This window comes from Pseudomonas sp. LPH60, from assembly GCF_030718165.1.
Lineage (GTDB): Bacteria > Pseudomonadota > Gammaproteobacteria > Pseudomonadales > Pseudomonadaceae > Aquipseudomonas > Aquipseudomonas danubii.
This window is the reverse complement of record NZ_JAVAJH010000011.1, coordinates 166078-210312: the sequence shown is the minus strand read 5'-3', so window position 1 is coordinate 210312 and position 44235 is coordinate 166078. Positions and strand designations below refer to the sequence as shown.

General features: G+C 65.5%; 34 protein-coding genes (1 of these 34 only partly in view). 15 read left to right on the top strand and 19 right to left on the bottom strand.

Annotated elements, in window-relative coordinates:
• From Q8O96_RS30070 to Q8O96_RS30040, 7 genes are all read right to left on the bottom strand, one after another.
• The coding region (locus tag Q8O96_RS30070) for a putative Ig domain-containing protein (RefSeq protein ID WP_305950006.1) at positions 1-1320 on the bottom strand (1320 nt) is incomplete at its 3' end.
• A gap of 118 nt (positions 1321-1438) precedes the next feature.
• On the bottom strand, positions 1439-1975 hold the full coding sequence (locus tag Q8O96_RS30065; protein ID WP_305950005.1) for a GNAT family N-acetyltransferase: 537 nt from the start codon (positions 1973-1975) through the stop codon (positions 1439-1441).
• Positions 1972-2523 (bottom strand): phage tail protein, encoded by a 552-nt coding sequence (locus tag Q8O96_RS30060; protein ID WP_115580324.1) that lies wholly within the window; start codon positions 2521-2523, stop codon positions 1972-1974. Before Q8O96_RS30060 ends, Q8O96_RS30065 begins: the two co-directional genes overlap by 4 nt.
• Before the next feature lie 29 nt (positions 2524-2552).
• Entirely contained in the window at positions 2553-3128 is a 576-nt protein-coding gene (locus Q8O96_RS30055) for a phage tail protein (RefSeq protein ID WP_305950004.1), read from the bottom strand.
• 35 nt (positions 3129-3163) lie between these two features.
• Positions 3164-3709, bottom strand: coding sequence for a phage tail protein (locus Q8O96_RS30050; RefSeq protein ID WP_102863085.1), 546 nt, complete (start codon positions 3707-3709; stop codon positions 3164-3166).
• A gap of 598 nt (positions 3710-4307) precedes the next feature.
• The gene (locus Q8O96_RS30045) at positions 4308-5441 is read right to left on the bottom strand and encodes a branched-chain amino acid ABC transporter substrate-binding protein (RefSeq protein ID WP_102863086.1); all 1134 of its coding nucleotides are present in this window, start codon (positions 5439-5441) and stop codon (positions 4308-4310) included.
• Between the two features lie 135 nt (positions 5442-5576).
• Positions 5577-6836, bottom strand: coding sequence for a methionine gamma-lyase (locus Q8O96_RS30040; RefSeq protein ID WP_115582412.1), 1260 nt, complete (start codon positions 6834-6836; stop codon positions 5577-5579).
• Between the two features lie 124 nt (positions 6837-6960).
• Here Q8O96_RS30040 and Q8O96_RS30035 point away from each other — a divergent pair, with 124 nt between their 5' ends.
• Positions 6961-7431 (top strand): Lrp/AsnC family transcriptional regulator, encoded by a 471-nt coding sequence (locus Q8O96_RS30035; RefSeq protein ID WP_102863087.1) that lies wholly within the window; start codon positions 6961-6963, stop codon positions 7429-7431.
• Positions 7432-7573: 142 nt separating this feature from the next.
• Here Q8O96_RS30035 and Q8O96_RS30030 read toward each other — a convergent pair whose 3' ends face one another.
• The 3 genes from Q8O96_RS30030 to Q8O96_RS30020 form a co-directional block, all read right to left on the bottom strand.
• Positions 7574-8083: a flavin reductase family protein gene (locus tag Q8O96_RS30030; RefSeq protein WP_305950003.1), complete on the bottom strand. Its 510-nt coding sequence runs from the start codon at positions 8081-8083 to the stop codon at positions 7574-7576.
• 113 nt (positions 8084-8196) lie between these two features.
• Positions 8197-9231, bottom strand: coding sequence for a methionine synthase (locus tag Q8O96_RS30025; protein WP_180988562.1), 1035 nt, complete (start codon positions 9229-9231; stop codon positions 8197-8199).
• A 27-nt stretch (positions 9232-9258) separates the two neighbouring features.
• Positions 9259-10242: a DUF1852 domain-containing protein gene (locus Q8O96_RS30020; protein WP_102863090.1), complete on the bottom strand. Its 984-nt coding sequence runs from the start codon at positions 10240-10242 to the stop codon at positions 9259-9261.
• Positions 10243-10531: 289 nt separating this feature from the next.
• On the opposite strand from Q8O96_RS30020, the gene Q8O96_RS30015 reads away from it, so the two are divergent.
• From Q8O96_RS30015 to Q8O96_RS29995, 5 genes are all read left to right on the top strand, one after another.
• A complete protein-coding gene (locus tag Q8O96_RS30015; RefSeq protein WP_305950002.1) occupies positions 10532-10699 on the top strand; it encodes a hypothetical protein in 168 nt (55 codons plus the stop codon).
• An 11-nt stretch (positions 10700-10710) separates the two neighbouring features.
• Positions 10711-11766 carry a sugar phosphate isomerase/epimerase gene (locus Q8O96_RS30010; protein ID WP_305950001.1) on the top strand — a complete coding sequence of 352 codons (1056 nt, stop codon included), beginning with the start codon at positions 10711-10713 and terminating at the stop codon, positions 11764-11766.
• 22 nt (positions 11767-11788) lie between these two features.
• A complete protein-coding gene (locus tag Q8O96_RS30005) occupies positions 11789-12676 on the top strand; it encodes an alpha/beta fold hydrolase (RefSeq protein ID WP_102863092.1) in 888 nt (295 codons plus the stop codon).
• A gap of 142 nt (positions 12677-12818) precedes the next feature.
• Positions 12819-13415, top strand: coding sequence for a TetR/AcrR family transcriptional regulator (locus Q8O96_RS30000; RefSeq protein ID WP_207816567.1), 597 nt, complete (start codon positions 12819-12821; stop codon positions 13413-13415).
• Positions 13416-13575: 160 nt separating this feature from the next.
• Positions 13576-14754 (top strand): sugar transporter, encoded by a 1179-nt coding sequence (locus Q8O96_RS29995; RefSeq protein ID WP_102863094.1) that lies wholly within the window; start codon positions 13576-13578, stop codon positions 14752-14754.
• A gap of 306 nt (positions 14755-15060) precedes the next feature.
• On the opposite strand, the gene Q8O96_RS29990 is transcribed toward Q8O96_RS29995, so the two are convergent.
• The 7 genes from Q8O96_RS29990 to Q8O96_RS29960 form a co-directional block, all read right to left on the bottom strand.
• Positions 15061-16275 (bottom strand): MFS transporter, encoded by a 1215-nt coding sequence (locus Q8O96_RS29990; protein WP_305950000.1) that lies wholly within the window; start codon positions 16273-16275, stop codon positions 15061-15063.
• 3 nt (positions 16276-16278) lie between these two features.
• Positions 16279-17109: an ABC transporter ATP-binding protein gene (locus tag Q8O96_RS29985; RefSeq protein WP_305949999.1), complete on the bottom strand. Its 831-nt coding sequence runs from the start codon at positions 17107-17109 to the stop codon at positions 16279-16281.
• On the bottom strand, positions 17106-18173 hold the full coding sequence (locus Q8O96_RS29980) for an iron ABC transporter permease (RefSeq protein ID WP_207166078.1): 1068 nt from the start codon (positions 18171-18173) through the stop codon (positions 17106-17108). Before Q8O96_RS29980 ends, Q8O96_RS29985 begins: the two co-directional genes overlap by 4 nt.
• On the bottom strand, positions 18170-19303 hold the full coding sequence (locus Q8O96_RS29975; protein WP_115580319.1) for an ABC transporter substrate-binding protein: 1134 nt from the start codon (positions 19301-19303) through the stop codon (positions 18170-18172). The genes Q8O96_RS29980 and Q8O96_RS29975 overlap by 4 nt, the downstream gene beginning before the upstream one ends.
• Positions 19290-20162 (bottom strand): PepSY domain-containing protein, encoded by an 873-nt coding sequence (locus tag Q8O96_RS29970; RefSeq protein WP_243433955.1) that lies wholly within the window; start codon positions 20160-20162, stop codon positions 19290-19292. The genes Q8O96_RS29975 and Q8O96_RS29970 overlap by 14 nt, the downstream gene beginning before the upstream one ends.
• Positions 20163-20178: 16 nt before the next feature.
• The gene (locus Q8O96_RS29965) at positions 20179-22410 is read right to left on the bottom strand and encodes a TonB-dependent siderophore receptor (RefSeq protein ID WP_305949998.1); all 2232 of its coding nucleotides are present in this window, start codon (positions 22408-22410) and stop codon (positions 20179-20181) included.
• Positions 22411-22615: 205 nt separating this feature from the next.
• Complete coding sequence (locus Q8O96_RS29960) at positions 22616-23518, bottom strand: AraC family transcriptional regulator (RefSeq protein WP_102863102.1); 903 nt, start codon at positions 23516-23518, stop codon at positions 22616-22618.
• A gap of 375 nt (positions 23519-23893) precedes the next feature.
• Between Q8O96_RS29960 and Q8O96_RS29955 the strand changes: the two genes are divergently transcribed.
• The 9 genes from Q8O96_RS29955 to Q8O96_RS29915 are packed head-to-tail and all read left to right on the top strand — an operon-like array spanning position 23894 to position 41600.
• Complete coding sequence (locus Q8O96_RS29955; protein WP_102863103.1) at positions 23894-25561, top strand: (2,3-dihydroxybenzoyl)adenylate synthase; 1668 nt, start codon at positions 23894-23896, stop codon at positions 25559-25561.
• Entirely contained in the window at positions 25548-27299 is a 1752-nt protein-coding gene (locus Q8O96_RS29950; RefSeq protein ID WP_305949997.1) for an ABC transporter ATP-binding protein, read from the top strand. The genes Q8O96_RS29955 and Q8O96_RS29950 overlap by 14 nt, the downstream gene beginning before the upstream one ends.
• Positions 27296-29059, top strand: a complete 1764-nt coding sequence (locus Q8O96_RS29945) for an ABC transporter ATP-binding protein (RefSeq protein WP_102863104.1) — start codon at positions 27296-27298, stop codon at positions 29057-29059. Before Q8O96_RS29950 ends, Q8O96_RS29945 begins: the two co-directional genes overlap by 4 nt.
• On the top strand, positions 29052-32522 hold the full coding sequence (locus Q8O96_RS29940) for an amino acid adenylation domain-containing protein (protein WP_305949996.1): 3471 nt from the start codon (positions 29052-29054) through the stop codon (positions 32520-32522). Before Q8O96_RS29945 ends, Q8O96_RS29940 begins: the two co-directional genes overlap by 8 nt.
• Positions 32519-37939 (top strand): non-ribosomal peptide synthetase, encoded by a 5421-nt coding sequence (locus Q8O96_RS29935; protein WP_305949995.1) that lies wholly within the window; start codon positions 32519-32521, stop codon positions 37937-37939. The genes Q8O96_RS29940 and Q8O96_RS29935 overlap by 4 nt, the downstream gene beginning before the upstream one ends.
• Positions 37936-39051, top strand: coding sequence for a saccharopine dehydrogenase NADP-binding domain-containing protein (locus Q8O96_RS29930; protein WP_305949994.1), 1116 nt, complete (start codon positions 37936-37938; stop codon positions 39049-39051). The genes Q8O96_RS29935 and Q8O96_RS29930 overlap by 4 nt, the downstream gene beginning before the upstream one ends.
• Complete coding sequence (locus Q8O96_RS29925) at positions 39048-39827, top strand: thioesterase II family protein (RefSeq protein ID WP_102863107.1); 780 nt, start codon at positions 39048-39050, stop codon at positions 39825-39827. Before Q8O96_RS29930 ends, Q8O96_RS29925 begins: the two co-directional genes overlap by 4 nt.
• Before the next feature lie 23 nt (positions 39828-39850).
• On the top strand, positions 39851-40174 hold the full coding sequence (locus tag Q8O96_RS29920; RefSeq protein ID WP_102863566.1) for an isochorismate lyase: 324 nt from the start codon (positions 39851-39853) through the stop codon (positions 40172-40174).
• Complete coding sequence (locus tag Q8O96_RS29915; protein WP_102863108.1) at positions 40167-41600, top strand: isochorismate synthase; 1434 nt, start codon at positions 40167-40169, stop codon at positions 41598-41600. The genes Q8O96_RS29920 and Q8O96_RS29915 overlap by 8 nt, the downstream gene beginning before the upstream one ends.
• A 206-nt stretch (positions 41601-41806) precedes the next feature.
• Here the strand turns inward: Q8O96_RS29915 and Q8O96_RS29910 are convergent, their stop codons facing one another.
• Together Q8O96_RS29910 and Q8O96_RS29905 are read right to left on the bottom strand one after the other, a co-directional pair.
• On the bottom strand, positions 41807-42748 hold the full coding sequence (locus tag Q8O96_RS29910) for an alpha/beta hydrolase (protein ID WP_207816587.1): 942 nt from the start codon (positions 42746-42748) through the stop codon (positions 41807-41809).
• Between the two features lie 168 nt (positions 42749-42916).
• Positions 42917-44235, bottom strand: partial view of a TonB-dependent siderophore receptor gene (locus Q8O96_RS29905; RefSeq protein WP_207816589.1) — the 3' portion only. The gene runs 1087 nt beyond the window's last position; the window shows 1319 of its 2406 coding nt (coding positions 1088-2406); its start codon lies off the right edge, out of view; its stop codon occupies positions 42917-42919.

The window sequence follows — 44235 nt, the reverse complement described above, 5'->3', positions numbered from 1 at the left end:
AGCACTGGCCACGGCGACGCTGGTGGCAGCGCCGCCGGTGATATTCAAAGTGATCGGGTTGGTGCTGCTGTTGGCCGCCACCGTGGCGCTGACGGCGCCGGCCACCGGCGCCAGGCCGTTGATCACCAGGCTATAGGCGCGGGAACCGGTGGCGCTGTTGGCGTCAGTGGCGGTGACAGTCAAGTTGCTGGTGCCACTGCTGCTCGGCGTGCCGCTGATCACGCCTGTGCTGGTGTTCAGGCTCAGGCCGGCCGGCAAGCTGCCGGCGCTGATCGCGTAGGTGTACGGCGCGGTGCCGCCGGTGGCGCTCAGGGTCTGGCTGTAGGCTGCGCCCTGAGTGCCGTCGGGCAGTGTCGTCGGCGTTATCGCCAGGGTCGGCGCGGTGACGGTGATGGTCACGGTGGCCGGGCTGGAAGTGCCGCTGGCGTTGGTGGCGGTGTAGGTAAAACTGTCGGAACCGGAGAAACCGGCGGTCGGGGTGTAGGTGATGCTGGTGCCACTGGCGGTGGCGGTGCCATGGCTGGCGGCAGTGTCCACGGCCACGCTGCTGGCGGCGCCGCCGCTCAGGCTCAGGGTGATTGGGTTGGCGCTGCTGTTGGCGGCCACCGTGGCGCTGACCGGGCCGACGGTGGGGGGCGGCACGTTGTAGGTATAGCCGTTGGTCAGAGTCGCGGTGCCCCCTGGGGTGGTGACTACCACGTTAACCACACCCGCGGCGTGGGCCGGGGTGGTGGCGGTGATGGTGGTGGCATTGTTGACGATGTAACCGGTGGCGGCTGTCCCGCCAAAGCTCACCGCCGTGGCACCGGTTAGGTTGGTACCGGTGAGGGTGACGGAGGTGGCGCCTGCGGTGCTGCCGGTGTTCGGGTTGACGGCGGTCAGGGTCGGGGTCGCGGAGCTGGTGACCACCAGGGTATAGGTGGCGACGCCGCCCTGATTCAGGCCGTCATTGAGGGTGATGCTGAATGTGTAGGTGCCGGCGGTGGTGGGAGTGCCGTGCAGTAGGGTGTTCGAGCTGCCCGGTGACGGATCGAGGATCAGGCCCGGCGGCAGGCAGGGCGTCACGCCGTCGTAGTCCGGGTCATTGGCGTCGCACTCCACCCATTGGTCCAGTGGTTGTGCGCCGCCGACGGAATTGATGACGATGCTCATGGGCTGGCCCACTGCCACGCTGGGCAAGGTACTGCCCGTAGCCGGGTTGGTGATCACGGGAGCGGCGGCCATTGCCTGGCTGCTCACGGTCAACATGACCAGGAGCAGGAACAGCGAAATCAGCGGGCGTGTCAGCCGGATACCTAGCGTGGTCAGTGGTGTTCTCATGAGGGCTTCCTGCCTTGCGACCGGTTTGAGGGTCGTGTCCAGCGTAAGTGTTGATAAAGGTCCAGCGGTTACAGCACGGCTACAGCCGGCCCCTTGGGGGGCAGGTATTACTTGATGCTCAGGGACTGTCGATCTCTTCCCGGGCGGTCATCCGCGCGGGACGCTGCATTTGGGTGTACAGGCCACTGTCGGCACCGGCCCGGAAGCCCAGCCGCTCATACAGCCGGCGAGCACGGCTGCCCTGTTCGACGCTCAGGCTGCAGGTCTGACGCTGGGCGTCGGCCTTGGCCAGTACCGTGCGCAGCAAGTCGGTGCCGATGCCCCGGCCATGCCAGTCCGGTAGCAGGGCAATATCGACAATGCGCACATCGTCGGCCGCGTACTGCACGCACAGGCGCCCGATCGGGCTGCCGGCCTGCTCGACGATCAGAAAGTCCGCAGCGGGAAAGTGCTTTTCATAGTGCTGGCGTTGCAGCTCGGCCTGGGAGTGCAGGAAAGCCCGGCGCTGGGCGTCGTTCCAGCCAGGCACTGCACTGACTTCGGCCCAGCGGCGTGAGGCGTACAGCGCCTGGAGAAATCCCAGGTCGTGGCTGTTCTGCTTGCGCAGTACAGCCACGTTGCCTGCCGGCAAATGGAGAGCGGTGATGTGAGTCATGAGCTTCTGATCGGGTACTCGCCTTCCAGGCAGATGCAGTAGGACAGCGTCTGGAAGGGTTGCATGGTGTTGCGCAAGGCCGTCGACGTTGTGCCACTACCGGCGTTGCCCACCGTGATGGCCGCCAGTGTCTGGTTTGTCGCCGTCGGTGCGGTGTTGTTGTACAGGCGGACGTTGCGGGGTTGTGCCAGGTAGGCGGTGTTGTTGGGAGTATCCAGAGCGGCCGCCGATTCGCTGCCGTCCTTGGCCAACACCTGATGGGTATGCGGGGCGAAGTTGCTGGCCACCATGGTTATCCGGTCGGCTCCCAGGGCCGTGCCAACTGGCCTGTCGGTCAGCCCGGGGCCGGGCCCGGCCCCCATGGCCACGCGCCCGTTGAGATTGGGCAGCTTGAAGTTCTGTCCGGGGGTGCCGCCATACAGGTTGCCAATCACCGAATAGAGGGCCGGATTCTGCTGGACGGTGATGAGCGAGCCATCGCAGTACGCCCAGTTTTGCGGGACGAAGTTGTAGGGGAACAGTCTGATTTCACCGGTAAAAGCGTCCATGATCGGTCATTCCAGATTGAGTGAGGGGTTCACTGCTGTCGGGTCGGATAGAGGCCGACCAGGCAAATGATGTAGTTGATCGCCAACGAACCCATCAGGTTGCTGTGGGGGGTCGCGGCGCCACCGCTCGGGGTCAGTGCCGAGTCGAGAAACTGCGGGTTCATCGGGACGGCGGTGGATGTTCCGGTTCCTGCGCTGTACAGCCCGGTGATGATCCCCGCGCCCGGGAATTTGCCAAAGGTCATGCTATTGGGCGTTGCGGCTGGGGATGGGACTGCCGAGGTGGCATCTTGGGCGCTCACCATAAAGCCATGGGTGTGGGGGGCAGTGTTTTCCGGCCTCATGGTCACGGTTTCCACGCCAAACTTCTGCGTTAGCGTCCTTGGGGTCAGTCCGGTGCCGGTGCCTTGGCCCACGGGGAGCCGGCCACGGTAGTCCGGGAGACCGAAGTTGGTGATGCCGTTGCCACCGTACAGGGTGCCCAGTAACGAGTAGAGGACCTGGAAGTTGCTGATGGGCAGCAGCGATCCGTCACAGAACGCCCAATTCTCTGGCGCATAGTTGCCGGCGAACATGCGGATTTCTCCGACGAAAGCTTCAGACATGTCAGTTTCCTTGCTTGAGGGTCTGTAGACAGCCGTTACTGGCGAGGTGGGTAGATGCCCGTCGTAGCAATGCAGAAATAGCCCACGATGGAGGGCTGCACATTCGGCATGGGCATGCCTGGCGTTGGGGTGACGGTCGCGCTGTTGAGGGCGATCAGAGTGCCGGTTGCCGAGGTATAGGTCGGTTTTGCCGGGACCCCCTTGGTGTTCGAGCTGACAGCGGGAATGTTGCCGCCCGGGTCATCGTTGCCCGGATCGTTGGAGACATGCGTGGCGTGGCTATGCTGGGCCACCGAGTTCTGCGGCATCGTCACGGTTTCGCTACCGCCTTTGGTGCCCAGCGCGTGCACATCCATGATCGGATCGACAGTGGAGGCTCTGTAGTTCTGCCCCAGAGCGACCCGGCCACGCAGATCCGGCAGGCCGAACGTCGTACTGCCGTCACCGCCATAGGTTTTGCCCAGCAGGGAAGCCAGCGCCACATTGGTGTTGATGGGTAGAACCTGGCCCTCGCAAGGGAGCCAACCCTCAGGTGCCCAGCCCCAAGGGAACAAGCGAATTTCTCCGATAAAAGGATCCACGTTCTTTTCTCCTTGAACAAGTTTTTGACGCCGGGAATCCGTCTCTTACTAATAGACTAGCAAGTGCGTAGGCGCACAATAAACAAAAGTGAATTTAGTGTGCAAATGTTATTTCAAGTTGTTTGGTGGTAATTAACGGAGGGCTCGTCTATTAGCAGGTAGTTGACGCTCCGGCTAAGAGATTTCAAGAAGGAAGTCTTTCACAGTGTTGCTGGTTGTCGCTCGGTTCAGGGCGTTATGTCCAGCGGGGGCGGGGTGAGGGCGGGATGTCCAGGCTGGTTGCAGGCTTTTGAGTTCGGCTTTTCGAAATCGTAAGTTCATTGTCAAGTAACTAAGCGTGCTAACGATCTACGCCGAAAGTATTGGTTGTCTAGTCTGGGTTTTGGCGGATTTACAGCATGCTTGAAGTGTAGCGGTAACAGGTCTTAGTTGCTGTTGTGGGGTGGTTATTCCCAAGTTGATAAGTAGGGTATTCTTTTTGCGGGGGGCGGAGTAGTAAAGTTTTTTGCTCTAAGACCCTGTTTTGTTTGAGGTTGTTGTTTTTTTTGACGCCAGCGGGACGCCGCTCCCCGGGGATGAGCGGCGCGCCGTTACCGGCTTACAGCCCGGCGCTTTCTGCCGCTACGCTCTTGGGCTTGCCGTAATGCCATTCATAGACCACGAACTTGAAGTCCTTGAGGTCGCCTTTCTCGTCGAAGCTCAAGTCCCCGGTGGGGGTCTTGAAGGTGCCTTTGTGGATCGCCTCGGCGACTTTCTCCGGGTCCTCGCTCTTGGCCGCGGCGATGCCCCCGGCAATCACTTCCACGGCCGAGTAGGACGGCAGCACGAACGGACCGCTGGGGTTTTCCTTCTTGGCTTCGAAGGCTTCTACCAGGGCCTTGTTGGCCGGGTCCTGGTCGAAGGACTTGGGCAGGGTCACCAGCATGCCTTCGGAGGCGTCCTTGGCGATCTGCGAGATCGAGTCGTTGCCTACGCCTTCAGGGCCCATGAAGCGCGCGGTCAGGCCCTTTTCCTTGGCCTGGCGCAGTAAAAGGCCCATTTCCGGGTGGTAGCCGCCGAAGTACACGAAATCGACATTGGCCTGCTTGAGCTTGGCCAGGATCGACGAGTAGTCGCGCTCGCCGACGTTGATGCCTTCGAACATCGCGACCTTGATGCCTTCCTTGCCGAGGATGTCCTTGACCGAGCTGGCGATGCCTTCACCGTACTGCTGCTTGTCGTGCAGCACCGCCACATTGGTCGGTTTCAGCTGGGCGATGTAGCGTGCCGCCGCCGGGCCCTGGGCGTTGTCCAGGCCGATGGTGCGGAACACCATCTTGTAGCCCCGGGCCGTCAGCTCCGGGCTGGTGGCTGCAGGGGTGATCATCACGATGCCTTCATCTTCGTAGATGTCGGATGCCGGCTGAGTGGAGCTGGAGCACAGGTGCCCGACCACGAACTTGACGCCGTCATTCACCACTTTGTTGGCCACGGCCACCGCTTGCTTGGGGTCGCAGGCGTCGTCGTATTCCACGGCCACCAGTTGCTTGCCGTCGACGCCACCCTTGGCGTTGATCTGCTCGATGGCCATGCGCGCGCCGCTGAACTGCATGTCACCGTATTGCGCCACCGGGCCAGTCTTGGCCCCGGCGATGCCGATCCGGATGCTGTCGGCTGCCAGGGAATGGCAGGCGAGACCGGCAAGGATCATGGCGCTGAGCAGTTGGGTGGCTTTGTTATTGATACGACTCATGGGTTGTTCCACTCCTGTGGGTAACGATTCAAAGGGTGTTGCGGGTGTTGCTTGGATGCATGATGCGCCGCAGGCAGCGGCGCATCGGCAACTCGGGGTTGTAGACCGGGCAGCCCGGAACGGCGTTGACCCGGCTCAAGGAAGGGCCTTGCCGATCCTGGCCACGGCCTCGACGGCCGGTAGCGGCGCCGCGGGTTCGACACAGGCATCCAGGGCCTGGGCGAGATCGGCCAGCAGGTCGGCGACGTCTTCCAGGCCCACCGACAGGCGCACCAGGCCTTCGGCGATGCCGTGTTCGGCCCGTTCTTCCGGGGTGTAGGTGGAATGGGTCATGCTCGCCGGGTGCTGGGCCAGGGACTCGGCGTCCCCCAGGCTCACTGCACGACTGAACAGTTGCAGGGCGTTCATGAAGCGGCTACCGGTGGCCAGGCCGCCCTTGAGTTCAAAGGCGAGCATGCCGCCGGGCAATTTCATCTGCTGTTGCGCCAGGCTGTATTGCGCGAAGGACGGCAGGCCGGGGTAGGCGACCCACTGCACCCGCGGATGCTCTTGCAGGTACTCGGCGATGATCTGGGCGTTGCTACAGTGGCGCTCCATGCGCAGGGCCAGGGTCTTGAGGCCGCGCATCAGGAGAAAGGCGTCCTGCGGCGAAAGCACGGCACCGGTGAGGTCCTTCAGGCCCTGCAGGCGAATGCGCTCCGCCAGGCTCTGGCGGGTGACCACGATACCGGCGGTGATGTCGCCGTGGCCGTTGAGGTATTTGGTCGCCGAATGCACCACCAGATCGGCCCCCAGCTCCAGTGGACGCTGCAGGTAAGGGGTGCAATAGGTGTTGTCCACGGCAAAGGTGATGCGCGGATGCTGGCGGGCGATTTCGGCCACGGCGGCAATGTCCACCAGTTGCATGTTGGGATTGGCCGGGGACTCGCAATAGATCATGCGTGTGGCCGGGCTGATGGCGGCCCGCAGGTTGCCCAGATCGCTCATGTCCACATGGCGCACCTTGACCCCGAACTCGGCCAGGCCGTGGTGCAGGAGGGCGAAGGTGCAGCCATACAAGGTCCGGCAGACGATGATTTCGTCGGTGGGGCGCAGCAGGGTCCACAGGGTGGCGGCAATGGCGCCCATGCCGGAACCGAAGGCCACTGCAGCTTCGCCATTTTCCAGGGCTGCCATGCGCGCTTCCAGCAACGCCAGGGTCGGGTTGCCGATGCGGGTGTAGAAGTAGCCGGGTTGTTCGCCGGCAAAGCAGCCAGCGCCATATTCGGCGGTGGCGAAGGTAAAGGTGGAGGTCAGGTAGATCGGTGGAATCAGCGCGCCCTGATGCTCCTGAGGGTTATAGCCGTGGTGGATGGCTCGGGTGGAAAAACCAAGGTCACTGTTTTTATTGTTCATGGTGAACACTCTCGGATTTTCCCTAATGCTATGCTCAAATCCGGCGCAATAAATTCTAATCTAGCTCCAAAAAAAGCACTTGATTGGAATAAAACATCATAAAAACAAGATAAAGAGGCAAAACATGCCCCAGAGCCTGGATCGTACGGACAAAGCCCTGCTGATTGCCCTGCAAGACAATGCCCGGCTGACCAATGCCGAGCTGGCGGACAGCGTGGCCCTCACCACCTCGCCGTGCTGGCGCCGGGTCAAGTTGCTGGAAGAGAGTGGGGTGATCACCGGCTACCAGGCGATCCTCTCGCCCAAGGCGCTGGGCTATGGGGTCACTGCCTTTGTCAGCGTGATGATGGAGTCCCACTCCCGGGAGACGGCTCGGGCTTTCGAGCAGCGGCTGCTGGAAATCCCGGAAATCATCGCCTGCCACAACGTCTCCGGGCGCTATGACTTTCTTCTCGAGGTGCTGGCCAAGGACCTGGAGTCCTTCGGCGAATTTGCCCGAGAGGTGCTGCAGACCCTGCCGGCGGTAAAGGAAATCTACTCGAGCTTTTCCTTCAAGTCGGTGAAGCCGTTGCGGCAGATTCCGGTACAAGAGTAATGAGGGAGGTGCGGACGTTTGGCGGCTATCGTGGTTCGGCACTATCGCCAAGAGGCCGCGGCAACGGCGTCTGTCTGCTTCGCCAGCAAGCCAGTGGCCTGCAACAGGCCCTCAGCGAAAGAGCACCGCGCAGCTCAAGGCTTCAAAACGAGCCATGGGCTGCGAGGTTGCAATACTGCCCTTTGAAATACAGCAGTGGCTGCGCAGCCGACGCTTGTTGCAGGTTCAACGCTTTCACTTCACCAATCACGATCAGGTGATCACCTGCGGCGTGTTCGGCGTGAATTTCACAATCCAGCCAATGCAGGCTGCCGGCAATGATCGGATTCCCCAGCGGCGATTCCTGCCATTGGACGCCATGCCACTTGTCCGTGCCTTTACGAGCGAACTGGTTGGAAATCCTGACCTGCTCACCGGACAGGATATTGACCGCGAATCGACCTGCCTGGCGAATCCTGGGATAGCTGGCCGAGCCGGACATGACGCTGAATGACACCAGTGGCGGGCTCATCGACACGCTATAAAACGACTGGCAGGTAAAGCCGATCGGCTCGCCAGCAATCTGCGAGGTAATCACCGTGATACCGGATGCGTAGTGCCCGAGCGCTTCGCGAAAGCTCAATGGCTCGATAGCCGTTCTGGGAAGTGACATGGAGGGTCCTAAATATCGGGTGCTGCTCGAAAGTGTCGAGGAGGGCCTGAAGCAGCCCGGTAACTTTTTAATCCACTGCTTCAATCCTCCCGCACAGCATTGCCGGCTTCAGCTCAGCACGGGTTCGAGAGTTCTCTTCGGATAATGTCTGCACCAGCGCTTAATGCCTTTAGCTTGCCTCTTGCCACTTCGCGAGCTAGTGGCGCCATGCCACAGTTGGTGCATGGATAGAGTTTGTCGGCCTCTACGAACTGCAGTGCCTTGCGTAGGGTATTGGCCACTTCCTCTGGTGTTTCAATGGTGTTGGATGCCACGTCGATGGCTCCGACCATCACTTTTTTGCCTCTGATGAGTTCAATGAGATCCATTGGGACATGAGAGTTGTGACATTCCAGCGAGACTATATCGATACTGGATTTTTGCAGCTTGGGGAAAGCCTCTTCATATTGTCGCCACTCTGATCCCAGAGTCTTTTTCCAATCGGTGTTGGCCTTGATGCCGTAGCCATAGCAAATATGGACCGCCGTTTCACACTTGAGGCCTTCAATGGCCCTTTCCAGAGTGGCCACTCCCCAATCATTCACCTCATCAAAGAAAACGTTAAAGGCGGGCTCATCAAACTGGATGATGTCCACACCGGCAGCCTCTAACTCTCGGGCTTCCTGATTGAGGATCTTGGCGAATTCCCAAGCCAGTTTTTCGCGACTTTTATAATGGCTGTCATAAAGCGTGTCGATCATGGTCATGGGGCCTGGCAGCGCCCATTTTATGGGTTGTTTGGTTTGCTGACGTAAAAACTTGGCATCTTCAACAAATACCGGTTTTTGCCGAGCAACAGCACCCACCACCGTTGGCACGCTCGCATCATAGCGATCACGAATCCTAACGGTTTCACGTTTCGCGAAATCAACGCCGCTGAGGTGTTCAATAAAGGTAGTGACAAAGTGTTGGCGTGTTTGTTCGCCATCACTGACGATATCAATACCGGCCTGTTGCTGTTCCTGCAGTGACAAACGTAAAGCATCGTGTTTGCCCTCGACCAATTCCTCGTCTTGCAACTTCCAGGGCGACCATAGTGTTTCAGGTTGTGCAAGCCAGGAGGGTTTAGGCAAGCTGCCGGCAGTTGAGGTGGGTAACAGTTTTTTCATCATCAATGGCCTTGTGATTTCAATGAGTCAAAGAGCGCAATGGGCGGACCACTGCTCAAGGATGGCCTGGTACGGCTTGATGAAGTTCTCCTCAACAAACTGCCCCTGCTCAATAGCCAGGCGGCTACGTTCCTCTCGGTCATAAACAATACGAGTCAGTGAGTAATCCTGGTGCTTCAGACTGGGTTGATAGGATTTTCCTGCTGCAGAATTGGCATTGTAGATTTCAGGGCGGTAAATCTTCTGGAAGGTGTCCATCGTGCTGATGGTGCTGATCAACTCAAGATTGGTGTAGTCACTGAGCAAGTCACCGACGAAGTAGAAAGCCAAAGGCGCAACGCTGTTCGCAGGCATGAAGTAGCGAACCTTCAATCCCATCTTCTTGAAGTACTCATCGGTTAGAGAGTATTCATCCTGCTGGTATTCAAAGCCCAAGACAGGGTGCTGGTTCTCAGTTCGATGATAGGTTCGGCTGCTGGAAACACTCAGGCAAATAACCGGTGGTTTGTTAAAGTTTTCCTTGTAGGCGCTTGAGTGGATGAAGTGCTTGAACAGCTTCCCATGCAGCTCTCCAAAGTTGTCGGGAGTGCTGAATTCTGGCTGGTCCTTGTTGTGGTTCAATAACAGAACGCTAAAGTCATAATCTCGTACGTAAGAGGAGAAGTTGTTTCCGACAATGCCTTCCAGGCGTTCATTGGTCTTTCGGTCGAAAATGTTCGTTTTCAGTATTTCAATCAAAGGGATGGCGTTGCCACTGTTTGCAGTGTCAATGTCCATTTCAACGGAAACGATTTCAAGTTCGACAGCGTAACGATCGCCTTTGGGGTTGTCCCAATGCGCCAAGGCATTGAAGCGGTTGTCAATCATTTTCAACGTGTTGCGCAAGTTGTCTTGGCGGCTTTTGCCACGGGCCAAGTTGGCGAAGTTGGTAGTGATACGTGTATTTTCGGAGGGGTGATAGTTTTCGTCGAAGCAAATGCTTTTGATGGTAAATGTAAGCTCTTTGTTCATGGCGTCCTGGTTTCCGAGATGGAACCTGAATTTATTTATCGGTTCTCTGTACTTTCCAATGTTATTGCTAGGTTCTTTTGCTTAGTGGTGTTTCTAAGCTATCGATCATTGAGCTGCATTTTATGCTGGACTATTAATTGAGAGGAAATGAATTGATTTCACTGAGTCTTTAGTCACATTCATGATGTGCTGTTCATTCAGTTGTACAAGTCTATTGCCCGCAGGATTCATTGATAGGCGAAACAAACAACTGAAAGTGTGCGAGCTGGCGAGTGTGTGGAGAAGCGCCATGCGTTTCCCGTTCATGTACCCGGCGCGTTCGCGTTTGCAGAACGGCACCATCCCTGGCAAGCCAGTTGCTACCGGTGATCAGCCCGTCCCCAAAGCATTTTTCTGCACACCGATGATTGACGTGGCAACAGCGGCTCCCTATTCTTTGTCGACCAACAAAAAATAGAGAGCAATGCGATGAAAACCCTCAAGGGCCCCAGCCTGCACCTGGCACAGTTCAGTGCCGATACCGCCCCCTTCAACAGCCTGTCGGGCATCGCCCAGTGGGCTGCTGATCTGGGTTTCAAGGCACTGCAGATTCCTGCCTGGGATGCGCGTCTGTTCGACGTCGCCACCGCGGCGGACAGCCAGGATTACTGCGATGACCTCAAGGGTCAGTTGGCACAAAAGGGTCTGGTGATCAGTGAGCTGACCAGTCATATCTTCGGCCAGCTGGTGGCAGTGCATCCGGCCTACGACGCAATGTGCGACAACTTCGCGCCCCAGGCGCTGCGGGGCAATCCCCAAGCCAGAACGGCCTGGGCCATAGAGCAGATGAAGCTGGCGGCCAAGGCCTCGCGCCGCCTGGGGCTCGGTGACATGGGCACCTTTTCCGGGTCCCTGGCCTGGCCCTATCTGTTTCCCTTTCCGCAACGTCCAGAAGGTTTGATCGAGGCCGCTTTCGAGGAACTGGCTCGACGCTGGCGGCCGATCCTCGATCTGTGCGACGAGCAGGGGGTCAACCTGTGCTACGAGATCCACCCCAGCGAGGACCTGCACGATGGCACCAGCTTCGAACGCTTCTATGAATTGGTCGACCGTCACCCGCGCTGCAACATCCTCTTCGACCCCAGCCACTTCGTGCTGCAGCAGTTGGACTACCTGAGTTACCTGGACATCTACCACGAGCGCATCCGCATGTTTCACGTCAAGGATGCCGAGTTCAATCCCAGCGGCCGCCAGGGCATCTACGGCGGCTACAGCTCCTGGGTCGAGCGGGCCGGGCGCTTCCGTTCCCTGGGCGACGGCCAGGTCGACTTCAAGGGGATCTTTGCCAAGCTGGCGCAATACGACTACCCGGGCTGGGCGACCCTGGAGTGGGAGTGCTGCCTCAAGGATCAGGAGGACGGCGCCCGGGAAGGTGCCGAATTCATCAACCGCCACATGATCCAGGTCACCGAGCGGATCTTCGACGACTTCGCCGGGGCCGGGATCGACCGCCAACAGATCAACCGCATGCTCGGCATTGCCTGAACCCTTCATCAAGAGAACCCCCATGACTGCATTCACCGACAACACCCAGGCCGACACTGGCGGCCTGACCCATCGCTATGTGCGCATCGACGGCCAGCGCATCCACTGTGTCAGCGCCGGCACAGGCCGGCCGGTGCTGCTGATTCCCGGCTGGCCGCAGACCTGGTACGCCTGGCGCGAAGTGATCCAGGCCCTGGCCGCCCGAGGCTTCCAGGCCATTGCCGTGGACCCGCCGGGCAGCGGCCAGTCCGACCGCCCGGAGCAGGGCTACGACACCGGCCATGTGGCCGGGGTGCTGCACCAGGTGATGGGGCAGTTGGGCTTCGAGCGCTACAGCGTGGTCGGCCACGACGTCGGCATGTGGATCGCCTACGCCCTGGCCAGCGATCATCCGCAGGCGGTGGAGCGCCTGGCGCTGACCGAAGCGGTGATCCCGGGGCTGGCGGCGGCGCCGCCGATCTTCGTCGCGCCAGAGCAGAACATCTTTCTCTGGCACTTCATGTTCAACCAGCTGCGGGACTTGCCGGAAGCCTTGATCGCCGGACGCGAGCGGGCCTACCTGAATTACATATTCGATCACTGGTCCCATCGCCGCGAGGCGGTGGCCGCCGAGGTCTATATCGAGGCGTACGCCGCGCCGGGCGGCCTGCGTGCGGGCTTTGCCTACTACCGGGCGATTCCCGAGACCGTGCGCCAGAATCAGTTGCGCGCGCAGCGACCGCTGGCAATGCCGGTGCTGGCCATTGGCGCCGAGCACGCCACCAACGATGCACCCTTGCTGACCCTGCAGGGGCACGCCACGGATCTGCGCGGCGCCATCGTGCCCGACTGCGGGCACTTCATCATGGAAGAGGCGCCCGAGGAGTTCCTCGCTCACCTGCTGCCCTTTCTTCAGGAGGGCGCCGACTGAACAAAGGGCAGGCGGTCCCGGGCCATGGAAAATGGCCGGGGCCGGTGCAAATCTAATATCATTTCGTCGCGGCGCCTTGCGCCAACCCACTGACCGGCCCCTGCCGGTCAGTTTCCTTGTCCTGACGAGATACCCGACCCCCATGGCTGGAAGACCCCGCGAATTCGATCGCAACCAGGCGTTGCGCCAAGCGCTTGAGCTGTTCTGGGCCCGTGGATTTGAAACCACTTCCATGGCCGATCTGGTGGCGGCCCTGGGGATCGCCTCGGCGCGGATCTACGCCGCCTTCGGTTCCAAGGAGGCGCTGTTTCGCGAGGCCATCGAACTCTATGAAAGCCACGAGGGCGGTTTTGCCGACCAGGCCCTGGGCGAAGCCAGCGCCTATGTCGCCATCGAGCGCATGCTCAAAGAGGCGGTGGCGCTCTACACCCGGGCCGGTCATCCCCAGGGCTGCATGGTGGTGTCCTCGGCGGTGAACTGCTCCAGTGACAACGACGGCGTGCGTGAGTGGCTGGCCGAGCATCGCCGGGCCCGTACCGCCAGCATCATCCAGCGCCTGGAAGCGGCGGTGCAGTCCGGCGAACTGCCGGCACACACCGATGCAACTTCCCTGGGGGATTATTACTCTACGGTGCTGCACGGGCTGTCGGTACAGGCCCGGGACGGGGTCACCCAGGCGCGCCTGCTCAAAGGGGTGACGCTGGCCATGACGGTCTTCGAGGCGGCGCAGGGCAACTGACCAGGCGCCTGCCAGCCTGTGTCGCGCAAAAAAACAGGCAGCGACACCGTGCGCCAGCTGCGCAAGCGGGCAGCCCCCGGTCATGGTTCCTGGCCCGGGTTGTGCATTTTTATCGGGTCCTGGACCTGTTCGATCATCGATAGAGTATTACGACCCGCCCATGAGCAACTCCGCGGCTACACCTCAAGGTAACTGGCAGCCGGTCATCGCGTTGGCGCTGGCGGCCTTTGTCTTCAACACGACGGAATTCGTGCCGGTGGGGCTGCTCAGCGCCATCGGCGCCAGCTTCGACCTGCCTACCGCGCGGGTCGGGCTGATGCTGACCATCTACGCCTGGATCGTGTCCCTGACCTCGCTGCCGGTGATGCTGCTGACCCGCAACGTCGAGCGGCGCCGGTTGCTCACGGTGCTGTTCGGGCTGTTCATCGTCAGCCATGTGCTGTCCAGCCTGGCCAACAGCTTCGGCCTGTTGATGCTCAGCCGCATCGGCGTGGCCCTGGCCCATGCCCTGTTCTGGTCCATCACGGCGTCACTGGCGGTGCGCCTGGCGCCGCCGGGCAAGCAAGTGCAGGCACTGGGCCTGCTGGCCACCGGCACTTCCCTGGCCATGGTCCTGGGCATTCCTCTGGGGCGTCTGCTGGGCGAAGCCCTGGGCTGGCGTACCACCTTCGGCGTGATCGCGGCGATGGCCGGCTTGCTGGTGCTGTGGTTGATCCGTACCTTGCCGCTGCTGCCCAGCCAGAACTCCGGCTCCCTGCGCAGCCTGCCGCTGCTGTTCAAACGCCCGGCGCTGGTGGCGATCTATGGGCTGACGGCCCTGGTGGTCACCGCGCAATTCACCGCCTACAGCTACATCGAGCCGTTCATCAAGGTAGCGGCGGGCCTGGGGGGCGATGTGGTGACCCTGATCCTGCTGGTGTTTGGCGGTGCCGGGATCATCGGCTCGCTGCTGTTCAGCTGGCTGCACCGCCACAGCCCCCAGGGCTTCCTGCTGACGGCGGTGACCCTGCTGGCGCTGTGCCTGAGCCTGCTGTTGCCCCTCAACGGCCATGTCTGGTCCCTGGTGGCGCTGAGCGTGGTCTGGGGCATGGCGATCATGGGCTTCGGCCTGGCCCTGCAATCCAAGGTGCTGGTGCTGGCGTCGGACGCCACCGACGTGGCGATGGCGATGTTCTCCGGGATCTACAACATCGGCATCGGCGGTGGTGCGTTGCTGGGCAGCTGGGTCGGCGGACAGTTGGGCTTTGCCTATGTCGGGCTGGCGGGCGGCGCCCTGGCGGGCCTGGCCTTGCTGCTCTACAGCCTGGCCCTGCGGCGCATGGCCCGCAGCAACGTGTAGCCGCTGCCGCAGGCTGCGAACGGCTCCGCAGGAGACGCAAAGTCTTGAGACCGCCAGAGGCTCGGCGGGAGATCGCCAGGCAAGGTCCTGCGGACCTTTGCGCAGCCCCGGGTTACAGCGGGGTTGTGTAGCCGCTGCCGCAGGCTGCGAACGGCTCCGCAGGAGACGCGGCGGCCTTGCAGGCGCCGGAGGTTCGGCGGTCGATCGCCAAGCAAGGTCCTGCGGACCTTCGCGCAGCCTCGCCAGAGGCTCGACAGCGGCTACAGTGGGGCGATGTCGAGCATGCGCGCCGTCCGCCCGCCAAGGTCAGCGGCGTCGGGCTTCGGGCCAGCAGGCCACCAGCACCAGCAGCAGCGCCGCCAGCAGGTAGGGCAGGCGCGGCTCCACCGCGTAGATCAGGGTGCCCGCCAAGGGCCCGACCACCACCCCCAGGCCCTGGGCCGCGCCGACGGAGCCGGCAGTGGCGCCTTGCTCGGCAGCGTCCACTGCGTTGCTGGCCAGGGCGGCAAAGGAGGGGAAGATCCAGCCCATGCCGGCGGCCGAGACAAAGAACCCCAGCCACAGCACCCAGGCGTGAGCGGCGAGGATGCTCGCGGCAAAGCCCATTGCGGCCACCAGGGCGCCGACGCGGATCATCCGCAGTGGCGGCCACTCCAGCTTGCGCACCAGCAGTTGCGAGGCAATCAACGCCAGCCCCACCAGGGTCAGGGCGACACCGGCGGTCTGCGCCGCCTCCGCCGGACCCATGCCCAGGCGGTCGAGGGCGAAGAAGCCGACGGTGATCTGCGCCATGGCCACGCACAGCATCGAGACGAACGCCACCAGCAGCGGCCGGCGCAGGCGCGGGTCCGTCAGGCTCACCGACTTGGGCGGTTGCTTGAGGTGCAACTCCTGGCGCGGCAGCCGCGCCTTGAGCAAGGCGAAGCCCAGCAGCGGCAGCAGCGCCAGCACATAGAACGGCAGGCTCAGGCTGTAGCGGGCCAGCAGCGCGGCAATCGCCGGGCCCAGAACCAGGCCGCAGGCGTTGGCCGCCCCCAGCGAGGCCATGGCCCGAGCCCGGTGCTCGGGCTCGATGTTGTCGGCGATCAGCGCGTAGCCGCCCACCGGAATCGCCGCGTAGAACACCCCGATCAGGCCGCGTCCCAGCAGCAGCCCGGCAAAGGCCAGGATGGCCGAGGGCAAGGCGTGCAGCGCCAGGTCGATGAATAGGCTCAGGGCGAGAAAGGCCAGGGTGAAGCCGCCGGTGCCCAGCAGCAGGATCTGCCGTCGGCCCAGGCGGTCACTGGCCCGGCCCCAGGGCCGGGCCAGGAGCATCCAGATCACCCCGGAAACGGTCACCGCCATGCCTGCTTGCCAGGTGGCCAGGCCGAGAATCCGCGCAATGGGACCGATCAGCGAGACAAAGGCCATCATCGCCATGGTGCAAGCCAGGTTGGCCAGCAGCAGTGGACGCAGGTTGAAGGCCGGGGCGGCCTGGGGCGTTTCCAGGGTGTCGAAGGGCAGCTGTTGCATGTTGCTCATGATTTATCCCAGGGCTGAGTGAGAGGGCAGGCGGCCGTCGACCATCACCAGCGGTCGACCGCGCACCTGCTCCAGGCGGCCGTCGACGCCATAGACGTCGCGCAGCAGCTGTTGGTTGATCACCTCCAGGGCCGGTCCGGCGGCGGCCAGACGGCCGTTGTGCAGGATCACCACCTGCTGGCTGAAACCCAGGGCCAGGTTGATGTCGTGGACCACCACCAGGGTGATCAACTGGCGTTCGCGGGTGGCCCGGGTAATGGCCTCCACCACCTGGCACTGGTGGTACAGGTCCAGGGCGCTGGTGGGTTCGTCCAGCAGCAGTACCCGAGGCCGGCGCACCAGGGCCTGGGCCAGCCCCACCAACTGGCGCTGGCCGCCAGAGAGGGCATCGATGGGACGGTCGGCCAGGGCGGTGAGGTCCAGGTCCCGCAACACCTGTTCGACCCCGTGCAGCACCGCGGCGCTGGGTCGGCCGGGGGCGAAGCCGGCACCGCGATGCCCGGCCATGGCTGCACTGAGCACCGCTTCGAAGGCGCACAGGCGGGTGCGTTCCGGCAGGCTCTGGGGCAGGTAGACGATGTGCTGCGCGCGCTCGACCTGGGGCAGGCGGTTGAGGTCGACGCCATCGAGCAGCACCTGCCCGCTGGTTTTCTGCAACCCGGCGATGCCCCGCAGCAGGGTCGATTTGCCCGCCGCGTTGGGGCCGATCAGCGCGGTCAGGCTGCCGGGGGCCAGGGGCGGCAGGCTCACGTCGCGCAGTACCTGGTGGCTGCCGTAATGCATGTTCAGGCCGGCTGTGCACAGCCCGGGCGTGGAGGGGGCGTTAAGGCTCACAGGACACCTCGACGGTTGCGCATGACGATGGCCATGAAAAACGGAATGCCCACCAGGGCGGTGACGATGCCCACCGGCACCAGCACCCCGGGGATCAGGGCCTTGCTGGCGATGGAGGCCATGGACAGGATCAGCCCGCCGCTGAGCACGCTGGCCGGCAGGAACAGCCGATGGTCTTCGCCCACCAGCAGGCGGGCGATGTGCGGGGCGATCAGGCCGATAAAGCCGATGGTGCCGACAAAGGACACCGCCAGGGCCGACAGCAGGCTGATGCGCAGCAACGCCAGCAGGCGCAGGCGGCCGACATCGATGCCGAAGCTGCGGGCCCGTTCCTCGCCCAGGGTCAGGGCGGTCAGGGCCCAGCTCTGGCGCAGGGAAAACGGCAGGCACAGGGCCAGGGCCAGGGCCAGCAGGGCGAGCTTTTCCCAGGAGGCCCGGGCCAGGCTGCCCAGGGTCCAGAACACCAGTTGCTGCAGGCTGTCCTGGGTGGCGACGAATTGCAGCAGGGCCACCAGGGCGTTGAAGGCGAACACCAGGGCGATGCCGAACAGCACCAGGCTTTCCACGCCGAAGCCACGCCAGCGTGCCAGCAGGTAGAGCAAGGCCACCGAGGCCAGGGCAAACAGGAAGGCGTTGGCCGAGATCAGATACTGCGCCGGCACCCCGGGAAGGCCCAGGCCCAGGACAATCGCCAGGGCCGCACCGAAGGCCGCGGCGGCGGACACGCCGAGGGTGAAGGGGCTGGCCAGCGGGTTGTCGAGCACGGTCTGCATCTCCGCTCCGGCCAGGGCCAGGGCCGCGCCCACCAGCACCGCCATCAGCGCGTAGGGCAGGCGCACGTTCCACACGATCACCGCCTCGACCCGGGGCATCGAGCCCGGGTCCCAGAGCACCTGCAGCAGGCGCGAAAGGCTCATGCCCGAAGGCCCGGTGGTGATGTCCAGGGCCAGGGACAGCAGCAAGGCCAGAGCCAGCCCGGACAACAGCAGCACCCGGCGGCCATGACGTTTTTGGTAATGCCCTGAGGCAACGCGCTCCTGCACGTCGGTGGCAGCCTGGGTCATGGTTGCAGGCTCGTGGCGAACACGCCGCTGGCGGGAATCGGCATGAAGCGCTGGTACAGCTCGCGGCGGGTCTGGTCCGGGTCCAGGTCCTTGAACAGCTCCGGGTGCAGCCACTTGGCCAGGGCCTGGACCGCGATCAGGTGCTCCGGCGAGTCGTAGAAAATGTGCCACAGGCCATGCACATTGCCCTCGCGCACTGCTCGCAGCTCGTTCAGCGGCGGGCGCTGGGCGGCCTGGCGCAGGCTGTCCCGGGCCTGTTGCAGGGTGGCGGAATAACCCAGGGTCACGCCGCCCTGGCCGGCAGCGAAGACCCCGGTGGCGACGTACACATCCGGATCGCTGGAAAGGATGTACTCCACGTTGAGCACGCCAATGGGCCCGGGAATGCGCCCGTCGGCGATGTTGCGCCCGCCGGCCAGCTTGATCATTTCGCCGAAGTTGCCGGTGCCCGGGGAGCCGCAGCAATCCTGCAAGCCGGCGAGCATGTCGATGAAGATCTTCGGCTGCTGGACCTTGCCGGCCTTGGCCAGGGTGTCGCTGACCCGGGCCAGGGACTGCTGGTAGAAGGCGATGAACGCCTCGGCCTGCTGTTCACGGCCCAGGGCCTGCCCCAGCAGGCGCATGCTGGGCACGGTGTTGCTCAGGGGATGGTCGCTGAAGTCGACGAAGATCACCGCCACTCCAGCCGCTTCCAGCTGCTGCACCGCTTCGCTGTCGGGGCTGGGCCCGTGGCCGCCGCTCAGGGCCATGATCGCCAGGTCCGGGTGCACCGCCAGGGCCTTTTCGACGCTGAAGGTTTCGGCGGACGTGCCGCCTACCAGCGGCACCTTGTCCGCCTCGGGGAAAGCCTTGTGGTAGGCCTCGTAGCCCTGCACGTCGAGGCCGCGAAAGTCCCCTTGCCAACCGGCGAGACGGGCGAAGGGATTCTGGCCTTCGAGCAGCGACAGGGAATAGATCATCCGGCCTTCCCCCAGGAGGATGTGTTCGACCTTGTCCGGCACCTGGACCTGGCGTCCGGCCAGATCGGTGAGGGTCGCGGCGCTGGCCGTGGCGGCCCACAGCAGGCCCAGGGGCAGCAGGCCGAGCAAGAGCCCGCGCTGGGCGCGGCGCAAGAAATCACGGTGTGTCATGTAAGGTTTCCTTGAACGATTGAACGGCCCGGCGGGCGACGCGCTTGCGCCACCACAACAGCAGGCCGGTGATGTACAGCAGGGGTAATGAAAGGCCGCAGACAAACCCCAGCCAGGCGCCGGGAGCCCCCAGCAGCAGATGGCCGTGGGCGGCGGAAAACAGCGGCTTGACCGCCATCGGCGTGGCTGTGAGCCAGCCAAACAGCTCCGGGCGCGCCAGCCAGGCACCGCTGCCGGCAATCAGCAGCAGCGGCAGGCACAGCCACGCGGCGGCCAGGTTGTGCCATTCGCGCAGGCGCCGGGGGCCCTGGCTACCGGGGCGCAGGCTGGCGGCTTTCCACCAGCTGCGGCGGCCCGGCCACCACAGGTACAGGCCGCTGCCCAGCGAGCCCAGCAGCACCAGGCCGCACAGCAGCACCAGGGTCGAGCCCAAGGCCCGCGGCAACAGCAGGCTGCGGTGCAGCGCCACCAGCTTGGCCAGCCACAGGTCCTCGAAGACGAAGAAGCCCCGGGGCGCGCCGTTGTAGGGATCGATCATGGCGATGCCGGTGCCGGGACGCTCCTTGAGGGCGCCGAAGACGATCACGTTGTCCGATTCGAGAAAGCCCTGGCGCGGAGGGGCTGCGCCGAAGACCTTGTGCAACTGCGGGTAGGCGTCGGAGGCGGCCCTGATCCAGGCGTCCTGTTCCAGCCGCGTGCCGTGCTCGCCGGGGGCCAGTTGCAGCATCGCTGCACCGACCTCCCAGCGCAGGATCGGGCCCTTGAGCTCCAGCAAGGCGCCGCTCAGGCCCAACAACGCCAGGAGCAGCCCCAGGCTCAGGGCCAGCCAGCGATGCAGCCGCAGCCAGAGTTCACGCATGGGCAGCATCGGCGGCTTACCAGCGGTAGCGCAGGCTGGCGATGACGCTGCGGTCATAACCGGCGCTGCAATTGGTCAGCGAGCAGCCTTCGTAGTAGCGCTTGTCGGTGAGGTTGGTGGCGTTCACCGCCAGGCGCAGGCCCTTGGCCGCCGGGATCAGCTTGTCGAAGTCGTAGTGCACCGCCGCGTCCAGCAGGGTGTAGGAGGGCACGCTGACGGTGTTGGCGGCATCGGCTTCGGTAGACCCGATGTAGCGCACGCCGGCGCCAAAGCCGAGGCCACCGAGCGGGCCTTCGGGCAGGGTGTAGTCGGCCCACAGCGAGGCCATCTTTTCCGGGGTGTCGGTGGGGCGCTGGCCTTTCTCCAGCGGGTTGTTGCTCTTGCTTACCTCGGCGTCGTTGTAGGTCAGCGCCGCCAGCAGGTCCAGGCCCCGGGCCAGGCTGGCCTTGCCTTCAAGCTCGATGCCGCGCACGTTCACCTCGCCGGTCTGCAGGGTGTTCAGGCGTTGGGCCGGGTCGGCGGTCTTGACGTTTTCCTGGGTCAGGTCAAACAGCGACAGGGTGATGTAGCTGTCGATCCCCGGTGGCTGGTACTTGACCCCCACTTCCGATTGCTTGGCGCTGGTGGGCTTGTACGGCGTGCCGTAGAAGTTGGTGCCCAGTACCGGGTCGAAGGACGTGGAGTAGCTGATGTAGGGCGCCAGGCCGTTGTCCGCCAGGTACACCAGGCCGGTGCGGTAGGTGAACTTCTCGTCGTTCTGCTTGCTGCCGCTGTCGTTCATGCGGTTATCGGTACGGGCGCTGGAGCGGTCCTGGCGGCCACCGACGCTGAGCACCCAATGCTCGTCGAAGGTGAACTGCTGCTGGGCGTAGACCCCGACCTGATCGGCGCGCTGCACGGTGTTGGTGAACGGCGTGTTGGGGTTGAACACGCCGCCATGCACCGGGTTGTAGATGTCGATGGACGAGGCAGCGCCGCCGCGCAGGTAGTAGTCCTCGCGGGTGCGCCGGTAGTCGACCCCCAAAAGCGACACCATCTGCGTACTGCCCAGGTTCCAGCGGGCCTGGACGTTGTTGTCCAGGGAGTAGGTGTCGCCGACGATGCGGAAGCGATAGGCGGCGCGGTTCAAGGTGCGCAGGTCCGGGGCCAGGGACATGCCGCTGGCGGTGTTGGTCAGCAGGTTGACGTGGCCGTAGCGGGCGCTGGAATTGAGGCTCCAGACATCGTTCAGGCGCTGCTCCAGCAGGTAGCCCAGGGAGTACTGGGTGCGGTCGTTGTCCAGCCCCGGTTCATCGAGGAAGACGTTGTGCTTGAGCTTGCCATTGGGGTTGCCGAGCAGGGTGCCTTGGGCCGGCAGGGACACCCTGGGTGCGCCGAACGCATCCTGGGTGTAGTCGGCCAGCAGGGTCAGGCGGGTGTCGTCGTTGGGCTTCCAGGTGAAGGAGGGCGCGAAGTACTGCTTGTCGTCCTTGATGTGCTCGAACTGGGTGCCGCTGTCACGTTCCAGGCCCACCAGGCGGTAGAGGAATTGCCCCTCATCGTCCAGCGGGCCGCTGAAGTCGAACTGGCCCTGGGCCCGATCGAAGCTGCCGCCCTGGATCTGCACTTCATGGAAGGGCTGCTCCAGTGGGCGCTTGCTGATCTGGTTGACCACGCCTCCGGGCGAGTTCTGGCCGAACAGCACCGAGGCCGGGCCCTTGAGCACATCGATGCGTTCCAGGCCATAGGCTTCGACCTTGGGCCAGGCCTGGGCGGTGTTGCCCTTGAGGCCATCGCGGAGCATGCCGGTGGTGACGTCGAAACCACGGATCGAGATCGTGTCGAAACGCTGGCTGGCGGCGGTGGTGTTGGCCTGGACCCCGGCGGTGTAGCGCAATGCCTCGTTCACCGACTGCACCTGCTGGGCGTCCATCTGATCGCGGGTGACCACGGAAATCGCCTGGGGAATCTCACTCAGCGAAGCATCGGTCTTGGTGCCGCTGAGGCTGCGCTTGGCCACGTAGCCGCTTTGCTGGCCGGTGGGGGAGTCGACCTGGGTAGCGCTGATCACGCTGGTGTCCAGGGTCAGGGTGTGGTCCTTGTCGGCCTCGCCATCGGCGGCCAGGGCGGCGCCGGCCTGGGTCAGCGACAGGCCCAGGGCCAGGCCATGGATCAGGCACGCCAGCGGGCTGCGGCGCAGCGCCGGACGCAGGACCGGACAATCGGCCGGCCAACCTTGGGTGTTTTGGTGCGCAACGCGGCTACCCATGCTTCACTCCGTGATGGGGATTAAATGAGAATGCAAACGTATCTCATTTGTGCGCCTGGGTTGCCGGCTAAAACTTTGGCTTGAGCGACCATTTCTTTCGTTTGCGGCACCGCGCGGGCAGGGCGCCCGGGGCAACAGGCGCGCGGTTCGACAGCGCCGGGCTGCGGCGTTGTTCAAGGTTCCAGGCATGCAAGACCAGGGCGATTCAGCGCAAGGACTTGGGCGACACCCCGAAGCGCTTGCGAAAGGCGGTGGAGAAATGCGCCGGGCTGTAGCCGACCCGATAGGCCGCGCTGGAGACATTGGTCTCGCCGCTGGCCAGCAAGCGGTAAGCCTCGCCCAGGCGCTGCTCCTGCAGGTAGGCATAGACGCTGGTGCCGAACACCTGGCGAAAGCCGGCGGTGAGCTTGCGCGGATTGAGGCCCACCTGACGCGACAGCTCCGACAACGACGGCGAGTCCTGCAATGAGTTGAGCAGCAGGTCCCGGGCGGCGTGGATACGTTCGATGTCCGCCGCGCTGCCGGGGCTGTCCTGCAGCGGCCGCGACTCGGCATGGGCAAGGATGCCCTCGACCCCCAGGGCGGTGAGCTCCAGGGCCTTGCCTCCCAGGTAGAAGGAGCGGGTCGGGCCTTGCAGCGGGCAGGTGAAGATCTGCTGGGCCAGGGCCAGCAGTGGCTTGCTGGCCGGCTGGCAGAACAGCATCGGCCCGCCGCCCCGCGGGTCCAGCAGGCGCTCGGGTTCCAGGCCGGCATTGCGGATCGACGGGAAGTCCAGCTGCACCGTGGTGTAGCGCACCGGTACGCCACGGGCGAACAGGTGGTCGCCGCAGTGCTCGCCCTGGTTGGCCACGGCGCACAGGGTCGGGCCGCGAATTTCCACTTCCGGTTGGCCCTCGACCCGGCAATTGAGCTGGCCGCTGAGCACCAGGATGATTTTCAAACCTTGCCAGAGCGGCTCTTGCATCCACATCTGGCTGTCCATCAGCACAGTCCCGGTGGACAAGGTGATTTCCGGCACCACCGCCGCCGTGCCGGCGTGCTGCGGATTGGGAAACTGCAGGGTGAAATCCCTTTGGACAGGCTGCGGCGCAGCGTGGGGGCTGAGCATGGCGAACTCCCTGTGAACCCGAAAAAGAGGCCATAAGCTATCAGGAAAATCCGCCCCTGTAATTAAGAATGATTATCCTTTAGCTTTCTCGCCCCGTCCTGTCAGGGCCTGCCGGGGCCGCGCCGCGCAATCAAAAGAAAAAGCCGCGCAAACGAATGTCCTGCCGATTGCCGGGCCTTGGAAATTGCCGGTTAATAATCACTCTCATTTGCAAGCACGGCAGCCCTTCATGGACGACACCCCACGCAACAGCACCGCAGGAGCGCCTGTGGACCTTCATTTCCTTTAGCGCCGACGACGTTTTCCCGTTCATTCCAAGGACCTGGCACCTCAGGTCCAGGGCCGCTTTTTGCGTCAAAAAACTCAGGAGACAGCATGTCCACTTTCGATGATCTGCAGGATTGCCCCTCTTGGCCCGAGGCCTTTGCCCAGCGCTATCGCCAGGCCGGTTACTGGCGCGATGAAACCTTTGGCGACCTGCTGCGGGTGGCGGCCCAGGCTTTTGCCGAGCGCGAGGCGCTGACCGATGGCGAACAGCGCCTGAGCTATCGGCAGTTGGACCTGCGGGTCGATCAACTGACCGCCGGCCTGTACCGCCTGGGCTTGCGCGCCGGGGACAATGTGGTCCTGCAATTGCCCAATCGCAGCGTTTTCGTCGAAACCTGCTTTGCCCTGTATCGCCTCGGCGTGCGGCCGATCTTCGCTTTGCCGGCGCACCGGCATCTGGAGATCGGTCGTTTCTGCGAATTCGCCCAGGCCCGGGCCTACCTGTGCACCGACTGTGACGCCGGCTTCGATTACCGGGCCATGGCCCGGGATCTCAAGGCCGGTAATCCGCACCTGGAGTGGGTGATAGTGGCCGGCGAGGCCGAGGAATTCACCGCCCTTGATGGCCTGTATGACCCGGCCCCGTCGCCGGCTTTCCCGGCGCCGAGTGCCGATGCCGTGGCCTGCTTCCAGTTGTCCGGCGGCTCCACCGGGATTCCCAAGCTGATTCCGCGGCGGCACAACGAATACCTCTACAACCTGCGGGCCAGCGTCGAGCGCTGCGGTTTGTCCAGTGCCAGCGTGTACCTGGCGGTGCTGCCCATGGCCCACAACTTTCCCATGTGCTGCCCGGGGTTCATGGGCACCTTGTCGGTCGGCGGGCGCGTGGTGCTCGGCCACTCGCCAAGCCCGGAGGTCTGTTTCGAACTGATCGAGCGCGAAGCCGTCACCCATACCGCCCTGGTACCGCCCCTGGCCCTGGTCTGGATGGAAGCGGCCCAGGCTCGCGGACGGGGGCTTTCCTCGTTGCAGCTGCTGCAGGTGGGCGGGGCCAAGCTCAGTTTCGAGGCCGCGCGGCGTATCGAACCGGTGCTCGGTTGCCGCCTGCAGCAAGTGTTCGGCATGGCCGAAGGGCTGATCTGCTACACCGACCCGCAAGACCCGCCCCAACGGGTGCTGCACACCCAGGGCCGGCCCCTGTCGCCGGCGGACGAAATCCGCGTGGTGGACGAGCAGGACCAGCCCGTCCCGGTGGGCCAGGTGGGCCAGTTGCTGACCCGTGGCCCCTACACCATCCGCGGCTATTACCGCTATCCCGAGCACAACGCCCAGGCCTTCACCGCCGACGGCTTCTATCGCACCGGTGACCGGGTGCAGCTCACCGCCGACGGCTACCTGATGGTGGAAGGGCGGGACAAGGACCTGATCAACCGCGGCGGCGAAAAGATCGCTGCCGAAGAAGTGGAGAACCTGCTGCTGAGCCATCCGGCGGTGGCCGACATCGCCCTGGTGGCGATGCCTGATGCCTTCCTTGGCGAGCGCACCTGCGCCTTCGTTATTGCCCGTGGCCAGGCGCCCCGGGCTGTGGAACTGCTGCGCCATCTGCGGGCCCAGGGCCTGGCGGCGTTCAAGCTGCCGGATCGCTTCGAGTTCATCCCGGCCTTTCCCCAGACCGGGGTCGGCAAGGTCAGCCGCAAACACCTGCGTGAGGCCATTCAGGCCTTGTACTTCGGTGCTGAGGCCCAAGGCCGGGTGGGAACTGATGCCCGTGGCTGAACAACCAGGATTGACTGACCTGTTGCAACCGGTGCGCGGACGTCTGCTGGCGGCGATGCTGTTGCAGGTGCTGGCGGCGCTGGTGGGCCTGCTGCCGCTGATGGCCGTGGCCGAACTGGCGCCGCTGCTGCTGGCGGGCGAGCTGGATATGGACCGCGCGGGCTTCTGGCTGCTGGCCGGGGGCGGGGCCTTGCTCCTGCGTCTGCTGGGGCTGGCGGCGGGGTTGCAGATCACCCATCTGGCCGACAGTGACCTGCAGCGCCATCTGCGCCAGCGCATCGCTGCCCATCTGGCGCGGGTGCCCCTGGCCTGGTTGGGTGGCCAGCGGCAAACCGCCGAGCGGGTGTTGCTGGAGGATGTCGGCGCCCTGCATCAATTGGTGGCGCACCTGCCCAACAATCTGGTGGCGGCCCTGGTGGTGCCCTTGGCCAGCCTGATCTACCTGCTGACGGTGAGCCTGCCCATGACCCTGGTGGTGCTGGCGCCGCCGCTGGTTGCGCTGTGGCGCCTGCGGGTGATGCGTACCCCGGCGTACCACGCCGAGCGCCAGCGCCTGGGCGCGGCCATGGGCACGCTGTCGACGGCGACCCTGAACTTTGTGCAGAGCATTGCCATGGTCAAATCCTTTGGCCGGGTGGAGCGGGTGCAGGACGACTTCTTCAAGGCCGTAGAGGATTTCGGCCGTTTCTTCTCCCAGTGGGTCGAGCGCTGGGCCGGCCTGGGGGCCAGTGTCGAAGTGTTGCTTTCGCCTCTGCTGGTGTTGGCCCTGGTGCTGGTGGCCGGGGTGGCGCTGATTGCCGGCGGCTGGCTGCAGCCGGCGCAGTTGCTGGCGTTTGCCTTGCTGGGCCCGGCCCTGTCGGCGCCAGTGGCGGCCCTGGGCCATGGCGCCGATTCCCTGGTCCAGGGCCGGGCGGCGGCGCAGCGCATCAGCGCGGTGCTGAGCACGCCGGTGCTGGCGCAGCCGGCGTTCTCCCGAGAGCCCGAAGGTGCCCTGGTGACCTTCGATTCCGTGGACTTCAGCTACCCCGACGGCACTCAGGTGCTGCAGGGCATCGATCTGTGCCTGCAGCCCGGCACCCTGACCGCCCTGGTGGGGGATTCCGGGGCCGGCAAATCCACCCTGGCCACCTTGCTCGCGCGCTTTGCCGATGTCAGCGCCGGGGCGATCCGCATCGGCGGTGTCGACCTGCGGGACATGGACAGCGCGACCCTGTATCGCCAGGTGGCCTTTGTCTTTCAAGAGGTGCGTCTACTGCGCACCAGCGTCCTCGACAACCTGCGCCTGGGGCGCCCCGAGGCCGGCCTCGCAGAGGTCGAAGAGGCGGCTCGGGCCGCGCAGATCCACGAGCGCATCTGCGCCTTGCCCGAGGGATATCACACCCTGCTGGGGACCGGCGTGCAGTTGTCCGGCGGCGAGGTCCAGCGCCTGGGCATTGCCCGGGCCATGCTCAGCCAGGCACCGATCCTGGTGCTCGACGAGGCCACCGCGGCCAGCGATCCGCAATCCGAAGCGGCGATCCAGCAGGCGCTGTCGCGGTTGGCAGCGGGGCGCACGGTGCTGGTGATCGCCCATCGCTTGAGCAGCATCCAGGACGCCGACCAGATCGCCGTGCTCCAGGGCGGGCAATTGCGCGAGTGCGGTCGGCACCAGGTCTTGCTGGATCAGCAGGGGGTGTATGCCGGACTCTGGGCGGCGGAGCAGTTTGGCGCGGCCCCGTTGACGAGGGCCCTGTCATGATCGCTGCCCTGTTACGCAGCTTGCAGCCCAAGGAAGCCGGCCTGCTGCGCCGGGCGCTGCTGGCCATGGCGGCCAGTGCCTTGGCCCAGGGCCTGGCGCTGGCCTTGCTGCCCATGGCGTTTGCCGGTGTCTTCGACGCCGCGTCGGGCAAGGCGCCCTGGCTCTGGGCCGGGGCTTTTACCGGGTTCGCCGGGCTGTGCCTGGGGTTGCGCCGCCATGCCCAGCTGGCCGGCTACAGGGCCGGGGCGGCGGCCGCGCAGTCGCTGAACCTGCGCATCGGCCAGCAGTTGGCGCGCCTGCCCCTGGAGTGGTTCGTCGAGCGGCGTGGCGCCGAGCTCAACCGCCTGGTGACCCACACCGTGGCGCAGATCATGAGTGCCCCGGCGCACCTGCTGCAGCCCATGGCCAACGCCTTGCTCACGCCCCTGGCGTTGCTGCTGGCGCTGTTTTTCTATGACCGCTCCATGGCCCTGGCCGCCTTGGCCAGTGTGCCCCTGCTGCTGTTGTTCTATCACTGGGGCGTGCGTTGGGGCGGGCAGGCCGAGCGCCTCAGCGAAGCGGCGGCCGGCGAAGCGGCGGCGCGGGTCCTGGAGTTCCTGCGGCAGCAGCCGCTGCTGCGCTCCAGCGGGCGCAACGGTGAAGGTTTCAGCCTGCTGGGCGAGGCTTTGCAGCAACAGCGTCAGGCCCAGCGCCAGGCCCACTGGCGCACCTTTCCGGCAGCCCTGGGGTTGGTGGTGGTGCTCCAGGCCGGCTACACCGCCGTGTTGCTGTGCGGGCTCTACGCGGTCCTCGGTGGCAGTCTCGGGGCCGTGCAATACCTGGCCCTGGCGGTGCTCGCCACTTGCCTGGTGGAGCCCATGGGCGCCCTGGTCAACCTGGGCACCACGTTGCGCCAGACCCGCCACGGCGTGGACAGCCTGTGCCAGTTGCTGAACCTGCCGCCCCTGCCGGAGCCGAGCGAGCCCCAGACGCCGCAGGGGCAACGGGTCGAGGTGCGGGAACTGGGGCTGGTGCGCCAGGGCCGAGCGCTGCTGCAGGACATCAGCTTCGAGCTGGAACCGGGCTCCCTGAACCTGCTGGTGGGGGCCTCGGGCTCCGGCAAGTCGAGCCTGTTGCGCTTGCTGGCGCGCTTTTGCGATGTCAGCAACGGCGCCATCCTGCTGGGGGGCGTGGACCTGCGCCAGCTCTCGGCCCGGCAGCGCGACCAGGACATTGCCCTGATGTTCCAGGACTGTCCGCCGCTGGCCGCCAGCCTGCTGGACAACCTGCGCCTGGGCCGCCCCGAGGCCAGTGAGGCGCAACTGATGGCCGCCGCCCACGCCACCGGCCTCGACCGCCTGGCTCAGCGTCTGCCCCAGGGCTGGCAGACCCGGGTGGGCGAGGGCGGTGTCAGCCTCTCCGGCGGCGAACGCCAGTGCCTGGCCCTGGCCCGGGTCATGCTCAAGGACGCCACGCTGATCCTGCTGGATGAACCCACCGCCGCCCTGGACGCCATCAGTGAGGCGCGGGTCAACCGCAGCCTGCTGCAACTGGCGCGCAAGCACACGGTGCTGCTGGTGACCCACAAGCCGACCCTGGCCCCGCATGCCGCGCAGATCCTCCTGCTGGACCAGGGCCGCCTGGCCCAGCGCGGCACCCATGCCCAACTGATGGCGGCTACCGGCCGTTATCGCGAACTGTTCCACGAGCGCGAGGCGATCAATCGCTGGCGCTTGCGACCTACCCCTTCCGTACCCCATAGGACCGTCCACCATGACTGATAACCCAGCACTGGCACGCGCTCATCCAGCGCACGCCGGCCTGAGTCATTCACCCCAAGGCCTCTGCGCGGGCATTGCCCGACTGCTCGACTACGCGCCCGAGGAGCTTGAGGCGGATGTTTCGCTGATCGAGCAGGGTCTCGATTCGGTGAGCATCATGCGCCTGCCGGCGTTGCTGGCCGCCGAGGGCGTGAGCCTGAGTTTTGCCGAGCTTATCCAGCAGCCGACCCTGGACGGCTGGTGGGCGCTGATCGAGGCCCGCCGGGGCCTTGCGGCGCCGTGCTTGCAGGCGGTAGCCGACGCCGGCGACAACGCTGATTTTCCTCTGACCCCGCTGCAACAGGCCTACTGGTTCGGTCGCGATCCGGGCATGCCCCTGGGGGGCGTGGGTTGCCACCTGTATCAGGAACTGGATGGCCAGGACCTGGAACCCCAGCGCCTGGAGCAGGCCGTGCGCCGCCTGTGCCAGCGTCATCCGATGCTGCGGGCCTGCTTTGTCAACGATACCTGCCAGCGCATCCTGCCCCAGAGCCCCTGGCTCGGTCTGACCGTCCACGACCTGCGCCAGGCCTCCAGCGTGGGTGTGGCCCAGACCCTGGAGCAGATTCGTCAGCGCCTGGCGCACCGCTGCCTGGAGGTCAGTCGCGGGGAGGTCTTCGATGTGCAACTGAGTCTGCTGCCCGAAGGCCGTAGCCGTCTGCACCTGAACATCGACCTGCTGGTGGCGGATGTCCTGAGCATTGGCATCCTGCTGCGGGATCTGGCCCTGATCCATGCCGGTCTCGAACAGCAATTGCCGGTGCTGGAGTGGGACTTTGCCCACTACCTGAAAGCCGAGCAGGCGGCCCGGGCGCCGCAACTGGCGGCGGCCCGGGACTACTGGCTGCCGCGCCTGGAGGCGTTGCCCGACGGCCCGCAATTGCCCCTGGCCCGGGAGCCGCAGCAACTGGGTACGCCACGCTTCCAGCGTCTGGCCATGCGCCTGGATACAGCCCAGTTGCAGGCCCTGGAGCACAAGGGTCGGCAGCACGGTCTGACCCTGGCCAGCGTGCTGGCCTGTGCCTATGCCCAGGTGCTGGGGCGCTGGAGCGCCAGTCAGCATTTCCTGCTCAACGTGCCGCTGTTCAACCGCCAGGAACTGCACCCTTGCGTGCCCCACTTGCTGGCGGACTTCTCCAATCTGGTGCTGCTGGAAGTGGATCAGCGCCAGCCCCTGGATTTCTGCCAGCAGGCCCTGGCGCTGCAGGCTCAGTTGCACCGGGATATCGCCCATAGCGCCTGGCCCGGGGTCGAGGTGCTGCGCGAGCGTGCGCGCCTGCGTCAGGGCGGTGGTCAGGGGGCGCCGGTGGTGTTTGCCTGCAACCTGGGCCCGGCCTTTGTCGATGACACCTGCCGCCAGCAACTGGGCGAGCCCGGCTGGGCGCTGTCGCAGACGCCCCAGGTGTGGCTGGATCACCAGAGCTACCCGATGGCCGACGGTCTGCTGCTGAACTGGGACGCGGTGCAGGGGCTGTTCCCCGAGGGCCTGCTGGAGCAGATGTTCGAAGCCTATCGCACTCTGCTGCTGTGGCTTTGCGAGCATGACTGGCAACAGGTGGCGCCGTTGCCCCTGCCGGCCGACCAGCAGCGGGTGCGCAGCGCGGTCAACGACTGCCGGCACGCAACCCCGGCCCGGCTGTTGCACCAGGGCTTCTTCCAACAGGCCCAGGCCCATCCCGAGCGGCTGGCGCTGATCTGCGACCAGGGCCAGCTGAGTTATGCCGAGCTGGCCCGGCAAGCCCTGCAACTGGCGGGCGCCCTGGTGGAGTGGGGCGTGCAACCCGGCGAGGCGGTGGCGATCACCCTGCCCAAGGGCCGCGAACAAGTGATCGCGGTGCTGGGGATTCTCGCCGCTGGTGCGGTCTACGTGCCGGTGGGCATCGAGCAGCCGCCGGCCCGGCGCGACATGATCTATCAGCGTGCCGGGGTGCGTGTGGTACTCACCGACACGGCTCACCGCGACGGTGGTATCTGGCTCGCCGCACTGCGGGTGGTGACCCTGGCCCAGGCACGCCCGGCAGCCGCCCTGGCGCAGCCTTTGCCGCTTGCGGCCGATGCCCTGGCGTATGTGATCTTCACCTCCGGCACCACCGGTGAACCCAAGGGGGTGGAGCTGTCGCACCAGGCGGCGATGAACACCATCGAGGCGCTCAACCGGCGTTATCGGGTCAGCGCCGAGGATCGGATGCTGGGCGTCTCGGCCCTGGATTTCGACCTGTCGGTGTACGACCTGTTCGGCCTCCTGAGTGTCGGTGGCGCCCTGGTGCTGCCGGCCGACGCCTTGCGCAAGGAGCCCCAGGAATGGCTGCGCCTGATCCGCGAACAGCAGGTCACCCTGTGGAACTCGGTGCCGGCGCTGCTGGACATGCTGACCTTGCAGGTACGGGACGCTGGCGGCCTGGCGGCGTTGCGCCTGGCCATGGTTTCCGGGGACTGGGTCGGCCTCGACCTGCCATGTCGTTTGCGAGAGGCGGCGGGGCGTGAGCTGCAGTTCGTGGCCCTGGGCGGCGCCACCGAGGCGGCGATCTGGTCGAACTGCCAGGACGTGGACGTGGTGCCCGGGCACTGGCGTTCGATCCCTTATGGCCGGCCCCTGGACAACCAGTGCTTCCGGGTGGTGGACAGCCAGGGCCGGGATTGCCCCGACTGGGTGCCGGGCGAGCTGTGGATCGGCGGCGCCGGGGTTGCCGCGGGCTATCGCGGCTTGCCCAGCCTGAGTGCCCAGCGCTTTGTCGAGCATGACGGCGGGCGCTGGTACCGCACCGGCGACCAGGGTCGCTACTGGGCCGACGGCACCCTGGAGTTCCTCGGACGCCTGGACCATCAGGTCAAGGTCCGCGGCTTTCGCATCGAACTGGCGGAAATCGACCTGGCCCTGGAACGCCACCCGGCCATCAGTCGCGCCCTGAGCCTGGTGCTGCCCGGCAGCGAGCCGCAGCTGGCGGTGGTGCTGGTGGCCCATGAGCCGCTGCCCTCGACCCAGGCCCTGCGGCAGTGGCTGGGCCAATGGCTGCCCGAACACATGCTCCCGGACAGCTGGCTGACCCTGGCCGAGCTGCCGCTGAGCAGCAACGGCAAGGTCGATCGCGCGGCCTTGCTGTGGTTGCTGCAGGAGCAGCGGCGTGGCATCGCGCCGCACAGCGCCGAGCCTCCTCAAGGGGAGTGGGAAGAGGCCGTGGCCGCCCTTTGGCAGGAGTTGCTGGAGGTGCCACAGGTGGGCCGGCACCAGGGCTTCTTCGCCCTGGGTGGCAACAGCCTGCTGGCCGCCCGCCTGATCGAACGCATCGCTCGGCAGTTCCAGGTGGAACTGTCGCTCAAGGACTTTTTCAACGCGGCCACCGTGGCCCTGCAGGGGCAGTTGCTCGCCTCGCGCCGGGAACAGCGGCCCGTCACTCAGAACGCAATGGTGGAGGGCGTGTTATGACGCTGCAGCAACTGCAACAGGATCTGCAACAACTGGGCGTGGAGCTCTGGGAAGAACAGGGCCGCCTGCGTTATCGGGCCCCGGCCGGGGTCATGGACGACGCGCGCCTGCAGCAACTTCGGCAACACAAGGACGCGTTGCTGCAACAGCTGCAGGCGGCGCAGATGCCGACCCTGGAGGCCGACCTGCCGGCCCGGGAAGAACCCTTCCCGCTGACCGATGTGCAGGCGGCCTATCTGCTGGGCCGCACCACAGCCTTCAGCTTTGGCGGCGTGGCCTGCCACGGTTATCTGGAGTTCGCCCAGCAGGACCTCGACCCGCTGCGCCTGGAACAGGCCTGGAACCAGCTGATCGCCCGTCACGAGATGCTCCGCGCCGTGGTGCTGGAGGAGGGCTACCAGCGCATCCTGCCCCAGGTGCCCCATTACGCCATTGCGCACCACGACCTGAGCCAGGACGACGGCAGTGCTTTGCAGGCCCTGCGCGAGCGCATGGAACTGCGCCGCGCCACGCCTCAGCAATGGCCCTTGATTGAATTGTGCGTGAGCCAGGGCCGCGACACCTCGCGCCTGCACCTGTCGGTGGACCTGCTGGTGTGCGACTACCAGAGCGTGCGCATGCTGCTGGCCGAGTTGCAGCAGCTGTACCGCGGCGAGGCCCTGCCGGCACCGGCGCAGATCAGCTTCCGCGACTACGTGCTGGGCGAGCGGCGCCTGCGCGAACAACCGCGCTACCAGCGCGACCGTGACTACTGGTGGGCGCGGGTCGACAGCCTGCCGGGGGCACCGGAGCTGCCGCTGCTGGGGGCACCCACCGGGCCACGCTTCCAGCGCCGGGCCATGAGCCTGGAAGCGCGGGACTGCAAGGCCCTGCGCCTGAATGCGGCCGCCGCCGGGGTCGGCGTGTCGGCGGCGATCCTCTCGGCCTACGCCGAAACCCTTGGGCGCTGGAGTCGGCGCGGACACTTCTGCCTGAGCCTGACCCTGCTCAATCGCCTGTCCCTGCACCCTCAGGTCGACCGCTTGGTGGGGGATTTCAGCTCGGTGGAACTGCTGGAAGTGCAGACCCTGCAAGGGGGCAGTTTCGGCCAGCGCAGCCAGCAGTTGCAGGAACGGCTGTGGCAGGACATGGACCATCGCCTGTGCTCGGGCATCGAAGTGCTGCGCGAGCTGGCGCGGCGCAAGGGCCAGGATGCGGCGCTGATGCCGTACGCCTTCACCAGCACCCTGGGTGCCGGCGGCGAAAGCGGCGGCGGGGCCTTCATGCCGGGAGCCGAGCTGGTGTTCGGCATCAGCCAGACGCCCCAGGTGCTGATCGATTGCCAGGTCAGCGAACGGGACAACGGCCTGGCGATCAACTGGGACATTCGCGAAGGGGTGTTCAGCGAGGCGCTGCTCGACGACTTGTTCGATACCTTCGAACGGCTGCTCAAGCGCCTGGCCCGGGAACCCTCGGCCTGGACCCTGGACGATTGCCTGGAATTGCCGGCGGCCCAGCGCCTGCAACGCGAGCTGGTGAACCAGACAGCGGCGCCGTTGCCCACCGGCGGGCTGCATGAGCCGTTCTGGCGTCAGGCAGCTGCTGCGCCGCAGCGTGTGGCCTTGATCCAGGGCGCCGGGCAACTGAGCTACGGCGAACTGGCCGGACGCGCCGAGGCCGTGGCCGAGGCCCTGCTGAACGCCGGCTGCCAACCGGGAGAGCGGGTCGCGGTGTGCATGGACAAGGGCCTGGAGCAGGTGATTGCGGTGCTGGGCATTCTGCGGGCCGGGGCGGCCTACCTGCCCCTGGACACCAACCAGCCCGAGGCCCGGCGCCAGTTGATTCTGGATAACGCCGAGGTCGGCCGGGTGCTCAGTCAGTCCTGGTTGAGCGATGAGTTGTGCTGGCCGGCACGGGTGACCCAGGTGATCCAGGTCGATCAGAGCCCGCTGGCGGCGCAAGCTCCGTTGCCGGTGCTGGACATCGATCCGCAGCAGTTGGCCTACGTGATCTACACCTCCGGCTCCACCGGGGTGCCCAAGGGCGTGATGATCAGCCATCAGGCGGCGCTCAATACCATCGTCGACATCAACCAGCGCTTTGCCATCGGCGCCGAGGATCGGGTCCTGGCCCTGGCCAGCCTGGGCTTCGACCTGTCGGTGTATGACCTCTTCGGCCTGCTGGCCGTGGGCGGCGCCCTGGTGCTGCCCGACCCGCAACGCCGCGCCGATCCTTCGCACTGGGCGGCGTGCGCCCGGGAGCACGGGGTGACCCTGTGGAACTCGGTGCCGGCGCAATTGCAGATGCTTACCCACTACCTGCAGGCAGTGCCGTCGATGGCGCCCGGTGCCTTGCGCCTGGCGCTGCTGTCGGGGGACTGGATTCCCCTGAACCTGCCGGCGGAGGCTGCCCAACTGTTGCCGCAGTTGCGGCTGATCAGCCTCGGGGGGGCCACGGAAGCGGCCATCTGGTCGATCTACTACCCAATCACCCAGGTCGATCCGCAGTGGCGCAGCATTCCTTACGGCGCGCCCCTGGCCAACCAGCGCTTCATGGTCCTCGACGAGCAGGGCCGCGACCGTCCTCAAGGGGTGGCCGGTGAGCTGTACATCGCCGGTAGCGGCCTGGCCCTGGGTTACCTGGGGGACGCCGAGAAAACCGCCGAGCGTTTCGTCGATCACCCCCGCAGCGGCGAGCGCCTGTACCGCACCGGCGACCTGGGCCGCTACCTGGAAGATGGCCTGATCGAATTCCTTGGTCGCGAGGATTTCCAGGTCAAGGTGCGCGGTCATCGCATCGAGCTGGCGGAAGTGGAAAGTGCACTGCTCAGCCATCCCCATGTGGAGTCCGCGGTGGTGGTGGCCGCTGGCGAAGGGGCTTTCGAACGGCGACTGCAGGCCTGCTTGCGGGCCAGTCTGCGGGACATGCCGCTGGCCTGGCCGGAGCAGCTGGAGGCGCGTACCCAGGCCGCGGCCCAGGCCGTGCGCGGTGATCTGAGCGATGCCCTGGTCAGCGAGATGTCGGCCTGTGTCGAGCGTGCCGCGCTGCTGTCCATGGGCCTGGCCCTGCAGCGTCCCGGGCTGTTCCAGCAGGCGGGGCAGTGTCACTCCCTGGAAGAGGTATGGGCCTTGAGCGAGGTCGCGCCGCGCAACCAGCGCTTGATCCGGCGCTGGTTGCAGGCCCTGGCCCAAGAAGGGCTGGTGCAGCATGACCGGCAGTCCGGTGGTTACTCGGACCTGCGGGTGCAGCGCGAGGAATACCTTCAGCTGTGGCAGCGCATCGACGCCTTGGAGCCTCGCGTAGGCTGGGGCGCCGAGGTCCTGCGTTATTTGCGCGAGAGCCAGGAGCAACTGCCGGCGCTGATGAGCGATCAGCTGGACCCGCTGCACCTGCTGTTCCCCGAGGGCCGTACCGATACCGCCGAGGGCGCCTACCGCAAGAACCTGATCAGCCAGTACCTGAACCAGGCGGTGTGCGCCGCGGTGCAGGAGATCATCCGCCAGCGTCCTGTCGGCCAGCGCCTGCGCCTGCTGGAGATCGGCGCCGGGGTCGGCGGCACCAGCGCCGATTTGATCCCGGCCCTGGACGGCCTGCCGGTGGACTACCAGTTCACCGACCTGTCGCAGTTCTTCCTCAACGAGGCCCGGGAACATTTCGCCGCCTATCCCTGGGTCAGCTACGGGCTGTTCGACCTCAACCAGGACCACTGGGCCCAGGGCGTGGCCGCCAACTCCCAGGACGTGATTCTCTGCGCCAACGTGCTGCACAACTCGCGGCATGCCAGCCGGGTGCTGGAGCGGCTGCGGGAGATGCTGGCCCCGGGCGGCTGGCTGATCTTCATCGAGGCCACCCGCGACACTTACCAGATCATGGCCTCCATGGAGTTCAAGGAAGGCCTGACCGCTTTCGAAGATTTCCGTGCGGAACTGGACACCACCTTCATCCGGCGCGAGCAGTGGCAGCAGTTGCTGCTGGAGGCCGGGGGCGAAACCCCGCTGTGCCTGCCCAAGGCCGATGACGCCATGTCGCAGATCGGACAGCACCTGTTCATCACCCGCTTCAAGAGCGAGCGCCAGACCCTGGAGCCCGAGCCACTGCGTGCCCATCTGGCCCAGCGTCTGCCGGACTACATGATCCCGGCGGACTGGCAGATCCTCGATGAGATGCCCCTGACCGCCAACGGCAAGGTCGACCGCCAGGCCCTGGCCCGGATCGGTGTGGCCGGGCCCGAGCAACAGGTCAACAGCGGCGCGGCGCCGGTGGACGATCTGGAACGCAGCATCGCCGAGGTCTGGCAGGCCCTGTTGCGGGTGCCGGCGGTGGGCCGCGAGCAGGGCTTCTTCGAGCTGGGCGGCGACTCGTTGCTGGTGGCGCAAGTGGTGGGTCGCCTGCGCGAAGCCTTGCCCCAGGCCCGGCAGTTGCCCTGGAGCGACTTGCTGCGGCAGTTGATCAACCAGCCCACCGTGGCGGCCCTGGCCGACTACCTGCGCGGGCAGGGTGGGCAAGGCGATTCACCGCTGGTGCGCATCAGCGACAAGGTGCAGGGCCCGACGCGGATCTTCGTCCACGACGGCAGCGGCACCCTGGCGCCGTATCGCGCGCTGTTCGCTGCCCTGGGGGAAGACGCGCCCCTGGAAGGGCTGGTGCTCAACGACGTGCCGGGGTATCTGGCGCTGGAGCCGGCCACGGCGATTCGCCGGTTGGCCGAGCGCTATGCCGACACCCTGCAGGCCGAAGGCCGGCGCCAGGTGAGCATCGTCGGCTATTGCCTGGGCGGGTTGCTGGCCACCGAACTGGCGGCGTGCCTGGCGGCGCGTTCCATCGAGGTGCTGCAGCTGAGCGTGATCAGCAGCTACCGGGTGCCGTTCATGATCGAGGACGACCTCTTGGCCGAGTACGTGTTCGCCCGGGTGATGCAGGCCGATCCGCTGGTGCTGGGGTATCCCGAGGACGAGCAGGCCATGGAGCGCAGCATCGCCCGGGTCCTGGCCCAGACCCCAGGACGGGTGCCCCAGGGTTCGCTGTTGGCCTTGAGCGACGATGGCCAATGCACCTCGGCCCTGGCCTGTCTGCGGCGCCTGGCAGAGAAGACCCCCGAGCAACGCCTGCAGGCGATTGCCGAAGCCATGCGTCACGCCGGTTCGCAGTTGAGTGACCTGGACTGGCTGCGCGAGCAATTGCAGGTGTTGCGTCACAGTCTGGCGGCGGTGGCCCTGCATGAGGCCACGCCGTATCAGGGCGACTTGCTGTTCATCCGCCAGAGCGGCGAGGTCCAGGTGCTGCCGGGCATGCACCGCGACATGAGCGCTTACTGGCAGGCCCTGTGCCTGGGCGAACTGCGGGTGGTGGATGTGCCTGGGGATCACTTCAGTTGCATGCAGCAGCCCCAAGTGCAAGCCGTGGCCCGGGCCTTCGACGCCGCCGAGGTGGCGGCATGAGTGGGGCGCTCATTGGTCTGGTCGGCGCGTATGGCAGCGTCGGCCGTCAGGTGGCGCAACTGCTGGCACCCAGGCTTGCCTTGCGCCTGGGCGGACGCGACCGGCAGCAGGCCGAGCAGTTGAACCAGCAGTTGGGGGCGTGCGCCGACGTGCGCGCCCTGGACCTGTGGGATGAGCAAAGCCTGGCCAGCTTTTGCGCCGGCTGCACCCTGGTGATCAATTGCGCCGGGCCCAGCTACCGGATTCTCGACCGGGTGGCCCGGGCCGCGCTGGCGGCGGGCGCCGATTACCTGGATGTGGGCGGCGACGACCCGGTGCACGAGCGTCTGGCCGGTCAAGTGCCCGCAGGGCGCCGGGTGCTGTTGTCGGCGGGCATGCTGCCGGGGCTGTCGGGGGTGTTCCCGCGGTTGCTGGCGCAGTCCTTCCAGCGAGTCGATGAGATGCGCTGCTATGCCGGCGGCCTGGGACGGCTGTCCGCCACGGCCGCCGAGGACTTCCTGCTGAGCCTGGGCAATGGCTTCGGCCAGGCCCAGTGCGGCTGGCGCGAGGGGCGGGTGGTGCGTAGCAGGGGCAGTGCCCGGCAGCCTCTGCAACGGGACTGGCTGCCGGTGGCTGGGGTACAGGCCTATCCCTACCTGAGCACCGAGCAGCAGCGCTTGTTCAGTGACCTGCAAGTGCCCCATGGACAGGGCTTCAACCTGTTCGAAGGCGGGCAACTGGCGGCGACTTTGCAGCGTATCCAGGGCTCGGCGCCAGAGGCGCGCAACACGCCGCAGAACATCGCCGCGCTGGTCCAGGCCAGCGCCCTGGATGTGGCCGGACGGCGGCCGTACCAACTGCTGGCGGTGGAGCTCGACGGCCTGCGTGATGGCCGCCCGCAGCAGGCCAGTGCCTGGTTACGGGCCGGCGACGGTTCGCGGTTGACCGGCAGCGTCGCGGCGTTTTGCGCGCTGCATTGGCAGCTATTGCCCCAAGGCCTGCATTACGCGGCCCAGGTGCTGGATGCCCAAGCCTGCCTGGAGCAGGTCTGTCAGTGGTTGCCGGACACCCGGGTCAGCCTGGGCCTGAGCGCCGGTACGCCACTGGCCGAGCTAGAGGAGGGTGTGCTGTGAGAAAGGCTCCCAGTGCCTGGCTGCGCCGTTACCCGCAGCCGCAACCGCCGCGCTGCCGGCTGGTGTGCCTGCCCCATGCTGGGGGCAGCGCGAGTTTTTTCAATGACTGGCGGGCGTTGTTGCCCGCCGATATCGAGTTGATCAGCGTGCAGTACCCGGGGCGTGAAGAGCGCCTCAACGAGACCTGGCCCGGCAGCCTGGAGTGGATGGCGGGCACTATCACTCGGGCCCTGTCGGACCTGGTAGACCGGCCGCTGGTGCTGTTCGGTCACAGCATGGGCGCGGCCCTGGCCTATGAAGTGGCGGGGCGCATGCAGCAGCAAGGCTCGGCCCCTCAGCGCCTGATTGTGTCAGCACACCCGGCGCCCCATCGCCAGCGCCACAGCGAGCTGCACCTGGGGTCGGACGAGGCGTTGCTGGCGGATGTACGGCGCCTGTCCGATGGCGCGCCGTCCCTGTTGGACGACCCGACGCTGCGCGACCTGTACCTGCCGGCACTGCGTAACGACTATCGGCTGATCGAGTCCTATCGCGGCGACATCGGCCGCGCCCTGGACCTGCCCCTGAGCGTGTGCCTGGGGGGCCAGGACCCTGAAGTCGATGCTGACGAAGCCTATGCCTGGGCCGAGGTCAGCGCCCAGGTCACCGACTTCCAGAGTTTCCCCGGTGCTCACTTCTATCTGCGCGAGCAGCAGGCCGAAGTGCTGCGGCACCTGACCCGGCTGCTGGCCGGCCACGGCGAGCAGCCGTGGCACTGCTGGCCCTCGACCCCGTGAATTTTCCCTTGGTAGTCATCAGCATGAAAACCCCCGAGCAATGCAGCGCCCTGGAAGACATCCGCTGGGCGATCGACACCCTGGACCAGCAGATCATCCAGGCCCTCGGCCAACGCCTGGCCTACGTCAAGGCGGCCGCACAATTCAAGCCGACCCAGGACAGCATCGCCGCGCCGGAGCGGGTCGCGGCGATGCTCCCGCAGCGTCAGCAATGGGCCGAGCAGGCGGGCCTGGACCCGATGTTCGTGGTGCCGCTGTTTGCCCAGATCATCCACTGGAACATCGCCCAGCAAGTGCGCCACTGGCGCGTTCAGCGCGGGCTTGAGCAAGGAGTCGGCAATGAATGAGTCGTGCCTGTCCGGACTGACCCAGGCCCTGCGTGAAGGCGAGGCCCAGGCTCGGCGCAAGAGTCGCGCGGTACTGGTGGTGTTCAGCCTGGCCGCCGAGCGCCTGGAGCCACTGCGGCTGTTTGCCGCCAACCGCCAGGTGTTCGGCCAGAGCCTGTTCTGGTCCAGCGAGCAGGGTGCTCTGGCCCTGGCCGGGTTCGGCTGCACCGAGGAAATCAGCCCGCCGGCCGCCGAGCGCTTTGCCGCCAGTACCCAGGCCTGGCGCCAGCTGCTGGAGCAGGCTCATCAGGTCGGCCCGCGCAAGGCTTATCTGTGTGGCGGCTTCGCCTTCGATCCCCAGGCGCCGCGCAGTACTCAGTGGCAGTCGTTCGCCGCCACCTCCCTGGTGCTGCCACGGATTCTGTTGTTGCGCGAAGGCGAACAGCAGCACTGGCTGTTCAGCCTGTGGATCGAGCCGGGCGCCGATGTGGCCCATTGCGCTGCCGGCCTTGCGGCGGAATGGAACCTGCTGCAGGTCCGCTATGCCCATGCACCGTCACTGCAGGTGCCGGTGGGCACCCGGCAGGACGACGACGCCCCGGGCGCCGAGCAGTGGCAGGCCACCGTCGCCGGCGCCATCGGCCGGATCAACGCCGGTGAACTGAGCAAAGTGGTGCTGGCCCGGGAAGTCTGCCTGCGGGCCCCGCGCAGCATTCCCTGCGGCCCCTTGCTGGAGAACCTCAGGGCGGCCTATCCCCAGGCCTTCCTGTTTGCCTTCAGCCGCGGCGACAGTTGCTTCCTCGGCGCCACGCCCGAACGTCTGGTGCGCGTGGCCCGGGGCACCTTGAACACCGTGGCCCTGGCCGGCACCTGCGCCCGCGGTCAGCACGAGCAACAGGACGCCGAATTGGGCCAGGGCCTGATGGACAGCGCCAAGGATCGCCACGAGCACGCCCTGGTGGTGCAGACCCTGCGCGAAGCGCTGCAGCCCTATTGCGCCATGCTGGAGATTCCTGCGCAGCCGCAACTGCACCGCCTGGCCCACGTCCAGCACCTGCTGACCCCGGTGCTGGGGCGGCTGCGGCCCCAGGTGGACCTGCTGCAACTGGTCGACGCCCTGCACCCGACCCCGGCGGTGGGCGGCCTGCCCCGGGCCAAGGCCCTGGGGTATATCCGCGCGCATGAGCAACTGGACCGTGGCTGGTACGCCGCCCCGGTGGGCTGGCTCAACGCCGAGGGCGATGGCGAGTTTGCCGTGGCCCTGCGCTCGGCCTTGATTCGCGGCAACCAGGCGCACCTGTTTGCCGGTTGCGGGATTGTCGGTGAGTCGGACCCCGCGAGTGAGTACCAGGAAACCTGCCTGAAGTTGCGCACCATTGGCGACGCGTTGTGTCCGCCAGCGGCCTTGCCGAGCGTGGCCGTGAGCGGCGGGCAGAGCGCCTTGTAGCCGCTGCCGAAGGCTGCGAACGAGCCGCAGGTGTGCAGCGATCCTGAGGGCGTCGAGGCCCCTTCGGTGCCTTGCGCAGCCTGCGGCAGCGGCTACACAGAGGGTTTCCTGTAGCCGCTGCTGAGCCCGCGAAGCTGCGCAAAGGCCCGCAGGGCCTTGCCTGGCGACCCCAGCCAAGCCCCGGCCTCGCGTCCTAGCCAGCAGCTTCAGCCAGTGGGCGCGGCGCTGGCCGTCGGGCCGGCGACGCTGGACGCCGGCCTGGCCCGCAGCAGGGCATTGATCGCCTGGCCGTAGTCCTTGCCCGCCAGGCGCATGCTGTTGTTGTGGGTGCCGCCGGGCACCAGCAGCAGCTTTTTCGGTTGCAGCGCAACCTTGAACAGTTCCTTGCTCAAGCGTGGTGGTACGTAGTCGTCTTTCAGGCCGTGCACCACCAGCAGTGGCATGCCGATGTCGCGGATCTTGTCGACGGAGTCGAACTTCTGCGACAGCACCCAGCGCACCGGCAGCGAGGTCTTGGTCACCGCGGCGGCGGCATCGGCCAGGTTGGTGAAGGTGGACTCGACGATCAGCCCGCGGGCGGCAATCGGGGTTTTCTCGGCGGCGGCCGTGCGCCCCAGTTCGGCGGCCAGGTCGATGGCCACCGCGCCGCCCAGGGAGTGGCCGTAGATCAGGCGCTTGCGGGCGTCGGGCTGCAGCAGCTTGAGCCGCTCCCAGGCGATGCGCGCGTCTTCATACACGCTGCTTTCCGAGGGCAGGTCGCCGTGGCTCTGGCCGAAGCCGCGGTAGTCGATGGCCAGCACCGAGTAGCCCAGGGCGTGCAGTTGCTCGATGCGAAACAGCTGGCCGGTGAGGTTCCAGCGCACCCCGTGCAGGTAGAGGATCGCCGGGGCGTCGGCGCGCGTGGCCGGCCACCACCAGGCGTGGAGGTTCTGCCCGGCCTTGAAGCTTTTCGGCTTGAGTTCCAGCTCCTGCACCGTGCTCGGCAGGCCGCGATACCAGCCGGCGGTGCCCGGCTCGATGCGAAACACCAACTTGCGCTCCTGGTGTTCGAGCACCGCGCAGCTCACCGGCAGGCCGACGATCAGGGTGGCCAGGCACAGCAGGGAAAGCCAGCGACGGCGCAGGCGCTGGGACAGGGTTGGGGACATGGAAGGCTTCACCACGGAACGATCAGCCAGGAGTTTTAACAGAAGTGTGCGGATGGCTGTAGTGATTTTGCTGCCGTGGTCGCCGCATCGGGCTACCCGATACCAGGTGATTGTCAGCGGCCCGACCCTGCCCGATTGGGCAGGGTGCACTGATTGGGGGACTAGGTCTTAGAAGTCCCAGCGAGTGGTCACCATCACATTGCGTGGGTCACCGTAGTAGGCCGAGTCATAGAAACCGATGTTGGTGTAGTACGACTTGTCGAACAGGTTGTTGACGTTCAGGGTCGCCGAAAGGTTGTCGGTGACTTGGTAGCGCGCCATCAGATCCACTAGCCAGAACGGGTCCTGGGAGAACTTTTCGTAACGGTCCTTGCCACGGTTGTACAGCGTTTGCCAGCCCTCACCCTGCCAGCGGGCGCCACCGCCCAGGGTCAGTTTGTCGAGGCTGCCGCCGAGCTTGTAGCTGCTATAGAAACTGAGCTGATCTTGCGGTTCCCAGGTGGCCACCTTCACCCCGTCGGCATCACGGCTGACCTTGTGGGTATAGCCGGCCTGCAATTGCCAGCCAGGACGCAGCTCACCGGAGATCTCCGCTTCGTAGCCCTTGGTCTTGGTCTTGGTGGCGATATAGGAGAAGTCGACCCCAGGATTGGAGTTGTAGATGGTGTCGGCGATTGGACGGTTTTCCTCGTGTACCTCGAAGTAGGCGAGGCTGGAGTTCAGGCGACCGTCGAAGAACTCGCCCTTGAGCCCGACCTCGTAGTTTTTCCCTTCGTTGGGTTCGAGCATCTTGCGCGTGCGGTCACGGTACTGGGTTTGCGGTTGGAAAATCTCGGTGTAGCTGGCGTAGGCGGAGACATTGTCGTGGAGGTCGTAGACCAGGCCGGCATAGGGCACTACCTTGCCGCTCTCCTTGGTGTCGCTGGTACCGGTGACCTGGAAATTGGCGACGCGGGTGCCGAGCAGCAGCGACAGGTCGTCCGTCAGGCTGAAGCGGCCGGTGAGGTAGGTGCCGGTCTGGCGCGTGGTTTCATCGTTGATCTTGGTCGGCTGGTTCCACAGGGGCTCGATGGCTTCGCCGTGCCAGTTGTAGAAGTCATAGGCGTTGTCGAAATAGGTGGCGTCGGAATAGTCCTTGCCCTTCCATTCCGAGATCGACAGGGACTGGCCCACTACCAGCTGGTGTTCTCGACCGAAGAGTTCGAAAGGTCCGGATGCATAGACGTCGAGGCTGTCACTGGTGGTTTCGCCAGTGTATTTGCGAGCGTAGATCGAACTGGTGGTAGCGGTGTCCTGGGAGACGTAGCCCAGGGGCGCGTCATAGCCGTTGATCTGGTGGTTGTACTGGGCCTTGGCGACCCAGCCATTGTCGAAGTTGTGCTCCAGGGTGGCGAACACGGTACGGGTGTATTGTTCCCAACTGCTCCACTTCGGACCATTGTTGAACGAGCGAGGCAGGTTCAGATAATTGCCGTCCGGGTCATAGA

Coding starts and splice junctions, on each gene's coding strand:
- Q8O96_RS30060 (WP_115580324.1), bottom strand. CDS start 2,523: ATGGACGCTTTTACCGGTGAAATCAGACTGTTCCCCTACAACTTCGTC.
- Q8O96_RS29975 (WP_115580319.1), bottom strand. CDS start 19,303: ATGACACACCGTGATTTCTTGCGCCGCGCCCAGCGCGGGCTCTTGCTC.
- Q8O96_RS29980 (WP_207166078.1), bottom strand. CDS start 18,173: ATGACCCAGGCTGCCACCGACGTGCAGGAGCGCGTTGCCTCAGGGCAT.
- Q8O96_RS29935 (WP_305949995.1), top strand. CDS start 32,519: ATGACGCTGCAGCAACTGCAACAGGATCTGCAACAACTGGGCGTGGAG.
- Q8O96_RS30030 (WP_305950003.1), bottom strand. CDS start 8,083: ATGTCACTTCCCAGAACGGCTATCGAGCCATTGAGCTTTCGCGAAGCG.
- Q8O96_RS30025 (WP_180988562.1), bottom strand. CDS start 9,231: ATGAAAAAACTGTTACCCACCTCAACTGCCGGCAGCTTGCCTAAACCC.
- Q8O96_RS29970 (WP_243433955.1), bottom strand. CDS start 20,162: ATGCGTGAACTCTGGCTGCGGCTGCATCGCTGGCTGGCCCTGAGCCTG.
- Q8O96_RS29995 (WP_102863094.1), top strand. CDS start 13,576: ATGAGCAACTCCGCGGCTACACCTCAAGGTAACTGGCAGCCGGTCATC.
- Q8O96_RS29990 (WP_305950000.1), bottom strand. CDS start 16,275: ATGAGCAACATGCAACAGCTGCCCTTCGACACCCTGGAAACGCCCCAG.
- Q8O96_RS29940 (WP_305949996.1), top strand. CDS start 29,052: ATGACTGATAACCCAGCACTGGCACGCGCTCATCCAGCGCACGCCGGC.
- Q8O96_RS29920 (WP_102863566.1), top strand. CDS start 39,851: ATGAAAACCCCCGAGCAATGCAGCGCCCTGGAAGACATCCGCTGGGCG.
- Q8O96_RS30000 (WP_207816567.1), top strand. CDS start 12,819: ATGGCTGGAAGACCCCGCGAATTCGATCGCAACCAGGCGTTGCGCCAA.
- Q8O96_RS30005 (WP_102863092.1), top strand. CDS start 11,789: ATGACTGCATTCACCGACAACACCCAGGCCGACACTGGCGGCCTGACC.
- Q8O96_RS30010 (WP_305950001.1), top strand. CDS start 10,711: ATGAAAACCCTCAAGGGCCCCAGCCTGCACCTGGCACAGTTCAGTGCC.
- Q8O96_RS30035 (WP_102863087.1), top strand. CDS start 6,961: ATGCCCCAGAGCCTGGATCGTACGGACAAAGCCCTGCTGATTGCCCTG.
- Q8O96_RS30020 (WP_102863090.1), bottom strand. CDS start 10,242: ATGAACAAAGAGCTTACATTTACCATCAAAAGCATTTGCTTCGACGAA.
- Q8O96_RS30065 (WP_305950005.1), bottom strand. CDS start 1,975: ATGACTCACATCACCGCTCTCCATTTGCCGGCAGGCAACGTGGCTGTA.
- Q8O96_RS29965 (WP_305949998.1), bottom strand. CDS start 22,410: ATGGGTAGCCGCGTTGCGCACCAAAACACCCAAGGTTGGCCGGCCGAT.
- Q8O96_RS29945 (WP_102863104.1), top strand. CDS start 27,296: ATGATCGCTGCCCTGTTACGCAGCTTGCAGCCCAAGGAAGCCGGCCTG.
- Q8O96_RS30045 (WP_102863086.1), bottom strand. CDS start 5,441: ATGAGTCGTATCAATAACAAAGCCACCCAACTGCTCAGCGCCATGATC.
- Q8O96_RS30040 (WP_115582412.1), bottom strand. CDS start 6,836: ATGAACAATAAAAACAGTGACCTTGGTTTTTCCACCCGAGCCATCCAC.
- Q8O96_RS30055 (WP_305950004.1), bottom strand. CDS start 3,128: ATGTCTGAAGCTTTCGTCGGAGAAATCCGCATGTTCGCCGGCAACTAT.
- Q8O96_RS29930 (WP_305949994.1), top strand. CDS start 37,936: ATGAGTGGGGCGCTCATTGGTCTGGTCGGCGCGTATGGCAGCGTCGGC.
- Q8O96_RS29910 (WP_207816587.1), bottom strand. CDS start 42,748: ATGTCCCCAACCCTGTCCCAGCGCCTGCGCCGTCGCTGGCTTTCCCTG.
- Q8O96_RS29915 (WP_102863108.1), top strand. CDS start 40,167: ATGAATGAGTCGTGCCTGTCCGGACTGACCCAGGCCCTGCGTGAAGGC.
- Q8O96_RS29950 (WP_305949997.1), top strand. CDS start 25,548: ATGCCCGTGGCTGAACAACCAGGATTGACTGACCTGTTGCAACCGGTG.
- Q8O96_RS29960 (WP_102863102.1), bottom strand. CDS start 23,518: ATGCTCAGCCCCCACGCTGCGCCGCAGCCTGTCCAAAGGGATTTCACC.
- Q8O96_RS29955 (WP_102863103.1), top strand. CDS start 23,894: ATGTCCACTTTCGATGATCTGCAGGATTGCCCCTCTTGGCCCGAGGCC.
- Q8O96_RS30015 (WP_305950002.1), top strand. CDS start 10,532: ATGCGTTTCCCGTTCATGTACCCGGCGCGTTCGCGTTTGCAGAACGGC.